Here is a 56,158-nt window from a genome sequence, read left to right as displayed (position 1 = left end):
TGGGGACATTATTTCGACGGAATCGCAAACCTAACTGTGCAACATAGATAGTACCCACGTCAGGCAAGTGTCATGGTACCAGAAAATACCAGGCAAGATCAGGCTAAGGCCGAGCAGAAGCCGGAAAAGCCAAGGCTTGTCGAGGAATATCGCGCGGTCGGCCCAGCCGCCATCAACGCAGCGCTTCAGTGCAAACCAAGAAAGAAGCAAGAGCCGAAGCGAGTGTTTGAACCCCGCGAAGAACGCTAGGCTCAACCGGCCATCGGCGCGCAGGAATGCGGTGATTAGAAGAGTTGTAGCTGCTGTGCCTTAGTAGCCGGGGCGGGCAGCTCTACCGGCTCCTGAATGTCCGGCCCTGTATTAGCCACGCTGTTGACCTTGTCGGAAACCGGGATCACCTCGAAAAAGCCGGCCTCGACCGCAGTCAAGAGGTCGGCCACATGGCGCGGCTCATAGCTGCGGCAATCGAGCCAACGCGCGAAGTCTTCCGGCCTGATCACCACGGGCATGCGGTGGTGGATGGAAGCAAGATCGCTGGATGCAGCCGTGGTCATGATCGCGCCGGTATCTATTTCGCTGCCCCCTGGCTCTATCCAGGTCTCTACCAGACCGGCAAAAGCGACGAGCCCGCCTGAGCGGGGCTGAACCCAGAAAGGTTGCGAGCGGCCGCTGCCATCACGCCTCCATTCGTAGAAGCCGGAGGCCGGAATCAGAGCCCGGCGGTGGCGCATCGCAGCGCGAAAAGCCGCCTTTTCCGCTGCCGTTTCGCTGCGCGCATTGATCAGGAGCGGCAGTTCCTTTGGCTTCTTCACCCAGGAGGGCCAAAGCCCCCATCGCACCAGAAGCGTCTCCCTATCTGGTAAGTTCGAGCCGCGCGGGCGGGAAGGCCCGGCTATCACCGTCAGGATCGGCTGGGTGGGCGCGATATTATAGCGCGGAGGAAAATCTTCCACCTCGGCAAGTCCGAGCAGCGCCTCCACCTCCCGCGGCGAATTTTTCAATGCAAAGCGCCCACACATGATCTGTTACAGGGTTCCTTCTATTAAAACCTTTCGTATCGGCATCAGGCAGAATAGATATTACGGCAACGGATACAAACCAATGGACAGAACCGAAATTCCAGCCGTTTCAGTGGTGATCATGCGCGATGGACGCTTCCTGCTCGTGCGTCGCGGGCGCGCCCCGGCGCGCGGTCTTTTCGCCTTTCCAGGCGGCCGCATTGAAAACGGCGAAACAGCGCCTGAGGCAGCACGCCGTGAGCTTCGGGAAGAAACGGGACTGCTCGTAGGAATGCTCGCGCCTCTGACAGAGATGGTTCTGGAGGGCGATGGCGGTCAGCGCTTTCGCTTGAAGGTCTTCCGCAGCGCTGACTTCGAGGGAGAGCTTCAGGTAGGTGACGATGCTGATCTTGCAGGCTGGTACACGGTCGAGGAGATGCGCGGCCTACCTGTGACCGAAAGTACGCAAGCCTTGGCAGAAACTATAGCCACGGGCCGGCAGGAACCCACTTGGCCTTGAACCCGCCTTTCTTCCCGGCAAGAGAATTGGCATGCAACGACTGATCCTGCTTTCCCTCCTTGCCTGGTTGTCATGCGGCCCTGCTGCCTCCCAGGCAATGGAGGTTCCGTATGACCGTCAATTGACGAGGCTTGCGGAGGTTCTCGGCTCCGTTCATTTCCTACGTGGGCTGTGCGGCGAAGACGGTGATTCATGGCGCAGGCAGATGGAGGCGCTGCTCGAAGCCGAGGCGCCGTCAGAGGAACGGAGAACCATGCTGGTTGGCAGTTTCAATCATGGATACCGCTCCTTTGCCGCCATCTACACGAATTGTACGGATGCGGCATTGGAGGCACTCGACCGTTACATGAAGGAAGGCGAAGAACTCGCCGGCGATATTGTTATGCGTTACGGGAACTGACGCGCGCCTTCCGATTCATTTTTCATTCACCATGCGAACGACGTTTCGCGATGCCGCCGCAATTTTCATGCTAGCTGTTGCACGGGGACAATAGGGTAGCGGCGCTCAGTTGGTGCCGGAGAACGGGTAGATTGCCATGCACATGACAGTTGCCGACATCGAAGCGATGATCGAGGAAGAGAAGCGTACGACCTGTAACGAGTGCCACAATGCTGCCTGGGCTGAAGGGCTTCTTGCGGGCATCGAGCCCGAAATCATCGCCGAAGCTGCGCTCGCCACCGCGCTCACCGAACTCTGCAAACATGGCAACGAGGAAGCGGCCATTGCCCTGTTAGATCAGATGCGAGAGCGCACGCTTGCCGGAAAATTCCTGCCCACGCGTACCCGGCATTGAGATTGCCGGTCGGTTTCGCTAGAAAAGATTTCTGGAAAGGTGGGCCTGATCTATGGGGGCTGCCTTTCAAGATATGTTGAGGCGAGTTCTCAGAACAACAAGTTCATAGTTCTCCCAATCCTGGGCGATGCTGCAGGTAGCGATGCCGATCCCCTTTCCCGTTTTCTTCCCGGCTGTCGCGGCAATGCTCATGATGCTGGGCTCTGCCATGCTCTCGAAGGCGCACGCGCTTAGTGACACCCTGCCTGAATATGTGCCTCCCGAAGAAGTGTATGAGGGAGTCGAACGGGCCCCACTCCCGAACGCGACGATTGCTTCACCTCAAGGCGGAGAGGCCCAGGGCGATGCCATGCGGCATGACCCGGATCAGGGAACGCCAGAGATACTTTACGATGTCGGCGCGCTGCCGGAACCGGTAAAGCGTATGCGCCAGCTCATCATCGAAGCGGCCCGCAGCGGCGATTTGGAACGCTTGCGCCCGCTGATTGGCAGCGGCCTCTCAGCCACCCAGCTAGCCCTGGGCGCCCTAGAAGGCGATCCCATCGACTTCCTGCGCGAAGTGTCGGGCGACGAAGACGGCCAGGAAATTCTAGCCATCCTGCTAGAGATCATGGAGGCGGGTTTCGTGCGGCTCAACCCCGGCACGGAAGAGGAACTCTATGTGTGGCCCTACTTCTTCGCCATTCCGCTTGAGGATCTGACGCCGGAGCAGCGGGTCGAACTGTTTACCATCGTGACTGCTGGTGACTATGAAGAGATGAAGAACTTCGGCGCCTATATCTTTTTCCGGTCCGGCATCACTCCCGACGGGCGCTGGGTTTATTTCGTGGCTGGCGACTGAAAGGCTGGCACATTGCCGCTGTCGCGGTCCCGCGCAAGGAAGGTTGCCGCAGACGGAGACCGAGCTTACCTAATCCATGACGCTGTTTCGATGGGTTCCGCAATGCCTTTAGTCAAACTGCCCGACCGCTCTCTCATTCTCGCCGCTGGATCTGATGCGGAAACGCTCCTGCAAAACGTCATCACCACGGATCTCTCCGCCCTTGCTCCCGATGAAGCCCGTCCTGGTGCACTGCTGACGCCACAGGGCAAGGTTCTTTTTGATTTCCTCATATCGCGCGCGGGAGACGAACGCTTTTGGCTGGAATGCCGCGCAGATGTTGCAGACGACCTTCGTAAGCGGCTCATGTTCTACCGGCTACGGTCGAAGGTCGATTTCTTGCTGGAAGAACAGTTGCATGTGGCTGTTTCCTGGGAAATTGATTCAGCGGGTTTAACGATCGATTCAAGCGTGCACGACCGGCGCTTTCCCGCCACCTTGAATGTAATGAGGCATTACCACAGCAAAGCTCAGGAAGCCGGCCAGGATGTCGACGCATGGCACCGGCTTCGGATTGCCCACGGGGTAGCCGAGAGCGGAGCGGAGTATGCGCTGGGCGACGCTTTCCCGCATGACATTCTGTTCGACCAGAATGGCGGTGTGGGACTGAAGAAGGGATGCTATGTGGGACAGGAGGTTGTCTCCCGCATGCATCACAGGGGCACCGCGCGCCGCAGGCTCGTAATCGCCAAAGGTGAAGGTACTTTGCCCGCCCCAGGAACCGAGATAACTGCGGGGGGCCGATCTATCGGCGCACTCGGCTCCGTGAGCAGCATGGATGGCCTTGCGATCGTGCGTATCGACCGTGTCGCCGAAGCCATGGAGGCCGGAATTCCGGTGATGGCTGGCGACGTCGCCCTCACTTTTCGTGTACCGGAATTTGCCTCCTTCACGCTCACCGGAAGCAGCGAAAAGTCGGAGTAATGGCAAGGCGACCGGCAGCACGGGCATGGCAGCGCATGCTTTCCGGGCGGCGGCTTGACCTTCTGGACCCCTCGCCGCTTGATGTAGAGATCAGCGACATCGCCCATGGGCTTGCGCGCGTTGCCCGTTGGAACGGACAAACCCGTGGTGACCACGCCTTCTCGGTCGCCCAGCATTCGCTTCTGGTTGAGCAGGTGTTGCGCAATCTTAATCTGAATGCCTCGCCAGACTGGCTGCTGGCCACGCTTCTTCATGATGCACCCGAATATGTGATCGGCGACATGATCTCTCCTTTCAAGGCTACGCTTGGCGACGACTACAAATTGGTAGAAAAACGGTTACAGACCGCGATCCATCTGCGTTTCGGCCTCCCTGCCGACCTTCCCGTTAGCCTTACCCGTGAGATCAAGCGTGCCGATCGCATCGTCGCCTTCTTCGAGGCAACTCAACTGGCAGGCTTCGACCGCGATGAGGCAGCACGCATTTTCGGCCATCCACGCGGCTTGTCGACCGTTAGTCTCGACCTTTCTCCGCAACCCGCTCGGGATGCGCAGGACGCCTATCTCGCACGCTTCGAAGCGCTGGAAGCCGAGCGGACTTCCGGACTGCCAGAACAGAGCGTGGCAAGCGTCTAAAGCTCCGGGCTAGAGCACGTCCGGTTTAATGTCGGACACATCCGGCTGCCTTGAAGCAATTTCGCGCATTCGGCGGGAGGGAAGAGGTCGAGGATCGGTCCGGCCGTGTCCAATTCGGGCGATAGTCCTTTCGGCTTTTGTGCGCAGCAGCGACTTGCGGCTGGCCGCGGCTTTCTCGGTAGGATTGAAACAGACCTCTAAGGCGACAGGTAAAGCCAGGAAGCGCCGCCTTGATCGCTAGTCTAGATCGCCTCGCTCATGCGCCGCCGTCCACCCGCCGTGCAACCGAGCGGATTGCGCTCCCGCCAACGCCGATCCGCCCCCTGCCGGGCCAAAGCTTCTTCGTTCCCGGCCTTCAGGCCCCGTGACCGACGATCCGCGCTCAGTGCTCTTCCTATCATCCACCTCGCCAAGGCGGACCCTGAATCACACGCGAACATCACATCAAGAATCAAGTCATGGTTACCGGGAAATGCTTTATCTTCCCTGTCGCTCCAGCCTGTCGATGAACCATTGCGTAAGCCGGATCCAGACCCGATCTTTCTCGCTCGCATCCTCGCAACCATGGTCGAGATTCGGATTGTCGTTTACCTCAATCACATGGATGCCGTCCGGTGTCTCTTTCAGATCGACGCCGTAGAGCCCGTCCCCAATGCAGCGCGCCGCCCGCACTGCCACGTCGATCACCTCCGCCGGCGTTTCCGCAAGCGTAAAGGAGCGAAAGCCTCCTTCATCCGGCTTGCCGCCTCGCTCATGATTCACAATCTGCCAGTGCTTCTTGGCCATCAGGTACTGAACTGAAAAAAGTGGCTGGCCCCCCAGCACGCCAATACGCCAGTCGAATTCGGTAGGCAGAAATTTCTGCGCAAGCAGAAGATCGGTATCTTCCAGCCATCTAGTAGCAAGTTCCTTCAGCTCGGCCATGTTGGCCGCCTTCTTCACACCGCGTGAAAAGGCGCTATCGGGAATCTTAAGCACGAGCGGAAAGCCCAATATGTCGGCCGCAGTCTTCAGATCGTTCAGGCCGGAAATCATGACTGTCGGCGGAACGGGCACTCTGTTGAACAGCATCAGTTCATTCAGGTAGACCTTGTTGGTGCAGCGGATCATCGACAACGGATCATCGATAACCGGCATGCCCTCCTGCTGTGCGCGGCGAGCGAAACGATAGGTATGGTTGGAAATGGTCGTTGTTTCGCGGATGAACAACGCATCGTAATTGGCCAGCCTGGCAAGGTCCTTCTTCGTGATCGGCTCGACCTCCACGCCCATTTTCGCGGCGATCCGCGACCAGTATTTGAGCGAGCCAACGGTTGAGGGCGGCAATTCTTCATGAGGAGATATCAGCGTGGCGAAGGTGTAGCGGGCGGGCGTCCTTGTCCTGCTATCGCGCCACTGCCGTCCGGTATAGGTGCCAAGGCTAGCTAGAAAACGCTCCTTTTCCTCCTTCCTCATCCGGTTCAGGGGCAGAAAGCCAATTTTCCGAATCCTTGCCCATTCGCCATCCGTGATCGCCACTTTCAGCGCAGGAGCCCTGAACCAGTCGAATAAAAGGCGTGCGAAACGGTCCCAGGCTTTGGTTGGTCCGATACCGAAGAAGATGTCCACGCTTTGCGGAAAACTGCCACCTAAATCCTTGCGGCAGCGGTTCAACGCCTCTTCCAGCTCTGGAAGCGCATTCTCGTAAAGCTTACGACCGGACAGGTCGATCATCGTCTCGACCGTGGGGATCACCTTGTGTCCCCGCGAGCTAGCAAGCAGCGAGGCATAGTAGCCGCGGCTTTGATAGGCATAGCTGTTGGACAGGTTGATGATCTTCGGCCTCTGTCCTCGGAAAAGCACGGGATGCGCGAGATAATCCTTGCTGGTGATGATCTTGTGCGGCGTTGCCACCTGGTCGAGATCGTTCTGCCGGCCCGTGAGAATGACCCAGCTCATGATCGAATCAAGCCCTCAGATCTTTTTCCAGACGCAGCGCTGCTGTGCCGTCCTGATAATAGCCATGCATCTTTCCTATTCGGCGGTATCCGGTGCGTTGATAAAGTTCGAGGGCGCGTTGGTTCTCTTCGCGCACTTCAAGGCGCATCAGGATGCAGCCACGCGACAGGGCCGCTCCTTCCGCGGCCGAGAGCAGCCATTTTCCAAGCCCTCGCCTCTCACGCCCTAGCATTACGGCAATCGAGTAGAGCCGAGCAACTCGGCTGCCGTCCCGGAACAAAAGAAGAGCATAGCCAGCAATCCCCCCTTCACGCTCCAATACGAGCAGCAAAGCCGTTCTGCTTTTGACATGGTGCTGGAATGACCGACGCGACAGGCGATCAGTCTCGAAAACACTGTTCTCGATAGAAAGCAGCGCTTCAATGTCGGACGCGCGAGCCGGACGAATGTCGGCATGCATGGGATGCGGATCACCTCGAACCAAGGCTGCAACTCATATCATCACTGGATCGTGCTGCCAGCCTCAAAATCGCCGCCGTGCCGGGGTCAACGCTTTATTTTCCTCTTAGGGTTAGGCAGCGTGGATCAAGACCGGTCAGCATGCCGACGGCTGCCGCCGCAGGGAAGACCGATCGGCGCAGGACGCATCGAGAACGCCGAGCGTGGGGGTATCAATGGAACTGGACACGGCTGCAATGTTTAGCGCCGCCGAAAGCATACTGGCGCAAGCAGGTGAGCTTGCCGTCACCTTTGCCTTCAATTTCGTGGGCGCGATCATCATCATCGTTGTGGGCTATACCGTCGCCGGCTTGCTGGAACGCTGGACCCGGACCGGCCTGCGCCGCTTTCCTGCCTTCGATGAAACATTGCAGCGCTTTCTTTCCAAGCTCGTGCGCTACACGATCCTCGTACTGGTCGCCGTTACTGTACTGGCGCAGTTCGGCGTGCAGACGGCGAGCATCATCGCCGCGCTCGGTGCAGCCGGCCTTGCTATTGGTCTTGCTCTGCAGGGAACCTTGCAGAATATCGCAGCCGGGATCATGCTGCTCGTGCTGAAGCCCTTCAAGGTGGGTGAATATATCGACGCGGGTGGCATAGCCGGAACGGTGGAGGAGATTGGCCTTTTCGCGACTGAACTGAAATCGGCCGATGGGGTATTCGTGTTATCTCCCAACAGCGAATTGTGGAATCGGGCCGTCACCAACTATTCGCGCAATGCCACCCGCCGCAACGATATCGCTATCCGTATTGGCTATGGTGACGATATCGATCTCGCCCAGAGTATCATGCTAAAACTTGCAATGGCGGATGAGCGGGCACTTTCCCTGCCGGCGCCGGAAACCTTTGTGTGGGAACTGAGCGAAAGTGCAATCATTGTCACCCTGCGTTATTGGACCACGACATCGGATTTTTGGCAGACGCGGTTCGATCTTACCAGGGCGGTAACACAGGCGCTGGAACAAAGCGGAATCACCATCGCTCTGCCCCAACGGGTCGTGCACTTCATCCCGGGACAAGGAGAAAACGGCGTTCCGGAACAGGCGGGCTAATTTGCGCCGGGAAGAAAAGGCAGTGGCACTGCTCTGGATCGCAGTGCCGGCCAATCTAGCTTTCAAGTCCCCGTTTCAGTGCTGCAAGAAGTCCGGAGCGCGCCTCAGGTTCCTGGATACCGCGCGGCTCGTAGACATGCCGGTTAAGGAAAAAGCCTATCAAGGCGAAGGCCTCGGAAAGAGCCACACTGTCACAGTAGGCCTCGCCATGCCCCTGCAGAAACGCCGGCAGCCGAAGCAGCTTGTCGCGCCAGGGCGCGCCCGCCTCGTATGTGACGGCGCGGCCTGTTCTGGGCGAAACATAGGCAAGGCACTCCCGGCTGCCGGTGAGCGCGCATTGTGCGATGTCCAGCCCAAAGCCTAACTCCTCCAGAAGCGCCAGTTCGAAACGGGCAAAGAGTGCTCCTGCAATTGCTGGGTCGTCCAGATGGGCCAGCACCACGCCAAGCGTTTCGTAAAGGGCCGGATAGGGATCGCGTTCCGGCAGGAGCCGTATATGGGCGCCGATCGTCTGAAGTCCGTAGACGGCGATGCTGGAACCCATCAGCCGCGCCGCCTCGAGCTTGAGCGGTTCCACCTGATAGGCGCCCAGATGCTCCTCAAGCCTTGCACGCCATAAGAGCTCGACGCGGTTTCCGGGCTGCAGCACCGGTTGCATGCGGCGCGAGCGTCCACCCCGAACAAGACCCAGATGGCGCCCATGTGCGGCCGTCATGGCCTCCAGGATGACGCCCGCTTCCCCATGCTTGCGGGTGCCGAGAATAATACCTTCGTCACGCCACTCCATGGAAGGCACTCCTTCCGGGCTTCTTCTCCATGGCGTTAGCCGGGAAACTCAAGCCCCATCTCCCGGTAGCGCTCGGGGTCGTCACTCCATTTTTCGCGCACCTTCACGAAAAGGAAAAGATGCACCTTTGCCTCAAGCATGGCCGAGAGTTCCTCGCGTGCAACCTGGCCGATAGCGCGGATGCTGGCTCCCTTGTGGCCGAGAACGATCTTCTTCTGACTGTCGCGTTCAACATAGATAACCTGCTCGATGCGCACCGAGCCGTCCTTCCTTTCTTCCCATCTTTCCGTTTCCACATGTGTGGAGTAGGGAAGTTCCTGATGCAGCCGCAAAAAGATCTTCTCTCGCGTGATCTCCGCCGCAAGCTGGCGCAGCGGCAAATCCGAAATCTGATCTTCCGGATAGTACCACGGTCCTTCCGGCAGTGCCTCTGCCAGATAGCCGAGAAGATCGCCGCAGCCATCCCCCGTCAGGGCGGAGATCATGAAGGTGCGCTCGAAGGCCACGCGCTCATTAAGCTGCGCGGCAAGCGCCAGAAGGTTCTCCCGTTTCACGCGGTCGACCTTGTTCAGTATCAGGATTTTCGGCTGGCGTATGTCGGGCAGCTTTTCCAGTATGGCTTCCGTATCCGCGCCTATGCCACGCTCAGCATCGATAAGCAAAGCGACCAGATCGGCATCCTTGGCACCACCCCAGGCTGTGGTGACCATCGCGCGGTCGAGCCGCCGGCGCGGCTTGAAGATGCCGGGCGTGTCAACAAAAACGATCTGCGTCTGGTTGTGTGTGGTGATGCCGCGAATAATGGATCGCGTCGTCTGCACCTTGTGCGTGACAATCGAAACCTTGGCTCCCACCAACTGGTTGATGAGCGTGGACTTGCCGGCGTTCGGCGCGCCGATCAGAGCCACGAAGCCGGAGCGCGTATTGGAGTATGTAGCAGTCATGAGGCTTCTTCTTGCAGCGGCTTCCAGACACCTTCGCGCACGAGAACCTCGGTAGCCGCCGCCTGTTCCGCCTCCCGCTTGGAGCGCCCTCGTCCATGTCCATCCGCAAAGCCGGCGATCCGCACTGCCACGTTGAAGATCGGGTCGTGATCCGGCCCCTCGCGACCTTCGATTACATAGCCCGGCGTCGTACCGGAAACCTGGTGCGCCCATTCCTGAAGCACTGTCTTCGGATCCCCACGGGCTGCCTTAGCCGCCTTCGCCCGCTTGGTCCAATAGGTCCGAATAAAGCGGCGGATCTCATCGAGCCCATGTTCCAGATAGATGACCGCGATCAGCGCCTCCATCACGTCAGCGCGCATGTTGACATGCTTGCGCGCCGCCTGTGAACGGACGTCGGAGCCGGTACGGATCAACGCGGAAAGCTCTAGTTCGTCAGCAATTTCCGCAAGTGTCTCGGCATTGACCAGCGCATTGAGACGGACGGAAAGCTCCCCTTCCATGGCGTCGGGAAACATTTCGTACAGCATTTCCGCCACGGCCAGACCCAGCACCCGATCACCCAGAAATTCGAGCCGCTGATAGTCGAAACCTGCATGGCCACGGGCGCTGGAATGGGTCAGCGCCCTTTCCAGAAGGGCCGCATCGTGAAAGGTAACGTCGAGCCGACCACCGGCCTCTTCGACCAATTCTTTGCCGCTTCGCCGCTTGCCAGCCATCCCTGCACCTTAGTCTACCCAGGTGAAGATGCGCGACAGCCGCACCTCGCTCGGCCATCTCCAAATCTCCAGGGGGCTGGCACCGCCGGAAATGGAGAAGAAGATGATATTCGCCCGACCGACCAGATTTTCCTCCGGCACGAAGCCCACGGAGAACCGGCTGTCGGTAGAGTTGTCGCGGTTGTCGCCCATCATGAAGTAGTGGCCTTCCGGCACTACGAATTCGCGCGTGTTGTCGCCGATGGAATTCGGCGAAAGATCCAGCGTCTCGTATGAGACGCCATTTGGAAGCGTCTCGCGATAGACATCCACCGGGCGGGGCATTTCGGTGATGTCGGGATCGTTGATCTCGCCGATCTTCTCGCGCTTTACCGCTTCTCCATTGATGAAAAGCTGGCCATCACGCATCTGGACCCGGTCGCCTGGCAGGCCGATGACGCGTTTGATGTAGTCAAGCGATGGGTCGGGAGGGAACTTGAAGACGGCAACATCTCCGCGTTCGGGCGGCGAGCCCCAGATTCGACCGGAAAAGATGGGTGGCGAAAAGGGAAGCGAATGGCGCGAATAGCCATAGGCCCATTTCGTAACGAAAAGATAGTCTCCCTCCAGAAGGGTGGGCCGCATGGAACCCGAGGGTATGGAGAAAGGCTGGAAGAGGAGCGTCCTGATCACCAGTGCCAGAAGCAGCGCCTGGACTATGACGTTGACCGTCTCGCCCAGCCCGCCCGATTTCTTACGCGATTTGTCCGCCACGCTCATGTAGTCCTCGGTTCAGCGGCAGGATTCACCCGCCCGTAATTACGGGTCCGTCTTATCGGCTCGCGTCTAACACCGCAATGCAGCCTGCAATGGCAAATCGTTGCAGGCATTCATCGACCATCATCTGGCACGGCTTCGATGATGACGAAAGCCTGGGCGAGAGGATAGTCATCGGTGATCGTCAAATGCACCAACGCCTTGTGACCGGGAGGGGTCATCGCCTGGAGCCTGGCTGCCGCACCTCCGGTCATTTCGATGGTCGGCTTGCCACCAGGCAGGTTTACAACGCCCATATCGCGCCAGAACACCCCCTGCGAAAGGCCGGTGCCAAGAGCTTTTGCGCACGCTTCCTTAGCCGCAAAACGTTTGGCATATGAGGCCGCGCGCTCCCGCCGGCGGTCCGACTTCGCACGCTCCACCGCCGTGAAGATACGGTTGACAAAGCGCTCGCCGTACCGTTCGAGCGTCTTCTCGATACGGCGAATGTCAATGAGATCACTGCCAAGTCCGATAATCATCTGTGTCAACCGCCCAAGGCATATGTCTAATCTTTCTCTGCTTGAATAGCATTACCTGCATCTCTGCCGCGATCAGGCAACAGAACGGATGACCATCGATATTCTCTTTCAAGCTCATTTGGCCATACAATTATCTTCATTCGGGTGCCAGTAGCGCCGCTCATTCCATTATCCGTTCACCCGGCGCACCTCGCTTACGCAATTCTCCTCTTTAAGCTGAGAGATCAGTCGGTTGAGGTGCTTCAGGTCCCAGACCTCCAGATCAAAGAGCATCTCGGTGAAGTCGGGAGCCGTGCGCGCCATGGACAGCGTGTGGATGTTGGCATCGTTCGTGGCGATTACCTGGGCGATGGTTGCAAGGGAGCCCGGCTCGTTGATCGCCGTCACCGAAATGCGCGCCGGAAAGCGCTCCCTCATATTCTCGTCGATGTCCCAGCGCACGTCGATCCATCGTTCCGGCTGGTCGTCGAAAGCGGTCAGCGACGGCGACTGGATGGGATAGATGGTGATGCCCGAGCCAGGTTGCAGGATGCCGACAATCCGGTCACCCGGGACCGCCCCTTCCGGCGCAAAGCGCACGGGTAGATCGCCCGCCACGCCGCGGATTGGCAAAGCGCCATGGTCAGAACCGCCCCCCTCCCTGCCCCTGCGGCTCTTGCGCGACGAGCGCCCAGGAATTTGAAACAGCATCCCGGCAGCATTGCGCAGATTGAACCAACCTTCCTCGCGCGGTTTTGGGGCCTGGGTTATGCGTTCCTCCTTGTAGTCGGGGAAAACCGCATGGACGACATCCCGGGAGGAAAGCTCCCCACGCCCCACTGCTGCCAGCACATCCTCCACATCCTTACGCGCAAGCCTGTGCAGGACAGGCTTCAGCAGATCCTTCTCGAAGGTCTTCCCCGCACGTTCGAAAGCGCGTTCCAGAATGCGTGTGCCAAGACCGGAATACTGCTTGCGGATCGCGTTCTTGGTCGCACGGCGGATGGCGGAACGTGCCTTGCCGGTTACCACCACCGACTCCCAGGCCGCCGGCGGCACCTGCGCCCGGGAGCGGATGATCTCCACCTCGTCGCCGTTTTTCAGCTCCGTCATCAGCGGCATGATACGACCGTTGACCTTTGCGCCGACACAGGTATCGCCCACATCGGTGTGGACCGCATAAGCGAAGTCGATAGGCGTCGCCCCGCGCGGCAGCGCAATCAACCGCCCCTTGGGCGTGAAGCAAAAAACCTGGTCCTGGAACAGTTCCAGCTTGGTGTTCTCCAGAAAATCCTCGGGATTGTCCCCTTCCGACAAGGCCTCGATGGTGCGGCGCAACCATGCATAGGCGTTCGTGTCCTTCGAGATCTGGTTGCCCTGACCGTTGGGCTTTGAGCCGAAATCCTTGTACAGCGAGTGCGCTGCCACGCCATACTCGGCGATGCGGTCCATCTCACGGGTGCGAATCTGCAACTCGACGCGCTGGCGCGAAGGCCCGACAATGGTTGTGTGAATCGATCGGTAGTCGTTCTGCTTGGGTGTGGAGATATAGTCCTTGAAGCGCCCGGGCACCATCGACCAGGTATTATGGATAGCGCCAAGCGCCCGGTAACAGTCCTCTACCGTATCGACGATGACGCGGAACCCGAAAATATCGGAAAGCTGCTCGAAGGAGAGAGCCTTAGCCTCCATTTTGCGGAAGACCGACCAGGGTTTCTTCTGGCGGCTCTTCACGACTGCCTCTATCTGATATTGTTCAAACAGCTTCGCAAGCTGGGTCTCAATCTCGCCAATGACGCCGCGGTTGCGCTCCATCAAGCCGGCAAGCCGTTCCGTCACTGCATGAAACGCTTCGGGATTAATATACTGGAAGGCGAGTTCCTCCAGTTCCTCGCGCATGTCCTGCATGCCCATGCGCCCGGCTAGCGGCGCATAGATTTCCATCGTCTCCTCAGCGATCCTGAGCCGCTTGTGGGGCGGGACATGATGCAGGGTACGCATGTTGTGGAGACGATCGGCAAGCTTGACGAGAAGAACGCGAACGTCCTCGGAAATGGCGAGCAGGAGCTTGCGCAGATTCTCTGCCTGCTCGGCTTTGGAGGATACAAGGTCCAGCTTCTTCAGCTTGGTAAGCCCCTCCACCAGGGCGCCAATTTCGGGTCCGAACAATTCGTCGATCTCGGCCCGAGTGGCTGAAGTATCCTCAATTGTATCGTGCAACAGCGCGGCGGCGATGGTCGCCTCATCAAGGTGCAATCCGGTAAGGATCGCCGCGACTTCTAGGGGATGGGAGAAATAGGGATCCCCCGAAGCCCGCCGCTGATGGCCATGCTTCTGCATGGCATACACATAGGCCTTGTTCAGAAGCGCTTCATTGACATTGGGCTTGTATCGCTGCACGCGTTCAACAAGCTCGTACTGTCGCATCATGGAAGGCCACCCTCCGCGACCTGCGGGCCCTGGTGCGCAGATCGGCAGCCCAAAGCATTTCGAGCCCGAAACGCCTGAGGGTGCCGGGCTCGAAACAAGATGCTTCCAGAAACCCGGTGCTGCCTAGAAGTCGTCGCTCTTCTCCGGTGGAACCAGCCCTTCGATACCAGCAAGCAGCTCTTCCTCGCTCATGCGATCGAAAGCCACCGCTTCTTCGGCTAGAGCGTCGGCGACTGGTGCATCTTCCGCCTGCGGCAGTGCCGGCAGATCCGCCTCGGGCTCATCCACCTCTACATGCTTTTGCAGAGAATGGATGAGATCCTCCTTCAGATCGCCAGGCGACAGCGTTTCGTCAGCTATTTCACGCAGCGCTACCACCGTATTCTTGTCATTGTCACGATCGACCGTGATCGGCGCCCCTTGCGAGACCTGTCGCGCCCGGTGGGCGCCCAGAAGCACCAGTTCAAACCGGTTTTCAACCTTGTCGATGCAATCCTCGACGGTTACACGGGCCATATGCTGCCCCTTTCATTTCTCTGAAGCTTGCGGGAAACCTGCTCGGTCAATAGCTTTTCCGGGGGTAAAAAACAAGAAAACAATCCGCAGCAGTCGCACGTCCCCAACCTTACGGCCATGACCGCCTTCGAGAACCTTGCTAATGGCTTATATTGATGCATTCACCAAATTAAGATTTTTCTTTTCTCCAATTTAATTCCCATTGGCACGAAAACAAGGACGCACTATGTCAACATGCACGCTGGCTACGGTCGCGGTCGCCGCTTGACACCGACCGGCTATTTCTGTGCAGTGATTGTCACGAAGGATAATTTGAACCATGTTTGACCCTCGCGAAAAGATCGCCATGTTTATCGACGGTGCGAATCTTTACGCCACGTCTCGGGCATTAGGCTTCGATATAGACTATCGCAAGCTTCTGGCGACATTTAGTAAGCAAGCCTACCTCTTGCGCGCCTATTACTATACTGCCCTGGTGGAGGATCAGGAATATTCTTCTATCAGGCCGCTCATCGACTGGTTGGATTACAACGGCTACAAGGTCGTAACGAAGCCGGCGAAGGAATTTACCGATTCCACCGGCCGGCGCAAGATCAAGGGCAACATGGATATCGAGCTGACGATCGATGCGTTGGAGCTCATCGATGTCGTTGACCACTACGTCATCTTTTCCGGAGACGGTGATTTCCGCACCCTAGTGGAGGCGTTACAGCGCAAGGGCAGGAAGGTAAGCGTCGTCTCGACCATCCAGTCGCAGCCACCCATGATTTCGGACGATCTGCGAAGGCAGGCCGACAGCTTCATCGATCTTGCCTCATTGCAGGCGGACATAGGCCGCGATCCTTCGGAACGGCCCGTGCGCCGCACAGAGCATCTCGATGAAGACGACAGTGGCGAATGAGCCTTGTCTTGCCCGGGGCACCCGAGCCGCCACGCGACTGCTCCCTTTGTCCCCGTCTTCATGAATTCATAACTGGCTGGCGTTCACGGGAGCCGGATTGGCACAATGCGCCCGTGCGCACCTTCCTGCCTGCAAAAGGGATTGACGAGGTGCGGCTGTTGATCGTGGGATTAGCGCCTGGCCTTAGAGGGGCAAACCGTACCGGCCGACCCTTTACCGGCGATTACGCTGGCACGCTGCTATACGGCACCCTGCTGCGCTTCGGCTTTGCCCGTGGCAAGTTCGAGGCGCGTCCAGATGACGGGCTTGAGCTTGTCGGAACGGCTCTTACCAATGCCGTGCGGTGCGTGCCGCCGGAGAACAAACCCATAGGCGCTGAGATCCGCACGTGCCGGGAGCGTTTTCTCCAGCCAACCCTTGCCGGATTTTCGAATCTGAGGGCCATCGTCACCCTTGGCAGGATCGCCCACGATTCCACCGTGCGCGCGCTGGGATTTCCGCTCCGGGAGGTGCCCTTCATCCATGGGGCGGCGAAGGATGCCGGAACGGTCCGCATATTCTCCAGCTATCATTGCTCGCGATATAATACGAATACGGGCGTGCTCACCCAAGAGATGTTCGTGGACGTGTTCCGGCGGGTGAAAGAGTATCTGGAATCGGAGTGATCAAAGAAGCGTACTTTACTTTAGAATCCACCACGACTTTTTGACCCGCCCTATCCCCTCTCCTTCAGAAGTCTTGCCTTCTCCCTCGCCCAATCCCGCTGCTTCATCGTTTCGCGCTTGTCGTGCATCTTCTTCCCTCGGGCAAGCGCAAGATGCAGCTTGGCCATTCCCCGCTCGTTGAAATAGAGGCGCAGCGGCACCATGGTATTGCCTTCACGCTCTACCGACTGAGCCAGTCGGGCCAGTTCTCTCCTGGAGACCAGAAGCTTGCGACGCCGGCGCGGTTCGTGGTTGAACCGGTTGCCCGCGGTATATTCGGGAATGTAAGCGTTGATTAGCCAGAGTTCTCCGTCCTCCACCGAGGCGTAGGATTCCTGGATATTTGCCTGCCCTTCGCGCAACGATTTCACCTCCGTGCCGGTGAGCACGATGCCAGCTTCGAGCGTGTCGAGTACCTCGTAGGAAAAATGCGCCTTGCGATTGTCGGCGATGGTCCGGGTATTGAGGTTCTTGTCCTTGGCCATGAGAGATATTCGGGCGCGTCAGCGCGCAATTCCGGCGCGTTCCATCGCCGCATCAATCTTGCGGGCAGTGGCCTCCTCCACCGGCACCAGCGGCAAGCGCACGACATTCTCCACCTTGCCGAGGCGGGAAAGCGCGTATTTGGTGCCACAAAGGCCCGGCTCGATGAAGAGGGCCTTGTGCAGCGGCATCAACTTGTCCTGAAGCTCAAGCGCCTTTTCCCTGTTGCCGTCGAGTGTAGCCTCCTGGAACTCTGCGCAAAGCCGCGGTGCTACATTGGCCGTGACGGAAATGCAGCCCACCCCCCCATGGGCATTGAAGCCAAGTGCTGTGGCATCCTCGCCCGAAAGCTGGATGAAATCCTTGCCGCAGGCAAGCCTCTGCTCCGTTACCCTGTCGATCTTGGTCGTGGCATCCTTAACGCCAACGATGTTCTTGAAGTCGGCGACGAGCTGCCCCATCGTCTCCGGCAGCATGTCGATCACCGAGCGCGGAGGAATGTTGTAGATGATGATCGGCAGGCTCGTGGCGCGCGCCACGGCGGCAAAATGCTCATAAAGGCCCGCCTGGTTTGGCTTGTTGTAATAGGGCGTTACGACGAGGACGCCATCCGCACCCACCTGCTCCGCGTGCTCGACAAAGCCGATTGCCTCGCGGGTCGAGTTTGATCCCGCCCCGGCAATCACCGGGACGCGCTTTTCAGCCGTCTCCACACAAAGCCGCACCACTTCCCGGTGCTCGTCATGCGACAATGTGGGCGATTCGCCCGTCGTGCCCACGGGCACGAGCCCTTTGGTGCCCTCCGCGATCTGCCACTCCACGAGCGAGCGGAAGCTCTCCCGATCCAGGCTTCCGTCCTGTCGGAAGGGTGTCACCAGCGCGGTGAGGGAACCTCTGAACATCTTTCCTTGTCTCCAAAACGTCTGGCGCTTTTAGCCGATCGCCAGCCTCAGCACCACGACTTTCAATTTGTCATATAATTCTAAAATCGTCTTAGTCTTGCCATGCTGCTGCGGCAAGGACACAGGCGCTGCCTGAGATTGGCACAAAGGGGCTCCCAAATCATGTATCGTATCGCGCCGCGCACAGCATCTGCCATTGCAGATTGCAGGAAGAAGGCTACACGAGTCCTGCCAATCGGAAAAACCGCCTTTTACATGCTTGCACTGGCATTTTGCGCGCCTTTCGCGGCGGCGGAAACATCCGGCCTGCCTGCCAAGGCGCCGCTGCCGGAACCGCGACCTTATGCACCTTTGGGCACCGCGGCCTCTGCCGTCTCCCTCCCCTTTTCCGCCGGGCTCCTGCTCAAGGAAGGGATGGCGGAGCTGAAGGAAGGGCTCGACGCACTGGCGGCCGGCGATCTTGAGCGGGCAAGGCTCGTGCGCGTCCGCATGAAGCCGGGCTCCCTCGACAGCCGCATCATGGCCAGGGCAATCGCTTTCTCCGGCGCCGGCGGAATAAGCTCCGAAGATGTCGCCGAAGCGGCAGCTGAGCTTAAAGACTGGCCGGGCATGAAGCGGCTGCGCGCCGTCACCGAGCGGGCCCTTTACCGGGAAGCTGCCACCCCTCGGGACGTGGTGGAGGCGCTGGAGAAAAGACCGCCGGTGACCTTTCATGGCACAGTGGCGCTGGGTCGCGCCTATGTAGAGCTGGGCAAGAAAGAAGAGGCGCGGGAAGTGGTCGCCGCCTTCTGGCACACCCAGAAGCTGGATGGAAGGCAGGAAAACGCCATATTGAGCGAGTTCGGCGAGCTGCTGACGCAGGCGGACCACCGCCATCGCATGGAAGCGATGCTCTATGAAGATCGCATCCGTGCCGCCGAGCGGGTCGCCTCCCTGGCTGATGCGGAAGCGCTTGCAAGGGCCTGGGCCGCCATAATCCGCAATGGCAAGGATGCGGCAAAGCTTCTCGATGAGGTGCCGTCCGCGCAGCATTCCGCAGGCTACCACTTTGCAAAGGCCCGTTATCTGCGGCGGGCTGGCCGTTACCAAGAGGCAGCCGAGGTTCTGCTTTCCGCCCCGCGCGATCCATCCGCCCAGATCGACACGGACGAATGGTGGTTTGAGCGACGCGCGCTTTCTCGCGAGTTTCTGGATCTTGGCGAGCCTGAAACCGCATATCGCATCGCCGCGGAACATTCCGGCGAAAGCGCGCTCAGCATCGCGGATGCAGAATTTCACGCCGGTTGGTACGCGCTCCGGCATCTCAACAACGCGCCGCTTGCGGCGAAGCATTTTGCGCGCATCGTCGAAGTGGCGGACGGCCCGATCTCCAGGGCCCGCGCACATTATTGGCTTGGCCGTGCAGCCGAAGCGGGCGCCGGCGGCGACGCTACAGTCCATTACGAGCGCGCGGCTGCCTTCGGCACCGTCTTCTACGGTCAGCTAGCCACTGCAAAGCTGGGGCGAAAGACGCTTGCGGTCGCCTCCCCGCTTCCTTCCGCCGAGGATCGGCGGAACTTCGCAGCCCGCTCCGCGGTGCGCGCTATCGAGCGGCTGGAGGCGGCGGGCTACCACAGTCACGCCGATAGCCTTTACCGCGACCTTGCGGGCGAACTTACCAGCGCGGGCGAGCTTGCGCTTCTCGCCACCAAGGCCGAGCAGCGCGGCGACCACACCCTTGCCCTGCGCGTAGGCAAGATCGCGGCATCCCGCGGGCTCCAGATCGGCGCGCTCGCCCATCCCATTGGCGCAATCCCCCGCACCGCGGACGTTAAGGGCGCGCACGCAGCGCTTGCCTATGCGGTGGCCCGCCAGGAAAGCGAATTCAACATCGCCGCCATATCCGGCGCCGGTGCGCGCGGGCTTCTTCAGCTTATGCCTGCCACTGCCCGCTCCGTGGCGAAAAAGGGCGGCCTGTCCTACTCTCCTTCCCGCCTCACCACGGATGCCGCCTATAACGCAACGCTCGGCGCAGCCTATCTGGCGGAGCAGCTTGAACGCTTCGACGGCTCCTATGTGCTAACCTTCATTGGCTATAATGCCGGACCGCGACGTGCGGAGGATTGGATGGGGCGCTATGGCGACCCTCGCGGGCGGACCGTTGAGGAAGTAGTGGACTGGATCGAGCGCATCCCTTTCAACGAGACACGCGCCTACGTCCAGCGGGTGATGGAAAATTACCAGGTATACAAGAGCCGCCTGACCGGCCGTTTCGATATTGTCGGCGATCTGACCCACGGGAGAGAATAGCGCCAGTTGCGCTTCTGCCAGGCAAGCGTCTTTACCGAGCACATCGCCCAACCCGCTTGCGCAATGCTACACACTGTTCCTTGGCAATGAGATTTGCATGAAAAATGGCGGGCAGTGCCCGCCATTTCGTTTCTGGGCCCGTTGCTCAAGATGTCAGTGCCGCATCACTTTACGAATCTGCGCACCGCCTCCTGAAGGCGGAAAGAGCTTCAGGCCGGATACTGCGGGCGTGCCCGCTTACATGCCTTGAAGCTGGTTGCACAGTTCCACGGTGCGTTCGCCAAAGGCACCCGGATTAGCCAGTACACTGCCGCAATCCGTGCGAATCTCTACCTGTCTGTCCGCAGGTAGCGTGGCCCATGCCGTCCTCATCTCATCAGCGCTGCGGATTTCCTGGAAGTCCTGCGTCGTAAAGAAGGGGATGAGCGTCTCGTTGTGCCGCTCGTAGAAACGCTGTTCTTCCGGTGAAGACCAGCCGTCATGACCGCTGTTAACGCCCTCAGGAGTGTCACCTATGGCGCCGGTCGTCTGTGCAAGTGCGGGGCCGGCAAGACCAAGCGTGGCCACGACCGCAAGCAATGCCTTGATATTCATCTGTCTGTCCTCTCTTGTTCTCAGGCAACAGCCCTCCAAACGTCCGGACAGACGCTCTGTTCCCGCAGAAATATTCCAGACTCTGGCAACAGGCGGGACTGCCTCCACGCAATTACGCCTTCCATAGGGCAACGGCCCGCGATCTTTCGATCGCGAGCCGTGCAATCTTCAACTCTCGAATGAGAGCGGAAAATCAGAAGTTGCGCTGGAAGCGGAGGAAGCCGCCCCAATCGTCTTCGCCGTCGGCGTCGATGTAGGCGATTTCAGGCGTGATGGTCAGGCCCGGAACCGGCTGCCACGCAACGTTCGCAACCGCTGCGAAGGTCTCGAGGTCGTCATAGCTGAGCTGAGCGTTGAAGGTCAGCGTCTCGGTCAGGCGCAGCGAACCACCGCCCCAGACGGCCCAGTCGCCGCCCCACGTGGCGTACTGGTTCGGATCGGAAGACCAGCCACCCATGACGAAGAGGCCGATATCCGGCGTCATCGCAACGTCTAGGCGTCCCTTGATGGCCCACTCTTCAAACACGGAGTCGTAGGCACCGACAACACGGACGCCGCCCCAGCCCTGCGTGAAGCCAACACCGGCGACCACATGCGGTAGGTAGCTGTCAAGACCGCCCAGATCTTCAAGCGAGACCACGGCGGTGAAGCCGTTGCCGCCGTCGAAGCGGTAGGAGATCATGTGCGTGTTGTAGGGGCCGAAGCCGACGAAATCGTCGCCGATGACCGGGCCGGCATAGCCTGTGAAGGTGGAGAACCAGGAATCGGTGTAACCGACGCGCAGACCACCCAGCTCGATATAGGCATGGTTCAGGTCCATCTGCTCGACGGTGCCGACTCCGACGCCATCGATCACGTCATCACCATCGACGTCTACGCCGAACTCGCTGGTGGTGGCCTGGAAGTTCATGGCCATGTAGGCGCGCAGCGTGCCCATCTCCGTCTCGGAGCGGGCGTCCACATTGAGCTGCGCACGGGTGCGCTGGTAGTAGGTGTCGTTCAGATCGAAGTCGCCGTCTAGAAACTCATCGACGTCGAGGACGTCCTGATGGCCGCGGAAGCCGATGCCGATGTCGTGGCGCACATAGCCGCCGACGCGCAGGCAGGTCTCGGTTCCGGGGATGTAGAAGAATCCGGCGCCATAGACGTCGCAGACGCGGACGTATTCCATGGGCTCCGGCTCGGGAATCACGATGGCATCAGCAGCTTGCGCAGCCGAAACGCCCATCGTCGCAATCGCGGAGCCAACGAGAAGGCTCTTGATGTTCATTTCTGACCTCCAGTCAACGTTTTTAAGTAGGGTCTGGGTATTTTATGCTGAAGGACAGCGTTGCCTGCCCCATCCCCGATGTCCGAAAAAGTCACACCCCCCGGGCGCTCCTTCTTCGCAGCCGACATTACTCACCGGAATGATGGGTTCAACCGCGTTTGCCCCCGCGAAAGGGCTCGCCAGGCTCTATGCTCCGGCGCTGTTGCACAAAAGCAACGTTTGCACGGGTGCCATAAATGAATTGTTAACCATCTAAGCGTGCTGACAGTATGAACTACCGGAACAGAGCCTCCTTTTCTGGTTCTCCCGACGAATCAATCATGGTTCTCGCTGTTTCTTTGCCTCCTTGATTCGCACTCGTTCAAAGTCCGATTGCCCATGCAGCGTGGCGCCCCTTACGTTTGATGATCCAATAAGACTGCCGCCGCGGCTGTGGATTTTCACAAGGCGGAAACGGCATCAGGGCTTAGGCAGCCTGTTCCTTGCACGTCAGGGACCTGCGAGAGTCGGTCGGCAGCCAGCGGATTGCGGCACATATCCATATTGCGGCACCGCAACCCAGAGCCTGAACTCGGCTCTTCAGGCCATGCGGCCAAAACGTTTCCGCTGCGAAGAACGGCATCCGCCATAAGGTCTTTATCCTTATAGGGGTCCGATGATTACCCGCAGGAGGTGCCGCCCGGGCAGAGCATTGTCGGAGAGGATGCGATTCCCTTCTCCCGAAGCCGCAGCATTTTCTCGACAATGAGCGCTTCAGCGCTTCCTCCGCCCCCTTCGGCGTGCAGCGGAAGCAAGGGATATTGATTACGGGAGGCAAGACTGCTGCCACCATCCGGCAGGAGCGGACAGGCTTCTGTGTTGCCGAGCTGCTTTCCGATTCTTCCTTCAGATGCGCAGGCGTTGTCTTGCTGCGCGGCAAGGCGGATCGACGTCGATTGAGGCGTTCGCATGAATAGCTTCGTTTCAGTCAGAAGCTAGGGGGAACAAGCTTTCCCAGATTCTTGCCATTCTGAACCACCTGTTCGCTTCTATTCCCCTTATTGCCCACCACGCGAGCCCTTTGGCAAAAGGAGGAAAATTGGAAAAACATGAAAATCGGCTTGTTTTCCAATGCCCATATGACTAGGGGTTTTCCCCGGAGAGGTGGCCGAGTGGTCGAAGGCGCTCCCCTGCTAAGGGAGTAGGGCTCAAAAGGTCCTCGTGGGTTCGAATCCCATCCTCTCCGCCACTCAACTTATTGGAATTATTCTCTGATTCGTATTCGGAAGCCGAAACGGCGCGAGACTGCGGGTTTTCGGGTCAAAGCTGTTGACTGCACTGTCTGCCCGAATCGCTGGTTTCATTCTCTCTCCGCCGACATTCTCCAAACCTCCTGACTGCGTGGATTTGGTACGGAGCCGCAAGGCGTTGTAATGGCTGAGTTATTCCTCTCGCCTGTCCGTACTTTTGCGCGTCATAAGGATGAGAGAAGGAGTCTAGGGTCGAAACTTCAGCCACCAACCGGCTACGTACATTCAGGGGAGCACGTCATCGGTATTGAAGATCGGGTCTGCGTATCGGGCGATCGCCTCTCCAGATTTAAGTCGTCACTACCGTCTAGATGTCGAAACGCCGCCTCCCATCACATCCCGATAATGGACCTCACGAACATGTCGAGCGTTCGGCCAGCGGGGCGATGAGAGATCGATGCACAACGGTGAGCCAAGTGCTGCACAATGTTGGCATCGGCATATAGTTCGGTTTCGAAGAGTTCAAGGATGCCGATCGCCCTGCCAATGTCTTTTTGATAGTGTTCGAGGTTTACCTTGCGATCCTGGAAACCGGCACCCTTGTCAGGGAAAGGGTACGACAAATTTAGCTCGAAGATCCGATCGTTTGCGCTACGCACAAGGAATGCTTGTCCATAGTGGGTATCGTTACCAAAATTCGAATCCGGATCCTTTGCCCCGAGATCGACATAGCGATACCGATACGGATCGCTCATAGGCAGGAGGAGTGTCCTCCCCTTCGGAAAATGTTCTAGCAGCATTGGCTGTATAAGCTTTCCGTGATCTACGACGCGTCCACTTTTCGCTACCCCTATAATCAAGGGGCGGATGCCAACTGACCTTTCACGTACCCCATGAAGCATCTTCATAATCGGCCTGTGCAGGCGTGCTGGTTCACCAAAGATCCCAAGAGGACCATCAATGAGGAATATCGCCCCATCCAATATGGCACGCGTGTGCTCCGAAGCGTCGAGCCTCATGATAGTATGCGCAAGTATAAGATGTTCCAGGGCATTCATTGCTCTGGTGTAGGCCTGCTGATTACTACCTTCCTCAGCAAATGCCTCTGACAGTCGCAACACGTCGGTCAAAAAAAGTGGTTTGTTCTCAGCGCGCGGTGAAGGCGCATAGCCGATATCCTCCCGGACAAGAACGTCCTCCCCAAGCAGTTCGCCCGAGATCGGACACCTCCGGTTCGATGGGATAACCACATGACGCTTTCCATCCTTGAGCTCTGTCTCTCCAGAGATTTCCAGAAGATCAACCAGGGTCTTATCGAGACCTTCTCCTAAAAGTTCAAATCTCGATGATCTAAAGGCTTCAAAAATTGATCTTCGGAAACTCTCTCTTGGCCCTTCGCCGTCCAGATGAATACCTGCTCCAGTGAGTGGCACTGAGTAAGTGTTTTTTTCCTTCTCAAGCTTAGCAATAACTATAGGGTCTGGGTCGCCGCCGGACCGTGGGTCGATCTTGTGATAGGCGGCAGTATCAATCCAGACCTGACCTATCTTGAGCAATCCCATGCGCGCGCTTGGGAAGCCATCTGATACCGACGCTTCGTAGTTCGAACCATCGGCGGCGATGATGTAGCCGCGCTGCGGACGTTCAACTTGATTGGTAACATCGAGGACTTCCGACAAAATATCTTGTTGGTAGGCTACGGGATCGACATGATGACGACACCGCCCAAAAAGCTCCTTGACCTCTACGTCCTTCATGATGTCCTCAGCACCGAGGGAGGACGCAGTCTCCTTCGCGAAAGGCATCAGCGTTGGCCCTGCACCTGAAGAGGTGTGAACCAATCATTGCCCGGTAGCTCCCTGACCCTCTGATACTCCTTCCGAACCGCCTCTGGTTCAAATTTTAATATTTGAGTCGGAGTGACAAAGTTGGCAGACAGTGTCTTAATGCGGGCAAATCCGACGTCCTGACTACGTTTCAAGCCCGCACTAAAATCGGCAAAATCGTAAAAACCAGAAAGAGCCCTAATCTCAGCGTCATTATTGAGATGAGTGACAAAGAAGTTTTCTGTATTCGCTAAAATGTTTGGATGTATCGAGCTGGGCTCCTGGGTCGCATATACAAGGGCGATACCATATTTCGCACCTTCTTTAGCGATCCGCGGCCAAATCTCGGTGAGTTCAGACTTTCTTCCGATTAGGTTATGAGCTTCCTCAACATAAATGACCACTCTCGGGGGACGTTGCCCTTTGTTAAATTGAGCGCTGCCGGCGCGCGGGGCGCGTTCACCGCCGTGGGCGACACGCTGCGTGAGCAGGGACTCGCCGCGCCGCCGGCCGGCAGCGGCACCACCTTCCTGCAGGCCAAAACCGCCAACGAGGTGCTGAAGGCGCAGGAGCGGCGCATTCGGCTCCAGAAGCTCAAGGGCGAACTCATCGACCGTGCCCGCGCCGAGACGCTGGTCTTCCGGCTGGCACGGGAGGAGCGGGACGCATGGGTCACCTGGCCCGCGCGGGTCGCAGCGCTGATGGCCGCGGAACTGGCGGGCAAACTGGGGGAGGATGTGGAAGCGGCGCAGATGCAGAAGCGACCATGTGCTTCAGTTTCATTATGCCCTCCCCCTCTTGTGCGGAACGCAGCACGCCCGCGGCAGAAGCCATCCTCCCTGGCAATGCGGTCCCTTGTCGCATGTTGTGAACCACAACGAATGCGGCGTCAATCGGCCAGCCTGAGACTTGTCAACCACGCCGTTGGTGCGCGCGACACACGCGACATGCGTCAGCAATCCGCAGGACATGCGTTCTTGGCAACCAGCCGCCCACCCCCCGCGAAGAAGCGCGCGGATGCCGTTTGCATATTCCTTATTGAATCAGTGCGTTAGCGCGGCTTCGCCGGGATTTCCTGCAACAATGAAAATTCGGTCTTGACGACTCCCATCCCCGTATCCTTAATTATGGGAACGTTTTCAGCAAACGTTCTCACTCGGCGAAGGCCAGATGCGAGGAGAGACGATGTCGGGGAACCCGGGTTTCGAACTGCAGGCGGAAGGGCTACGCAAGTCCTACGGTGCAACGGTGGCGCTGGAGCATGCGGACATCACGCTCCGTGCCGGCGAGGTCCATGCCCTGCTCGGCGAGAATGGCGCCGGCAAGTCCACTCTCGTACGGATTCTCAGTGGCGTAACGATGCCGGATGCCGGCCATATGATTCTGGCTGGTCAAACCTATTCGCCACGATCGATCATGGAAGCCCGCGAAAGCCAGGTTGCCACTGCGTTCCAGGAATTGAGCCTGGTGCCGAACCTGAGCGTCGCCGAGAACGTCCTTCTGCCTGGCCTGCACGCTTCCCGGCTCGGGTTCGTGTCCAGGTCGGCTGTACTAGCCAGGGGAAAGGAAATCCTGTCCCGTCATGGCCTCGACCGGATTGATCCTGCGGCCGAGGTCGGCACGTTGCCCTTGTCGGAACGGCAGCGCATCGAGATCGCAAGAGCATTGGAGAATGCGGGCCGCGTGCTGATTCTGGACGAGCCGACGGCGTCGCTTTCCGAGACGGACTGGCTGTTCGAGCAGATCGAGAAGGCGAGAGCCCGCGGGGTGGCCATTCTATACATCTCGCATCGCCTCGCGGAAGTGCGGCAGATCTGTACCGTCGCCACAGTGCTGCGCAATGGGCGCTCGATCGCTACGGTCAGCCTGAGCGATGCGACAAATGACGACATTTTCGAGATGATGGTCGGGCGTCGTGTCGAGGAACGCCCGACTCGCACGGCCACGATCGCTTCCGGCGAGCCTCGCCTCAGGGTCAGTGGATTGTCGGGCCATGGGCTAAAGGACATTTCGTTCGAGATCCATCCAGGGGAAGTCCTCGGCGTGGCGGCACTGGAAGCACAAGGGCAACAAGCCCTGTTTCGCACGCTTGCGGGCCTTCTGCCGGTCGTTGAAGGCAAGGTCGAGATCGATGGCACCAGGGCGACCTACAAGGGTCCACGCCAGGCAATGAGATTTGCCAGCGGAATCAGCTATCTGCCTGAAGAAAGAAAGGTCGAGGGGATCCTGCCGGGACTGACGGCGGCCACCAATATCGTGCTGCCCTTCCTGCCAAGGATCGCGCGGATGGCCCTGCTCGGGGGCAGGAACGAGAAGGCTGCGGCGCATGAGCCCGCGGACAATGTCGAGATGGACCGGCGCTATCTTGCCTTCAACATCGAGAACCTGTCCGGGGGGAACCAGCAGAAAGCGCTTATGGGCCGAACGCTGGCAACGGGGGCGCGTACCCTGCTGCTCTTCGATCCCACGCGTGGCGTGGATGTCGGGACCAAGCAGTCGATCTATGCCGCGATTCGCCGATTTGCCGATTCCGGCGGATCTGTCCTGTTCTTCTCCTCCGAACTTCCGGAAATCGTCCAGCTGAGTGACCGCTGCCTGGTTCTGTATGGCGGCCGGATCTTCCGGACCTTTTCCCGCGATGAGATCAACGAGCAGCAATTGGTGGCCGCGATGATCGGCCATGCCGGAGTTGAGGCCGCATGAGCGAGGTCCATTCATGAGCTTGTCGACCAGCAGCGTACTGCCGAGACATTCCACGCCGATGGCAAACGCCTTCAAGCGCTTCGTGCAGGGCGGCAGCCTGATCCTCGTTACATATCTGGCGCTCTATGCCGTCTACGGGGTCCTTGAGCCGCGCGCGCTCCAGCCCTATGCGATTGCGGCCCTGATGAACAATACTGCGCCGCTCGCGCTGGCCGCTGCCGGCCTGACGCTCGTGGTGATCAATCGCGGTTTCGATCTCTCGCTCGCGGGCGTGATCTCGATCTGCAATGTGGTTCTGGCCACAATGCCCATGGACGGGCCCGGCGGGGCGCTGCTTTCGGTGCTGCTCTGCATCCTGATCGGCGGGTTCATCGGTGCCGTGAACGGGGTGCTGGTCGGGTGGTTCGGACTGCAGTCCATCGCGGCCACCCTCGCGACCATGATCATCTGTCAGGGCATCGCGCTCGTCATTCTCGATGCGCCCGGCGGCTATGTAGCCGAATGGATTGTCTATGAGTTGACGGACAGGCTCTGGGGGATCATCCCTGTCTCCGGCCTCGTCGTAGCTGCAGTCGTCTGCCTGTGGCTCATTGTCCGGCGGACGCGGTTCGGCATCTCCCTCTACGCAATCGGCGCGGATGAGCAGGCAGCGGCATTGTCGGGCGTGAATGTCATTCGCGTTCGTTTCGGGGCCTATCTGCTTGCCGGAGCCCTGTACGGGCTGGCGGGCTTCATGCTCAGCGCCCAGACAGCGACCGGAAATCCCACCTCAGGGGCGCCATTGCTGCTGCTTTCCTTCGCCGCCGTGGCCCTCGGAGGCACATCACTGGCCGGCGGAAGCGGAGGGCTCTTTGCAACCGTGATTGGCGCAGCCACCCTGACGCTGCTCCAGAAGGTCCTCTTTTCGGCGGGCGTCTCCTCTTTCTACACGGGCATGTTCCAGGGAATCGTCCTGATCCTGGCCGTGGTGTTCAGCGTGACCATGTCCCGCATCGGAGCCAGGCAATGACGACGGCAAGCGAGCATCAGATGGAACAAGCGTTTAACCAGACAGGCGACCATCGCAGATCCGAGCGGATCAGCCGCGAGACGATCAGCGCGATCGCGGTGGCAATTCTCTGCGTGGCAATGCTTCTCGGCGCGCGTTTCATCAGCCCTTCCCTCGGCTCGTGGTCTCAGGTGGAGACGGTGCTGGTGCTCGGCTCCTTCCTGATCGTGCTCTCCTTCGGACAGGGCCTCGTCATTCTGACGGGCGGGCTCGACCTGTCTTTGCCTGCCGTGATCACGCTTGGGGGAATCCTGGCGACGAACTGGGTCGGGGCGACCGATCCGGGCGCATGGTATCTGCTTGGCGCGGTGCTGCTGGTCTGCGCAGGCGTGGGGCTGGTTTCGGCAATCGGGATCGTCTGGCTCCACATACCCCCCTTCATCATGACATTGGCGATGTCGATCATCGTGTCATCGGCACTTCTGGGATATACGCGGGGAACGCCGCGCGGCGCCGCGCCCGATCTTGCGCTGGCGCTGATGAAGAGCAAGGTCCTCGGCATGCCGATGCCGATCCTCTTCGTCATCGGCTTTGTCATCCTCGGTGCATTGTTCCAGAGCCGGTCCGTCCCGGGCCGCTATCTCTATGCGATCGGCACCAACATCCATGCGGCCCGCATCGCCGGCGTCCCGGTATTGCTCGTGCAGGCCATGCCCTATGTCATCAGCGCGGTGTGCGCCGGGCTCGTCGGGATCATGCTTGTCGGCTATTCGAATGGCGCAACCCTGCGGATGGGTGACGATTATCTGCTGCCTTCCATCGCGGCAGTCGTGATCGGCGGTTCTTCCATTCTCGGTGGGCGCGGCAATTTTCTCGGCACGGTTGGCGGCGCGCTCCTGCTGACGACGCTCGGCACGATCATCACCGCGATCGGCCTTCAGATCGGCTGGCGCACGATTATCGAAGGCGCAGTCGTGCTCATCGCCCTGCTGTTGCTGCGCGAAGAGCTCTTCCAGAAACTCGGTCAGTACTGGCGTTCCAGCCAGCCTGCCAGTGAAAGTGGTTCCATCACAAGGAGGAAAGGAACATGACGTTCGGAAAGTTCAAATGGGCGGCCCTTGCCGCGCTGATGAGCGCGACGGCGCTCCAGTCGATCGGAGGCGCCGCAGCGCAGGATCAGGAGAAGTTCAAGATCTATCTGAGCCTCAGCTATTCCGGCAATGCCTGGCAATCCGAGGCTGCCAATATCGTCAAGGCGCTCGCCGCCACGCCACCCTACAATGAAACCGTCGAGCTGATCGAAGTCATATCCGGCACCGATCCCCAGGCACAGATTTCCGCCTATGAAAGCATGATCGATGCCGGTGCAGACGGGATTGTCAGCTTCCCGATCTCTTCCACCGCCCTGAACCGCACGATCAAGCGCGGTTGCGATGAAGGCGTGCTGTTCTTCATGTATGACGCGACCGTCACGGAGAGCTGCGCCTATAATGTGAGCTATCTGACCGCCGGATTCGGGGAAAACACGGCTCAGGCGCTGGTAAATGAGCTCGGCGGCAAGGGCAAGATCTTCCTGTCGCGTGGCGTGCCCGGTAACTCCGTCGACAAGCGGCACACGGACGGGGCCATGCATATCTTCAACCAGTATCCGGGGATCGAAATCGTCGCCGAATACTATTCCTATTGGGATGACCGCACGACCCAGCAGGAAACGGCCAAGGCCCTGGCCGCGCACCCCGATGTCGATGGCATCTGGGCTCAGGCCGGCGAGTATGGCGCAATCCAGGCCATGCTGGATGCCGGGGATCGGCTCGTACCGATGACCGGCGAGAATTCCGCAGGTTTCCGGCTTGCGCTGGCTGATCCGGAAATGCAGGCAAAAGGGCTTCGCGGTGTGTCCGCCGGATCGCCTCCCGCCCAGGCCGGCTACGCATTCAAGTTGATGATGGAAATCCTGACGGGCCAGCGTGAGCTGGAGCCGATGAACATCGAATATCCCCTGCCCTGGGTTCCTGCCGATCAGGTGAAGATCTGCGAGGGGGATGTTTACGAGGATGGCTGCAACGTCTTTCCTGCGGATCGCGTTCCCAGCTCCTTCGTCAGCGAGGTGCTCAATCCGGAACTCCTGCCGGAGGTCAATATCGAGTCCGCCCTGAATGGCACGCCGGTCGAAGGCGCAACCATCCAGCCCCTGCCGGCGGAAGTCGTCGAGGCAGCAAATGAGCCGGGCATCAATTGCAGCCGCTGCGAAGCGCCGGAGGATCTGTACAAGCTGACCAAGGTGCAACCCACCGTCCAGCCCTAGTCCGGGCCGGGCCCGGTCGCCCGGCAGGATCTCCCTGCCGGGCATATCCATAAAGGGAGCGAATTCGGACGGTTTGTAGCGTCCGGGTTCGGACGAAAAGAGTGGAAAGAGGACGCAGCGTGCGCCAGAGAAAGAAACCGGAAATCCGACGTGTGACAGTGAAGGATCTCGCGAAAGATCTCGGAATGTCAGTCTCGACGATTTCGCGCGCCTTCTATCCCGATGCAGTCATTGCCGAGCCTACGCGAAGAATTGTCCTGAAAAGAGCGGCGGAACTCGGCTACCGTCCCAATCCGTTTGCCCAGAGCCTCATCACCAAGCGCACACAGATCGTCGGGGTCGTCGTGTCGGATCTGACCAACCCGTTCTATCCGGAAGTCATGACCGAACTTGTGGCCCGGCTGCAGGCGGTCGGCATGAATGTCATGCTCGCGGTGGCCAATGAGCCCGAAAAGACCGATGAGGCCGTCGAACTGCTCCTGTCCTATCAGCCGGACCTGCTGGTCGTGCTTGCGGTTCCCCTTTCCTCCCATGCAAGGGACAAATGCGAACAGGGCGGCGCACCCTGCATCTTCTTCAACCGGCTGTCTGCGGATGGCCTCGGTTTCGGCATTACCTGCGACAATATCATAGGCGGGCGCCAGGCAGCGGACTTCCTGATCGATACAGGTCACCGCCACCTGCTCTACGTATCGGCCTTTCCCGACGCTTCCACCAATGCGGAGCGCCTGTCCGGTTTCTGCAAGCGGGCGCAGGAACGGGGCCTCGCCCGGCCGATCATCCTCGATGCAGGCTTCTTCACCTATGAGGCCGGCTATGATGCGGGGCTGAAGATGGCCGGGCTGAACCAGACCGTGGATGGCGTGTTCTGCGCCAACGATATCGTCGCAATCGGCTTCATCGAAGGGATCCAGGAGGGGCTTGGCCTGCGTGTACCCGAAGATCTTTCGGTAGTCGGCTTCGATGACATCACGATGGCCGGCTGGCCTTCGCACAAGCTGACAACCATTCCCCAGCCCCTCGGAGAGATGATGGACGCCACCGTCTCCCTCGCCCTTGAACTGGCGCAGGATCCAAGCCTGGCAACGCGCACGAGACGCTTTGCGCCACTTCCCCTGATCGAGCGCGGCACGACGCGGTCGCGCAGCTACGCAACTGGCGGGGCGACGTAATCCCATGGCCGACGACCTTTTCATGCGACTGACCACCGTGCATCGCCCGGATTGCGCGCTGTTCACGGAGGGTCCGTTGCCGCAGCCCGTGCCGGATCCTGACCGGCTTGCGGAAACGCTGGGTACCGACGAGGCAGCTGCCTATGCGGCGCAATGCCACCCGATATTTGAAGACCTTCGGCGGATTGTCGGCCAGCTTGCCGGCCTGATGATCCTTGGCCAGCTGACGGAAAAATCGGAAGTCGTGGACCTTGATGAGCTCGATCTCTGCCGTCAACGGTGGGAAGCCTGCGCCGAACGCCTTCATCGGCTTGCCGCGCCCGGGGCGCTTGCCGCCCATCTGGAACAGTTGATGGCTTCGCATTCCGCATGTGGAAGGGCGCTTGGAGCCTTTTCGCGCCTGCCGGCGCTCGGTCAGGGTGAAACCGTTTTCGACGAGATTTCCAGGCAGATCCAGCGGGCTTACGCTCATTTGCGGGCGGCAACATCGCAGAAGGCCGGTCTCGAAATGGTTGACCTTACACATGCCTGCTGCTCCTGCGGCAGATAATCACGCAACATACCTGGAAGATCTGCATTGAAAGGGAGAATCTAATGGCTGATTACTCGATTTGGGTCTGTGAGTACTCCTATGTCTCCAAGTATCACAAGAGTGGCGTACTATACGGAGCACATAATCAAGGATACCTCAAGCTGCCCTACTGTTATGTGGTCATCAAAGGCAAAAACCATGTCGCAATGGTAGATGTCGGCTATAATGACAAGGAGTATGGCAAGACACTTGGAGATCGCTTTGGAGTAGAAAACTGGCGAAATCCCAAGACGGTCCTGGCAGAAGTCGGCGTCACACCTGAAGAGGTCGACACGGTATTCATCACGCATGCCCATTTCGACCATTTTGGCAATGTGGAAGACTTTCCCAATGCCAGATTTTACATTCAGGAGCGGGAAATTGCCAAATGGGTATGGGCGATGTCGCTGCCCGACCGGATGCGCTGGATGATGGTAGCTGTCGATCCGGGCGATATCGTTCGCGGCGCGGGCCTGGCGCGTGAGCGTAGGCTTACCACGGTGAACGGTTCCGTTTCGGATGTGCTGCCGGGCATCGATCTGCATCTGGCCGAGGACAGTCATACGTTCGGCTCGATGTGGGTCACGGTGCGCAATGATGGACGGGACCAATCGGAGGATGTCTGGGTCCTGGCCGGCGATCTCATCTATGTGTTCGAGAACCTGCGCGGGCCCGGCGATGCGGTGGACGCGGGCGAGATCTACACGCCGGTCGGCCTTGCCGTCGGAAGCCAGACCAATCTGGTTCTCGCCACGGAAGAGATGATGAAGCAGGTCGGTCACGACTCGAACCGGATCATCCCGATTCATGAGGAGCGGCTCCGTGACGCCTTCCCTTCCCGGATCAGCAAGGAAGGTCTGCGCATTACCGAGATCTGCCTCGCCGACGGCGAAAGTTCGAAGGTCGCTTGAGGATGGGAGACTCTCCTGTCGTTGCCATTGTCGGAGCCGGCCTGGTCGGCTCCGGCTGGGCGCTGGTGTTCGCCCGCGCTGGCTGTGAAGTGCGCGTATACGATCCGGATGAGCCTACGCGAAGCCGGCTTCCTGCATGGATCGAAGCCAGTGCAGCCGACCTGGAATCGAACGGATTGATTGCCAGCGCTGCCGAAGTGATCGGTCGCGTCCGGCTTTGCGAGAGCCTTCCCGAGGCATTGGACGGTGCAACCTATGTGCAGGAATCCGTCTTCGAGACCGTCGAGTCGAAAACTGCGGCGTGCCTTGCCATCGACAAGGCCATGTCGCCGCAGACCATCGTCGGCTCGTCCTCCTCGGGGATTCCGGCTTCGCAGTTCACCGGGAACTGCAGGCACCGGCAGAATTTCCTGATCGCCCATCCCGTCAATCCGCCGCATCTGGTTCCCGTGGTCGAACTCGTACCTGCGCCCTGGACGGATCCGTCCGCACTGGAGCAGGTGCGTGAATTGATGAATCGGGTCGGACAGGTGCCGGTTCATGTCAGGCGCGAGATTGACGGCTTTGTTCTCAACCGGCTGCAGGGCGCGCTGCTGAATGAGGCCTGGGCGCTGTATGAGGAAGGCTATGCGAGCCTTGCCGATATTGACGCGACGATTTCCCATGGTCTTGGCCTGCGATGGTCCTTCATGGGTCCTTTCGAGACCATCGACCTGAACGCGCCGGGAGGCATTGCCGATTACGCGGCGAGGCTGGCGCCGCTGTATTACCGGATGGCAACGCAGCGGGTACCGCGCAAATGGCCACAGGAAACCATAGAGCAGGCGCAGGCGGAAAGACGGGAAGTGCTGGCAGAGGAGGATCTGGCGGAACGTCGCCTTTGGCGTGATTCCGTCCTGTCCAGGCTTGCGGCTTTCAAGAAGACGAACGGGCTCGGTCCTTGACCGGGGAGGAGAGACCCCAGTTCAAGCAGACGATGAAAGGAAATGCCATGTCGATCACCTATCTCAAGCGAGGCAAGTCAGAAACCGAGCGCCAAACCGATGATGCCCAGATCCGCAAGACCGTGGAGGTGACACTTGCCGACATCGAGGCCAGGGGTGACGCAGCCGTCCGCGAACTCTCGCAACGCTTTGACAATTATGCCCCACCTTCCTTCCGCTTGTCGGGCAGCGAGATCGAGGCAATCACGTCCAGGGTCACCGAACGAGAGATGGCCGACATCCGGTTTGCGCATGACCAGGTGCGGAATTTCGCACAGCTCCAGAAGGACTCGATGAAGGACATCGAGGTCGAGACCTTGCCCGGCGTCATTCTCGGACACAGGAACATCCCGGTGCAGTCGGTAGGTTGCTACGTGCCCGGCGGCAAGTTTCCGATGGTCGCATCCGCGCACATGTCCGTCGTCACCGCCTCGGTCGCCGGCGTGCCACGCATTCTCGCCGCCACCCCACCCTTCAAGGGAGAGCCCAATCCCGGGGTCATTGCGGCCATGCATATGGGCGGCGCTCACGAGATCTATGTGCTGGGCGGCATTCAGGCAGTGGGCGCCATGGCGCTCGGCACGGAAACCATTCGGCCCGTCGACATGCTCATCGGACCCGGAAATGCCTTCGTTGCCGAGGCGAAGCGCCAGCTTTACGGTCGGGTGGGGATCGACCTTTTTGCCGGGCCGACCGAGACCATGGTGATCGCCGATGAAACGGCGGCCGACGGCGAAATGTGCGCCACGGACCTGTTGGGTCAGGCCGAGCACGGCTACAATTCCCCTGCCGTACTCGTGACCAACTCAAGAAAGCTTGCGGAAGACACCCTTGCAGAAATCGATCGCCTGCTGAAGATCCTGCCGACTGCGGATACTGCAAGTGTCAGCTGGAGAGACTATGGCGAGGTCATCCTGTGCGATACGTATGAAGAAATGCTGGATGTGGCCAATGACATTGCCTCCGAGCATGTGCAGGTCATGACGGATCGCGATGATTGGTTTCTGGAGCATATGCACTCTTACGGGGCGCTGTTTCTTGGGCCGCGTACAAATGTTGCGTATGGCGACAAGGTCATCGGCACCAATCACACGCTGCCTACGAGGAAGGCCGGCCGCTATACCGGCGGTCTGTGGGTTGGAAAATTCCTGAAGACCCATAGCTATCAGAAGATCCTCACGGATGAAGCATCTGCCAGGATCGGCGAAATCGGCTCGCGACTTTGCATGCTCGAGGGCTTCGTGGCCCATGCCGAGCAATGCAATCTGCGGGTGCGGCGCTATGGCGGCATCGATGTGCCGTTTGGCGAAGGAGCGCCGTATCGCGAAGACGAGCAATGACAGAGCGGCGTTTCCGCCTCGACGGGCGCAGGGCGCTCATCACCGGCGCGGGCCGTGGCCTGGGACTGGCCATGGCGGAAGCTCTTGCCGAGGCGGGTGCGGCAGTCACGCTGTGCGCCCGCACGGCAAGCGAGATCGAGGCGGCAGCTGAACGTCTGCAGGGCCAGGGCTATCTTGCCGAGGCCCTGCATGCAGACGTGACCGACCCGCAGGCGCTCGCCGGACGATTGGCGGAACGGCCTGCCTTCGACATTCTCGTCAACAATGCAGGAACCAATCGCCCAAAGCCGCTGTCGGAAGTAACCGAGGAAGACTACGATGCGGTTCTCGGCGTCAATTTGCGGGCTGCGATCTTCACTTCCAAGATCGTCAGTGACCGGATGATCGCAGACGGCATACGCGGCTCGATCATCAATATTTCTTCCCAGATGGGCCATGTCGGCGCGGCCAACCGCACCCTCTATTGCGCCTCCAAATGGGGACTTGAAGGTTTCACGAAAGCGCTGGCGGTCGAACTGGCGCCCTACGGCATTCGGGCAAACACGATCAGTCCGACCTTCATCGATACGCCGATGACGAAGCCGTTCTTCAAGGACCAGGAATTTCTTGCCGAGGTCCTGGGCAAGATTCCCCTCGGCCGCCTGGGGAAGGCCGAGGATATTGCGGGTGCTGCGTTATTCCTGGCATCGGACGCTTCCAGCCTGATGACAGGAAGTTCCCTTGTCATTGACGGGGGGTGGACCGCTCAGTAGCGCCGGCAACAGCTGGGTCTGCGTGACCCTGGGCTTGCCCGGTCATCGCCCCGGAGGGTTCCGGATATGGGGAAACGCAGTCTTGAACGGATTATCCCTTGTCGCTGACGACCTGACCGGTGCCCTCGACGCGGCTGCCCGGTTCACGGGAGCATGTGGGCCGATCACCGTCCACCTTGATCCTGCTGCAGCGCGACATTCCTCCGGCAATCGGGCCTGCGTGGTCCCGACCAGAGACGCATCCCCGGACGAGGCCCTCGCCATGACCCGGGCATCCCTGGCAGTCTGGGAAGGCGCTTCGACGGCCTTCAAGAAGATCGACAGCCTTCTGCGCGGCCATTGGGCCGCCGAGATTGGCCTGATCGTCCAGAGCGGGCAGTTCGATGTGGTGATCCTTGCTCCGGCCTTCCCCTCGCTGGGGCGGCTGGTACAGGGCGGAAGGGTGCAGGTGGCAACAGCAGACGGGCTGTCAACAATGCTGGATGTCGACATGGCAGCGGCCCTTCGCCAATGCGGGGTTGCGGCCGAGCTTGTGCCGGAACCACATCGGCTTCAGGCCGGCAGGGCACCCGTTCTCATCGCCGATGCAACCGATGATGATGCCATGAGGGCGCTGGTCGAGGCCGGAAGGCAAGTTGGAGGACGTACGCTTTGGTGCGGTTCTGCCGGGCTTGCCGGGGCGCTCGCCGGCCTCCCCCCGAGACGGCCGCCACGCCTTCGCTCGCCGCTGGTAGCGCTGGTCGGCTCCAACCATCCTGTCATGCAGTCTCAGCTGCATGTCCTGAAGGCGCAAGGCCGCATGGCGGAGATCGGCACGACTGCCGACCCATTGGCGGACGCCGAGGCGATCAACGGGCGAGTACGTATGGGGGACGACGTATTGACGGTGTTCGAGCCACCTGCCGGATTCCATGGAAGTCTGGCGGCAGAGTGGATTGATTCAGCAATCAGGAAACTGGTCCCTGCCCTGCAGCCACCCGCCTCTTGCTTTGTATCGGGCGGAGATACGCTCCTGACGACTGTGCTGAGCGTGAAGGCCAGCAGCCTGAGTGTCGTTGGCGAGGCCATGCCGGGCATTCCCGTCTCGATCATCAACGGTGGCACCTTTGATGGCACGCCGGTGATCTCGAAATCCGGCGCATTTGGCGAGCCCGATACGCTTGTTCAACTATTTGACAATCTGGTAACGTAGTATCTTGCCCGCTGAAATGTATTCTTTTCTGAATTTTTGCTGAAATTTGATCTCGTTTACTGCACTTTGCAAAATAAAGATGATCGATCATGAATGGGGATGCGAATGAACGGTAAGCGTATCGCGATAACCATGGGCGACCCGGCGGGCATAGGTCCGGAAATCATCATGCGTGCAATCCATCACCTCAATCCCCGTATTGCGGCAGGCGATCTCAAACTCGTGGTCATCGGTTCCCATGAGGCGCACCGGAGCGCTGCCGACCTGCTGGACCTTGTGGACCATGCCAAGCTCATAAGCCCGGATTTGCCCGTCGCGCAGTGGCCCGACATTGCCTTTCTCCAGGCAGGCGTCGCGACAGAGCCGATCCGGTTCGGACAGGTGTCTGCGCAGGCCGGCAATTTTGCTTTCCAGGCAATCCGGATGGCAGTTGAGCTTGCGCTCTCGGGAGATGTCGCGGCCATCTGCACCGGGCCCCTCAACAAGGAGGCGCTCAATCTCGCCGGCCACGCATTTGCCGGCCATACCGAGATCCTGGCGCATCTGACCCGAGCAAGTGACTCGGTCATGATGCTTGCGCACGGCAACATGCGCGTGAGCCATGTGACAACCCATGTCGCACTCGCCGACGTGCCTTCCCGCATGACCACGGAACGCATCCGGCGGGTCGTCGATCTTACGGAGAAAGCCTTGCGAAAGCTGGGCATCGCGAGACCACGTATCGCGATTGCCGCGCTGAACCCGCATGCCGGCGAAGGCGGTCTCTTCGGCAGGGAGGACATCGAGGTCACAGAGCCACTTGTTGCAGCGCTGCGCAAGGAAGGCCGCGACATCGACGGACCTGTGCCGGGTGACACCGTGTTTGTGAAGCTTCGCGCCGGCCAATATGACGCGGTCGTGGCGCAGTATCACGACCAGGGTCACACTCCGATCAAGTTGCTGGGTTTTTCGGTCGATCCGGAAACCGGGAGATGGGAAGCCCTGTCAGGCGTCAATATAACACTTGGACTTCCAGTGATCCGGACTTCGGTCGACCACGGCACCGCATTCGACATTGCGGGCAAGGGCCTTGCCAAGGAAACCAGCCTGGTCGAGGCCATTGAATATGCGCTGCAAATGGCAGATGCGGGTGCGGGTCAAGGGTGACCTCGATAGCTATCTCGCTGCGGTAAGCCTCAGGCGCAGATCCTGCCCCGTCACCTTGCGGCTCAGGCTTGCGATTTCCTTCTCGACCCGCAGCGCACCTTCCTGCATTGCCTCCCCGGCTTGCGTGAGCAGATAGCCGCTCGGCAACCGTTCAAACAGACGAACCCCGAGCTGCGTCTCAAACGCCCCGATCCGGCGAAATACGGTCGAGTGATTTACCCCGAGCCTTCTTGCAGCACCAGATAGCGACCCGGTCTTCGCGACTGCCAGGAAGTAACGCAAATCATCCCAATCTTGTGCCTTTTCATCCATGCAAGACGTCTTTGATGTTTTTGCCAATCAAAATGCAGTCTCGCACAGGCCATATCTGAAAGCGAGTGTGGGCATCACCGCCCGGCCCAGGTTGAAGGAGAAAGCCATGTCTCAAGCGATCAAGACCGTCCTGCGTAGCGATGAACTTTCCTGCCCGTCCTGCGTGCCGAAGATCGAGAAGGCGCTAAATGCCTTGCCCGGCGTCGAGAAGGCAGTCGTGCGGTTCAACACCGGCAGGATCGAGGTCGAGCACGATCCCGGTCAGACGAGCATCGAGGCGCTGGTCGCGGCGGTCAGGTGCACCGGCTACGAGGCCAGACCATCGGCCTTCTGACCGAGCCACGCACCGGCCGCGTCGAGAAAGGGCGCGGCCGGTTCGCCTTGCGGATGCTGAAAAAGGAGAGCGAGATGAGCGATGTCACCATGAAGATCAGAAGCGCCTTCGCGCACCCGGCGCGCCGGCGGTTCTGGCTGACTGTGGGCAGTGGCGGGCTGATCGCCATCGGCCTTCTGGCACGCTATGGCTTTGGCATGATCGAGCTGTGGTCGGCCCTGATGGTCGCCGCCGCCTTGCTGGCTGGCTCCGACATCGCGGTGCGCGCCTGGCGGGCCTTGCGCGTCAGGCATCTCAGCATCGAGCTTCTGGTCACCATCGCCGCTGTCGGGGCACTGGCGATCGGTGAGGTCTGGGAATCGGCCGCCGTCACCTTCCTCTTCATGCTCGGCGCATGGCTCGAAGTGCGGACCATGGGCCAGACCCGCGGCGCCTTGAAGGAACTTCTGGACGCTGCACCGATGCCCCCGCACGCCGATGCGGGGGTGATTCCCGCCAGTCGACCGACACCGGGGCGGGAGCGCACTGATGCTGACATCCCGTCCAGGCCGCGGGTTCCGCGTTCCGCGATCATGCGTCAGCCATCATGGGTTCCGAGCCGGTGGTGCAGCCGCGCATCATGGGTCCGGAAATGCTCGGTAAACCAGCGGTCGAGCTTGTCCGACAGGCGCTGCGAGGCAGTTGCGGGATCGGCCGCGTAGTCCTCCATGATGTCGCGGATTTCCTCCAGCAATGCCTCATGTGCCTCCTTGTGCTGGGCAAGGTGATCGTAGCGATGCTCGCGCATGAATTTCTCTTCCAGCACGAAATGCGCCGAGATGGCGCGAAAGATCTCGCCCAGAAACCCCGTCACGTCCACCTGCCCCGTATCGGCAGTCAGCTTCTCATGGACCTCGTTGATCAGATCGATCATTTCGCGATGCTCATGGTCGACCGCGTCAATGCCGACGCTGTAATGTTCCTTCCATTCGATCAGGGCCATGGGATTGCTCCTTTGCTTCACGGAATGCCCTTGCGCGCGACTTGCGCCTGTCAATAAATGACGAAACCGCCGGCGGCAGGCCGGAAATCGATGACGCGGTGATCCGCCGGATCCATCCGGATCGTCTGCCGTGTCTGCCAGCCAGGCTCGTCTCCCGGACGGTCGCGCAGGCGCACTGCAATTTCATGCGCACCGGCTGCGAGCACGAAGCGCTGGTGCACCCGCGAGGGTCCGCTGCGGCCGATGCCGGACGGGGGAACGTCGCGTTCGAATAGCCGCACTCCGTCGATCTCCAGCTCGACATGGATCGGCGGCCTTTCGCGCGGGTAGATCTCCTTCCGGCGCATGTTCGGCGGCAAGGCTGCCAGCTCCTCCTCCGTTGCCGGGCGGCAGGCCGCGCCACGGTCGGCGCCATGATGGAAGGACAGCGTGAGCACGCCGGTCCCTTCCGGCAGGCTACGATGGGCCGGCCAGTTCGACAGCGAGGCGGCGCCGGCAACGATCAGCAGCAGGACGGCGAAGCGCGCGACCATCATGAGAGCGGCAATCATGGCCGGGCCTCCGTCGGCGCCGCATCTGCTTGCGACGGTTCCCGCGCAGCCGGCGCGCATCTGCTTGCGACGGTTCCCGCGCAGCCGGCGCGTCCGTCGCCAGTTCCGCCAGCCGGGCGCCGAACGCCGCCTTTTCGTCTCGATAGCGATGCGTCTCGAATGGCGAGGTCCAGCAGGTCGCCAGCCTTTCCCGCGGCACGCGCTTGCGCAGATAGGGATCGCGTTCACCGGCAAAGCGCTGCGACGTCCACGTCCGCGTGACCATAATGGGCGGTGATCGCGCCGATAAGCGTGCCGCCACCCGATGCCTCATACAACAGAAGGTCCAGGCCCGTCTGCAGCTTCCACATGGTCGAATCATAATTGGTCGAGGTCGTGCTCAGCTCGGGCTCAACATGCGTCTGAATGCCCTCGATTCGCGCCCAGATGCCGCGCTCATCGAAAACGATAGCTCGATCGCCATCGACCTGGTATGCAGCCGATACGTCCGTTACGGGGCATTCGAGGTCGACCGCCGGGTTCTTGCAGAGCATAGTTTTTGAAATTTTCGGCAGATCCTTCCAATACCGGTTTCCAACCCTCTGCTGCATGGTGGGAAGGCGGCCGAGGTCGAGGAGAACCTGCGGGTATGCCTCGTAAATGGTGGTGGCGGGCTGGAAAATGGAGCGCAGGTACCAATTGCCGTCCGCGCTATCGCCGCCTAGGCCATTGTGCTGGAGCGTGTAAGCATAGGCGCCCGCCAGAATGGCCTGATCGCCTCCTGATGTCATGAAATCGCCGTTGAGGATGAACGCGTTCGCCGCAGACGCGCCGTCGGACTTGTCGAGAACCTCGACGATCTCGATACCATTTCCAGTTGTGGGAGCGCCTGCCCCGCCGACATTCGTGACGGTGACCAACGTCGGGCCTCCGTCTCCGAGTTCGGTGCTGTCCACGACCAGAACGTCGGCATAGGAATTGGTCTGTCCTCCTGGCGCGATGCCGTCATTCAGCACCGCGTTCACCAGCAATTCGCCGCCGTTGGAGATGAATACGCCGTTGCCGGCGACGATGCCGCCCTGGTTGTCGACGCCGCCACCACCGGTGATGAGCAGCAAGTTGCCTACGGAAGGACCGCGAAGGTCGATGGTGCCAGCATTGCTGAAAGTCTTGAGATTGACGAAATGGCCCTGCGACCTTCCGTCGTCCAGATTGTAGAAACCCGCCTCGAGCGGTCTGCTGTCGATGCCGGTGGCAGGAGTGTAGATTCTTGCAACATCGATTGTCCCGGCGCCTGCTACCGGATCGAAGCGCACGGTGGCGCCGGCCAGGTTGTCGAAGCTCGCGCCGGGCAACCCGCCGAAATCCGACATGCTGACGGCCTTGGTATCGCGCAGCCCGTCTCCGTCGGTATCGGCGAAATTGCGGACGTCGAATACGCCTCCTGCTTCATTCGTGAATTGCGGCGGAGCATTCAGAAACATGACATAGCCGGTAAGGGTGCCGCCATTCCCCACGATGATCGATCCGCCGGGGTTCTGTCCGTTTCGCGCATAAATGGCGACGTCGGAGAGCGCTCCGACCGTGCTGCCGGAATCGACTAGAACGGATTGAAGCGTGGGCAGATCCGAGGTGAGCCGAATACCGGAAGCTGTGGCAGCGCCATATCCGCCCATGACACTACCGGATGTCTGCACATAGGAATTCCCTCCACCGTCCTGGGCGAGGGAATCCAGATAAATGCCGTTTGCAGATGATCGCGAAGCGGAAAGTTCGCCGTCATACAGAGCGACGAGGTCGTTCAATACAGTTCCCGGCGGGACTGTGTGCCCGGTATCGTAAACCCGTCCGCCAGAACGGACCTGGATGCCGCTCGACCCAAAGCCGGTCGTCACAATTCGGGTTCCGTTGAGTTCGACGACCGCTGGCAAGCCGGCGAAACCGGCGTTCAGACGCTCAGCGAGGACGCCCGGTGAATTAGGTCCCGTGGTGGTGACACCGCCAAATCCAGCTTCTGCGACAACGCGCGAACCGCCCCTGGAGGAATACAGGCCGTAGCTGTCGTCACCTGCCGTGGTGACCGTCCCTCCCTGAAGGATGATTTCGCCGCCGAAGGCCGCATAGGCGCCAATGCCTCGGCTGGCGCCGTCCGTAACAACCGTGGCCGAACTCACAATCCTGGCGTTGTGCAGGGTGCCGGATACCGAGCCAAGAGCATAGAGCCCGATTCCGGAAACGGGCGAATGCATGGTAACTGTCGAATCAGCATCAAGATCGATGGTGGACGGACCGAAAGCGGAAGCGGACTCTGAGATCGCGAAGGCGCCGTAAGCCTGGCGAGACGGATCATCAGCTTGCCCGTTGACGGTGATGTCCACGTTCTCGACGTTCACCGTACCGTAACTCGCCACGATACCATGGTTCCAGCCTCCGGTCATAACCACGCTGCCATTGGTCACGGTGACCTCGCCGTCATTGACGGCACGAAGACCCGTTCCGTTATCGCCCCGAGTGCTGGTTATGCCTTGAAGGCTGATATCGATGTTGGTCGCCGTGAGCGTGCTGCCCGTGCCCTCTGCTGCAAGGCCGCGCGGACCGGGACCAAGGAATCCGGGATTACTGATTTGCACGCCGTCGAGCGCAATATGAGAATTGGCTTGGGCGCGCGCGGCATAACGCTGCTGCATGGAGAGATCGACGATGGTAGAGATATCCCCATCGTCGACAATCGTGCCGCCATTTCGGGCAAGAAGGCCGCTGAAGTTCGGGTAGCTGCCTGCTACCGGCAGGTTGATCGTAATGCCATTGGCGTCGATCACCTGGGCAAGGGCGCCGTGAGAAAGGATACAGCCCATCCCGCCTGCCAGGACCGTGCTGATCATGAGCCGTTTCGTCACTGACACAGAGTACGTTGGACGCAATGCAGAGTCCTCCGCCTTCGGATCACTCCTATAAAAAAGATAAGTTCGAATTCCATCAAGTACAAATGTGTTCGGTGAAACGCCGTGTTGAGCTCCCGACTCAGGCGGCCTCGCGCGGGAGCTGGTACTGTTCCGGGTGCCTGGCCGTGTCCCGCATATGCCGGAATCAGGGGCATGGCTGCCAACCCGACAGCAGTTTCCGTTACGTGGGTGAGGCCGGATGTACTGCATGTCTTACGCCTGCGAACAGGACGAAAATGACTGGCAAATGGAGAAGGTTAGACGGCAGTCCCGTTCCCTCCGCCACTATCCGATTGCAAACTCCCAACCGCCCGATTTGAGTGCCGAAATTCCTTTTGATTTCAAAGGGGGTTAGCGGTTTCGACCGAACCTCTGAGACTGCCTCAAACCCGATTTTCAGTCTCTGAATGGCTTTCGTCTCAAACCATGCGAACCTCGGCCGATTTGGTTCGGTCTAAAAATTCATTATGGATTCAATGTGTTGTGGATTTCGTACCACGCAAAAGTTGTAACGGGTTCTGCCACCAGTCAGCCTGAACAGAGACACCCGAGATGGGCGTTTCCGGGCGGAAGATAACGCAGTGCAACGAGCCTGTCGCATCGATAGAACAAAACGGGGTGGATTGCGGACTGGCAGGTTTCGGGCGGCGGAGCAGTTGATCGTACGCAAGATCTGCCTTCAAATCTATTGTTCTGCGCTTCCACCCTCATCGTCTCGTCTATCCGGATCTTCCGGCACCTAGAATGCAGCGCGATACATTCGTGTGTAGTGCGTCACCATTATAGGTAGCTTGGACGCAAGACTTGTTTCCGGTCCGAATTATCGCCACTATCCGAATATCCGGAATTCGGTGGGGGAGCGGATGCCGATACCTTCATTCACTATCGATGGGGTATTGCCGCCCTATGTAGGTTCCAATGGGCCAGGTGGCGCACTGGAGGACCTCAGCCCATACGAAGTTTCAGCGATCGAGGTCGTCACCACGCTCGGAACCACACAGAATCGACAAGATATTCTGCGACGATGGTTAGACCATCGGGCCCAGTTGCACGCCGCTGGCATTGTCCAGGGTTTTCAATGGCTTGACGGTAGCTTTCTGGAGAAAAAGGAGCCGAATGACTTGGACACGGTGTCCTTCATCTATCGCCCTGCCCATGCTATACAGATGGCGGACTGGCAAGCCTTCATCACCGGGAATCTTCCGCTGTTCGATCGAGGTCAGGTGAAGCAGAATTTTCGGCTGGATGCACTATTTGTTGACCTGCATGGCCACCCCGAGACCATTGTCGAAATGGCCCGGTACTACATGGGGCTGTTCTCTCATCGAAGAGGCGACGACCTGTGGAAGGGCATGTTAAAGGTTCGGTTGGAGAATGCTGCAGATGACGCGGATGCACTCGCGATCCTGGGGCCCGCCCCGGCTGTAGGAGGAGCTGTCGCACCATGAGCGCGGTCAGAAAGCTTGAACGAGATTACTTCAAGGCGGATCGAGCAGCCGTCGTGGGCTTGCTCGATCGTATCACTGAGGCGGATGTGCTCACGCGCCTTGGTCTCGAATCAAGGCTCGCAGAGCTGGACATGCAAATAGCCGCGCAAGGTCTGGAGCCCGAGACAACGCACGCGTCCGCGGCGCTGTTTTTCGGCGGTCGGCCAGTTGTCGGGTCGCAGGGCGTTGAGGCGGAGTTTGGAACGGGGGCGGTGGCCACCTTCCAAGACTTGGTCTCCAAGGTCCTGGCGAAGAACACCTCCGGGTTGGGGGTAAAGGGACCGGTTGCGAACAAGTCCGCCGCCACAATGCATATCACCAACATTGTGCGGGGCTCGTTCGGCTTCCTCTTGGAGGAGGTCCGGGATCAGGCACAGTTGGTGGACACCAATCTCAAGCAGGCGGTCGAGGAAGCTTCCGAACTGCTCGATATCTTCGGTGAGGCGGATGAAGAGCGTTTCCAAGCCACTGTAGTTGAAGTGGACCAGCGCATTCTAGCGGCTGCGCGGGACTTCTTCGAACTTATGCGTCAGCACGGGGCGACACTCCGCATGGTCGCTGGAGAGTGCGAATTCCAGTTTGGCGCAGAAGCTGTCGCGCGCGGTGTCGAGCGAGCGAGTGAGACCTCGATAGAGGAGGACGAGAAAACGCTAGAAGGTCAACTGGCTGGTGTTCTTCCAAGCGCGCATCAGTTCGAGTTTCGTGTTGTTGGCGGCGAGACGCTTAAAGGTAAAGTCGACCCCGCATGGGAAGCGGCCGACCTCGAAAAATGGAACCGAGAACTCGTAGGGATCGACGCGACTATGAACGCCGCCGTGAAGCGTGTGCTCCGCCATGGCCAGATTGCGCGCGAGAACTATGTTTTGAAGAGTATAGCTCCAAAGGGCGTTATCGCTAACTGATCTTGCGAGCGCACATAGCGCAGAGTTTCTGTGAGTCGCTGAATGACGGCTTTTGAGAATCGCGGGGATGTAATCGAACGACTGCAATGGGATCGGAAGCTGCCTCACGGCGCAGAAGCTTATGGCAACCCGGACACTGTCTCCATATGCTCTGCCCATGGCTCGTCTATTTATTGAGCAACAAGGCCGGTGGAATGCCTCAGATGATCCCTACTGGAAGGGGCAGCGTCGCCCCTCCCACCGGTGCGTTTCAGGATCTTCCGGACACTGCGCCGCGTGGCTCCGCCATCAGACCGCGAATCAGAGCGTAACAGCCGAGCAGGAGGACAATTGCGAAAGGCAGGCCGGTTGATACTGAAGCTGCCTGCAACGCTGCAAGGCCACCACCCAGCAGCAGTGCAATCGCAACCAGGCCCTCGAAGACAGCCCAGAAGATCCGCTGCGCCACCGGTGCGTCGACTTTTCCACCTGCGGTGATCGTGTCAATCACCAGCGAGCCGGAGTCGGACGAGGTGCAGAAAAATACCACCACCAGAATGATGCCGACGAAGGAAGTGATCGCCGTCAGCGGCAGATGCGACAGCATGGCGAAGAGCTTGAGCTCGAGCGCCGAGTCGGTGATGTCGGTGAAGCCCTCGCCGATCAGGCTGATAGCGGTGCCTCCGAAGCTCGTCATCCATACCACCGATACGAGTGACGGGATGAGCAAGACGGCAATCATAAACTCGCGCACGGTCCGGCCGCGGCTGACCCGGGCAATGAACATGCCGACGAACGGCGACCATGATATCCACCAGGCCCAGTAGAATGCAGTCCAGCCCTGTCGAAAATTGTCATCCTCTCGCCCGAAGGGGTTCGCAAGCGCCGGGAGATGTTCGACATAGGCGCCAAGGTTCAGGAAGAAGGCCTTGATGATCGTCAGCGTCGGGCCGGTGAGGATCACAAACAGCAACAGCAGTGCGGCAAGCACCATGTTGATCTCCGACAACCGTCGTACGCCAGCGTCCAGTCCCGCAATGACCGAAAGCGTGGCGATTGCGGTGATGCCGATGATCAGCAGGACCCTCGACGTGTCGGTATCCGGCATGCCGAACAAGAAATTCAGTCCCGCGTTCGCCTGCTGCGCGCCCAGCCCGAGCGACGTGGCCAGTCCGAATAGGGTCGCGAAAACCGCGAGGATGTCGATGACGTGCCCCGGCCATCCCCAGACGCGCTCGCCGAAAACGGGGTAGAAGATCGACCTCATCGTTAGCGGGAGACCCTTGTTGTAGGCGAAGAGCGCCAGGCCCAGCGCAACGACGCCGTAGATCGCCCAGGGGTGAAGCCCCCAGTGGAAGATCGTTGCCGCCATGGCGAGGCGCCGCGCTGCCTCGCTATCGCCTGCCGCACCGCCAAGTGGCGCCCAGTCCGTGCGGGCGCCGCCTTCAACAACAACCCCACCGAAGGCGGCGTCATAGTGGCCAATTGGCTCGGCCACTCCGTAGAACATGAGGCCGATGCCCATGCCGGCAGCGAAAAGCATTGAAAACCATGCGGCGTAGCTGAAGTCCGGGGTCGCCTCCCGTCCGCCGATCCGGATCGAGCCCCATGGAAGGACGATAACAGCCAGGCACACCAGAACGAAGATGTTGCCAGCAATCAAAAAGAACCAGTCGAGATTGGCGGTCAACCAGTCGCGGAGTCCCGTGAAGAAGGCGTCCGCCTCGTTCTGCAACGCAAGCGTGAGAATGACGAAGGCGACAATTACCAGCCCGGAGATTGCGAAGACCGGGTTGTGAACGTCGAAGGAAAGCGCCCCCATCCTTCTTTGGACATTATCTTGACCAACCTCATAGTCCGTCTCGATGATATCCGTAGGTCCCTCGGGATCAGGAATCCCGGTCGACTGAGTCTCGGTCATAAGCTTCCTCCGAAAGCGTTAAATCCGGCCGCGGCCGTTCGCTTACTTTCCTCCTCGCGTATTGCGAATCATTAATCATATACTAAAACATGCTGCCTAGCCTGAAGTCATGGCTCGGAATGAATGCGAAAACTGCAATTCGAGCTCTCGTAATGCGTCAGCTATCTTTGCTGACCACGAACGCTCTTAGAATATCAGGAGTGAGCCCCGCTTCACGGTGCGGGATCCAATGCTGTATCAAACACCGTCTCCATCTGCTCTGTCCACGGCCGCTCGGCGACCGCCATCAGATCGTTGAGCGATAACGCCGGTGGAATGCGGTGGATGAGCAGCTTCTCGAGCACGCCCGGCGCGAGATAGGCCAGCCTTACCATTCGGCTGACGTAACGATCGGAGAGGTTTTCGGCGTTGGCAATATCGGTAACGGTTGAGGCCTCGCCGCGCTCCAGCCTGCGCCGCCAGTTCCAAGCGCGAGCGATGGCGCGCAGCACATGCGCGTCCTGCATCCGAGCCTCGGCGGGCGTGTACTCTGCTGGCGGCAGGATCTTCGGACGACCGTTCTTCTTGCGAATGGTGAGCGTGATGACCACGCGGATGGTGTTTTCGGTCATGCTGCGTCCTTTTCCACCTGCGGCGCCAGCATCAGTCTGGCTAGCGATTTGATACCGTCATGACGCAGGTCGATGGCAAGGCCGGTAGCGCTGACGGTGACACGCGCCACCAGAAGCTGGACGATGCGCGCCTGTTCGGCCGGAAACAGCGAGGCCCAGAGTGTGTCGAAATCGCCAAGCGTGGCGATCATGCGACGGATTTCGCCGACGACCGCATCCTCGACCATGGCAGCAGGAAGCCGCTGCGGTCCTTCCATATTGGTGGGGCGGTTTCGGATCAGATCCATCGAGGTGTAGTAACGATAGAGCTTGCTGCCCTTCTTCGTCGCGGTCGGCGTCATGGCCGCGCCGGTGTCAGTAAAGATCCGCCCCTTCAGCATCGCGGGTGTCTGGTTTCTCGACGTGGCGGCGCGTACTCGAGGGCTACGCGCGACCGCACCCGCCAGCTCGCCGTCGAATATCGCCGGCTCGACGACCTGGTGCCCTATGCGCGCAACGCCCGCACGCACTCGGAAGCGCAGGTCGCCGAGATTGCCGGGTCGATCCGCGAGTTCGGCTTCACCAACCCGGTGCTGATTGCCGAGGATGGCACCTTGATCGCCGGGCATGGCCGCGTGCTTGCCGCGCGCAAGCTCGGCATGGATACGGTGCCGGCCATCGTGCTGTCGGGCTTGTCGGAAACCCAGCGCCGTGCGCTGGTAATCAGCGACAACCGCATCGCCATGAATGCCGGATGGGACGAGGATCTGTTGGCGCTTGAGCTTTCTGACCTGCAGGAGGCAGGCTTTGATCTCGGCCTGACCGGCTTTGATGACGACGAATTGCAGGACCTGCTCTACGGCAGCAGCATTGAACAGGACGGCCTGACCGAGGATGACGCCATTCCGGAAGTGCCGGCCACGCCTGTCACAAGGCGCGGTGATCTCTGGTTGCTCGGGGACCATCGTCTTCTCTGTGGCGACAGCACGGATCCAGCGGACGTCACCCGCCTGATGAACGGCGAACGCGCAGCCCTGTTTGCGACCGACCCGCCCTATCTCGTCGATTATGACGGCACCAACCATCCGACCAAGAAGAACGCTTCAAGGCGGGCCAAGAAGATCGCCAACAAGGACTGGTCGGAAGACTATATCGAACAGCCGCACTGGGATGATTCCAGGCAGGGGCCCGAGTTTTATGAAGCCTTCTGCCGGGTGGCGATCGACCATGCCATTGCCGAGAACGTCGCATGGTATTGCTGGCATGCGTCGCGCCGCCAGCTCATGCTGGAAAATGTCTGGGACAAGTTTGACGTTCTGCATCACCAGCAGATCATCTGGGCCAAATCCCGCCCGGTGCTGACACGCTCGGTAATGCTGTGGGCGCATGAGCCGTGCATGTTTGGCTGGGTGCGCGGCAAGAAGCCTCGCATCAACCGCGAGGGGTTTGAGAGCTGGCCGACGACAGTGTGGAATATTCCGTCCTCGGAGATCGAGACCCGCGAGCATCCGACCTCGAAGCCAGTCCGCGTGTTCACGCTGCCGATGCAGTTGCACACCCGTCCGGGCGATATCTGTTACGAGCCATTCTCCGGCTCGGGTTCGCAGCTGATTGCCGGCGAGAAGACCGGGCGCAAAGTCTACGGGCTGGAGCTGTCGGAAGCCTTCTGCGACGTCGTCGTGAAGCGCTGGCAGGAATATACCGGCAAGCAGGCGACGCTCGAAGACGATGGCCGCAGCTTTGACGCGGTCGCGGCCGAAAGGGTGCCGAAACAGGTCGACGCGGCATGAAGCAGTCACGCACCATGTCGCTGGTGGAGTCGCTTACCAATGTCGCTGTCGGATACGGCATTGCGGTCATCACCCAGATCGTAGTGTTTCCGCTGTTCGGACTGGCGACGACGCTGACTGAGAACATGGCGATGGGCGCCATCTTCACCGTCGTGTCGATCGCGCGGTATTTCACATTGCGGCGGCTGTTCGAAGCGTTACGCCTTCGCGGAGAAGGCTCTGGATGAACATAGGAGTTTTGACATGGCTGCCGGCCGCAAACCGCTGCCAACGCATTTGAAGCTGGTGAAGGGCACCGCCCGACCGCACCGCATGAACAAGGCCGAGCCAAGGCCGGTGGTGGCAGTGCCAGAACCACCGGACCATCTCGATGAGGAAGCGCAGGCGAAGTTTACCGAGATGGCCGAGCTGCTCGCCCGCCATGGCGTCATGACTGAGCTCGATACTGGCGCGCTCGCTCGCTACGTCGTCATCTGGCGGCGCTGGATCGAGGCGGAACAGGAAGTCAAACGCCGAGGCCACGTGGTGAAGACCTCGAACGACAACATCATCCAGAATCCGTTCCTGGCGGTGGCCAACAAGTGTCTGGCGCAGATGCACCAGATCGAGAGCGAGTTTGGCCTGACGTCCTCGAGCCGCTCGCGCATCCGCATGGCAGAGCCTGCGGAAACCACCGATCCCTTCGAGGATTTTTTGACCCGTGGCAGAAAAGCGTAAGCTAGGAGCACCGCGCGGCAGGAAGAATCCCGCTTGCCCGGTCACGGCTTACGCCCGCACGGTGGTCAGCGGCAGGATCATTGCTGGCCGGCTGGTGCGCCTTGCCTGCAAACGGCATCTGGCGGACCTCAAGAACGGCAAGAAGCGTGGTCTTATCTGGGATGCTGGCGCCGCACTTCATGCGATCGACTTCTTTGGCCATCTGCGCCATTCGACCGGCGAATGGGCCGGTGAACCGTTCGTGCTGCAACCCTGGCAACAGTTCGTTGTCGGCTCGCTCTATGGCTGGAAGCGCAAGGACGGTCTGCGCCGGTTTCGCACCGCCTATGTCGAAGTGGCAAGGAAGAACGGCAAGTCGGTCCTGCTTGCGGGAACGGCGCTTTATGCCCTGATCGCCGATGGTGAACCGGGCGCGCATGTCTATTCAGCGGCGACAACGCGTGATCAGGCCCGGATCGTCTTTGGCGAGGCCGAGCGCATGGTGGCGGCAAGGAGCGCCCTGCAGGCAAGGATCACGCGAACCGTGAACAATCTGGCGGTCCTGCCGACCTCGTCCTGGTTCCGGCCATTGTCGGCCGATGCCACCAAGATGGATGGATTGAACATTCACTTTGCCGCGGTTGATGAAGTGCACGAACATCCCGGCCCCGAGATCATCCAGAAGCTGAACACGGCAACCGGTGCAAGGCGCCAGCCACTGATCTTCGAGATCACCACCGCCGGCTATGATCGCCATTCGGTCTGCCGCCAGCATCACGAGTTCTCGGTCAAGGCACTCGAAGGCACATTGCCAGCGGAGTCGTCCGACAGCTGGTTTGCCTATATCGCGACGATCGACGAGGGCGACGACTGGACCGATCCGAAAGTTTGGATCAAGGCCAATCCGAGCCTCGGCGTCACCGTCAAGGTCGAGGATCTGAAGCGCCAGATTGATGAGGCGAAGGAAATGCCGGCGCAGCAGAACGCCATCCGGCGTTTGCGCCTGAACGAATGGACCGAGCAGGTCACGCGCTGGCTCGACATGTCGGTGTGGGAGGAAGGCGGCCTGCCCGCTTCCACGGACTGGCGCATCGTCAAGCACGAGCTGGAGGAGTTGGAGCAAAAACTTCTCGGACGCGAGTGCTATGGCGGGCTCGACCTTGCCCGCGTCAACGACCTGTCCGCCTTCGTGCTGGTGTTTCCGCCAACGCTTGACGACGAGCTCGGGGCGCTCGCCGACAAGTGGATCGTCATCTGCCGCTTCTTCATTCCCGAGGACGACATTCTGCGCCGGGTGCGCCGCGACCGTGTGCCTTACGATGTCTGGCGCGACTAGGGCTTCCTGACCGCTACCCCCGGCAACGCCACGGACTTTGCCTTCATCGAGGCCGAGATTCTGGATCTCGCCTCCCGTTATGACCTGCATGAGCTTTCTTATGACCGCACCTTTGCCGGCGAAATCGTCCAGCATCTGCAGGATGAAGGCCTGAACCTCGTCCAGTTCGGCCAGGGGTTCTTGAGCATGGGTGCGCCCACGGCAGAACTCGAGCGTCTCGCAGTGTCACGCGCGCTCTGGCATGGCGGTCATCCGGTGCTGCGCTGGAATGCTTCGAACGTTGCCGTACGCCATGATCCGGCCGGCAACATCAAGCCGGACAAGGAACGCTCGAAGGAGCGCATCGACGGCATTGTTGCGATCTGCAACGCGCTCGGGCGCGCGCTGGTGCGTGACGTCAATGCCGGCCGCTCGGTCTACGAGAATCGCGGCATCCTTATGCTTTAGCGGCGGCTGCCTGGAAGAAGAGAACCGATGGCATTCTGGTCAAACTGGTCCGGTGGTAGAAAACCGCCGACTGCAGCGCCGCGCGCCTCATTGCAGGGCGCGGGCGGCGGCCTCGTCGGGCGACAACACGGCGATACCGAACGGCAGGAAATGTTTCGTGTTGCGGGTGACGATGGTGAGTTCATGCGCCGCGGCGATACCGGCGATCACAGCATCGGCCACGCCGGGGTCGTGACCGGCCGCAAGCGCCTTTGCTTCCAGCCGCCCGCCGATTGCGGCAGCCTCAGCGTCGAAACCGATGATCTTGTCATCATATGTGGAGACGAGACCGCTGAGCCATGCTTTCAAGCCAGCGGCTTTGGACGTTGCTTCCTTGTGATCGAGAAGCGCACTCCCCTTCTCGATTTCGTGGACGGAGACGACCGACAGGGATAACCGGCGTGACGGTCAGCATGCCGCTCTCCGAACATAGTCATATTTACATATTCTCCATTGGGCGCGGATTTCAACACTGGCTTCGATGGCAGTGGCATAAGCCGCCGGGTTCCAAAGAGCTCATCGAACAAGTCGCCGAACCATTGCTCGAACACCTCGATCTCGGCTTCCGTAACCGGGACGGGATCGGGCGAATCGTCGGTGACTGTCCAGGTGGAGAGGTCGTGCTTGGGCGGTCAGCCGGGGGACGGCCACGGATAGCCCAGAAGTTGCTCAGCTGTTCCGAAGCGCGGGCGGTCGCTTGGAGCGTTGGGGGCGGGATGAGCCGTCCGGGCTGTCATCATCGGCGCGGTCTCGCGCCGGTCGGCAGGCACATCTCCCTTAGCGAGCTTCATCGGATTCGCCTTCCGGCCGCCATTTAGCGGGATTGGCAACCCAGCGGTCGATGTCGGATTCCCGCCACCAGGCGCCGCTGGTGCTGATCTTGATCTGGGCCGGGAACGTACCCTCGGCGATCTTACGGTAGATGGTGGAGCGGGATAGGCCCGTGCGGGCGAGCACGGTCTTGAGGCGGACGATACGGTCTGGATTGGGCATGGCTGCGCCGCCTCCTTCTGGGTGTTTCTGACGACTGCAGAGACCAGTGAGGGCAACGAATTATCGTTGTGCAATAGATATTTATATGTTGTAGTAGCGTAGAGACGGCGGCAAATAGGATGGTTCTACGCGCCACAAATGCGGGGTTCTGCCGCATCCCGGTTTCCGGTTGCATGGCGTGCCTTGCGGACAAGGCGCGCTCTCAATCACCAGAAGCCACATCAGCCGCAAAGCCGGGGTTCCGCTTGTAAGCCGCCTCGGCGTCGTGGGAACCGTGGGGCCGGAGATCGTTGACGGCCGAGGTGCTGGATTACCGGGAATGCTCACCCGCCGCGGCGGGCGGTTGTGGTGCTGAATGTGTGCGCTCTGATATTGCGGATTCTAGGGGCTCATGAAACCGTCAATATATCTGGCGACGGTCAATGATATTGGAGGATCCGATGGACGGTGCCGGCGGAGAAGCGGAATTGCGCGAACTGTTGCAACGCGCGACGACGGCGACGGTGGCCTCGCTGTTGTTCGTGCGCGGGCTGCGAGGCCAAGCGGTGCGCGGGGTTCAGCGGCTGACGCAAACGAGGCGCATACTGGCGGGCCCAGCCTTCACCCTGCGCAGCATCCCGGCGCGTGAGGACCTCGATGTGCCGTCTGTGTTCCACGATCCCGCCCACCCGCAGCGTCGCGCGATCGAGGAGGCGCCGGCGGGCAGCGTGCTGGTGCTCGACAGCCGGGGAGACCTTGGCTCGGCCGCCGCGGGTGGGGTGCTCTTGAAACGGCTGGAGGTACGCGGCTGCGCCGGCCTTGTCACGGATGGCACGCTGCGGGACGCCGATCCTATCGCCGATATGGATATGCCGGTCTACTGTGCCGGCCGAAACCCGTTGACCAACCTGACACGGCACCATGCCGTTGATCTGCAGGTACCGATAAGCTGCGGCGAGGCGCCGGTCTATCCCGGGGACTGGATTTTGGGCGATGGCGACGGTGTCCTGGTGATCCCCGCGGCAATAGCGCGCGAAATCGCCGAGGAGGCGGTCGAGAAGGAGCAGCTGGACGCCTTCCTCATGGCTGAAATCGCCGGCGGCGCCCCGGTCCCGGGCACCTATCCGCCCTGTGAGGCTGTGTTGGCGCGCTATCGTGCCTGGCGCGCGCGGCAGGACTGACCGCGAGCATGCCTGAGCGGCATGCTGCTAGCGGAAGGTGGTATTTGAGCGACATGCTCGCGCCCGTCAAACTGCGCCAGAGAGGGAGCTGCGAGGAGCAACATGACGGAATTGTCCGAGCAAATCACCATTGCCGCCTCAGGCGATGCCGTCTGGGCTGTGGTGTCGGACCCGCTGGCCGTCGCCGCGTGCATTCCTGGCGCAACGCTGACGGCGGCGGACGCACCTGGCACCTATGCCGGAGCGATCAAGGTCAAGTTCGGGCCGACCGCGGTGACCTTTACTGGCCTCGTCTCGCTGGCCTATGACGACGCCGCACGCCGCTGCACGATCGAGGGGCGCGGGCGCGACGGCCGGGGTGCGTCGAATGCGCTGGCCACCGGCACAGTCACGGTGATGGGCAGCGGCCCGGCGACGCTGACTGTGCAGGGCGGTTTCCAGGTGTCGGGCCCTCTGGAGGGATTTGCCCGGACCGGCGGCGTGCATCTGGCCCGGGCGTTGCTGGCCGACTTTGCCCGCAACCTCGAGGCGCGGATAGCACCGGCCGAGGCAGCCCCGGCGCCCCC

Annotated in this window: 55 protein-coding genes, 1 tRNA gene and 2 pseudogenes; 33 read left to right on the top strand and 25 right to left on the bottom strand. The window is 60.0% G+C overall.

The window, feature by feature from the left end; all coding sequences use genetic code 11:
• Nucleotides 1-284 precede the first annotated feature (284 nt).
• Entirely contained in the window at nt 285-1,019 is a 735-nt protein-coding gene (locus tag HUS57_RS01980; protein WP_173931274.1) for an SOS response-associated peptidase, read from the bottom strand.
• Between the two features lie 82 nt (nt 1,020-1,101).
• On the opposite strand from HUS57_RS01980, the gene HUS57_RS01975 reads away from it, so the two are divergent.
• From HUS57_RS01975 to HUS57_RS01950, 6 genes are all read left to right on the top strand, one after another.
• The gene (locus tag HUS57_RS01975) at nt 1,102-1,518 is read left to right on the top strand and encodes an NUDIX domain-containing protein (RefSeq protein WP_173931273.1); all 417 of its coding nucleotides are present in this window, start codon (nt 1,102-1,104) and stop codon (nt 1,516-1,518) included.
• A 31-nt stretch (nt 1,519-1,549) separates the two neighbouring features.
• Entirely contained in the window at nt 1,550-1,918 is a 369-nt protein-coding gene (locus tag HUS57_RS01970) for a TIGR02301 family protein (RefSeq protein ID WP_173931272.1), read from the top strand.
• Between the two features lie 136 nt (nt 1,919-2,054).
• Complete coding sequence (locus tag HUS57_RS01965) at nt 2,055-2,312, top strand: hypothetical protein (RefSeq protein WP_173931271.1); 258 nt, start codon at nt 2,055-2,057, stop codon at nt 2,310-2,312.
• A 142-nt stretch (nt 2,313-2,454) separates the two neighbouring features.
• On the top strand, nt 2,455-3,153 hold the full coding sequence (locus HUS57_RS01960) for a cytoplasmic protein (protein ID WP_173931270.1): 699 nt from the start codon (nt 2,455-2,457) through the stop codon (nt 3,151-3,153).
• Between the two features lie 102 nt (nt 3,154-3,255).
• On the top strand, nt 3,256-4,116 hold the full coding sequence (locus tag HUS57_RS01955; RefSeq protein WP_173931269.1) for a folate-binding protein YgfZ: 861 nt from the start codon (nt 3,256-3,258) through the stop codon (nt 4,114-4,116).
• On the top strand, nt 4,116-4,751 hold the full coding sequence (locus HUS57_RS01950; RefSeq protein ID WP_173931268.1) for an HD family hydrolase: 636 nt from the start codon (nt 4,116-4,118) through the stop codon (nt 4,749-4,751). The genes HUS57_RS01955 and HUS57_RS01950 overlap by 1 nt, the downstream gene beginning before the upstream one ends.
• A gap of 477 nt (nt 4,752-5,228) precedes the next feature.
• Here the strand turns inward: HUS57_RS01950 and HUS57_RS01945 are convergent, their stop codons facing one another.
• Nucleotides 5,229-6,689 carry a RimK family protein gene (locus tag HUS57_RS01945; RefSeq protein ID WP_173931267.1) on the bottom strand — a complete coding sequence of 487 codons (1,461 nt, stop codon included), beginning with the start codon at nt 6,687-6,689 and terminating at the stop codon, nt 5,229-5,231.
• Between the two features lie 7 nt (nt 6,690-6,696).
• Entirely contained in the window at nt 6,697-7,149 is a 453-nt protein-coding gene (locus HUS57_RS01940; RefSeq protein WP_173931266.1) for an N-acetyltransferase, read from the bottom strand.
• A 214-nt stretch (nt 7,150-7,363) separates the two neighbouring features.
• Here HUS57_RS01940 and HUS57_RS01935 point away from each other — a divergent pair, with 214 nt between their 5' ends.
• Nucleotides 7,364-8,239, top strand: coding sequence for a mechanosensitive ion channel domain-containing protein (locus HUS57_RS01935; protein WP_173931265.1), 876 nt, complete (start codon nt 7,364-7,366; stop codon nt 8,237-8,239).
• A gap of 55 nt (nt 8,240-8,294) precedes the next feature.
• Here HUS57_RS01935 and recO read toward each other — a convergent pair whose 3' ends face one another.
• The 7 genes from recO to rpoZ all read right to left on the bottom strand — a co-directional run bounded on the left by recO (nt 8,295) and on the right by rpoZ (nt 14,891).
• A complete protein-coding gene (recO, locus tag HUS57_RS01930) occupies nt 8,295-9,026 on the bottom strand; it encodes a DNA repair protein RecO (RefSeq protein ID WP_173931264.1) in 732 nt (243 codons plus the stop codon).
• A gap of 35 nt (nt 9,027-9,061) precedes the next feature.
• Nucleotides 9,062-9,970, bottom strand: coding sequence for a GTPase Era (gene era / locus HUS57_RS01925; protein ID WP_173931263.1), 909 nt, complete (start codon nt 9,968-9,970; stop codon nt 9,062-9,064).
• Nucleotides 9,967-10,689, bottom strand: a complete 723-nt coding sequence (rnc, locus tag HUS57_RS01920; RefSeq protein ID WP_173931262.1) for a ribonuclease III — start codon at nt 10,687-10,689, stop codon at nt 9,967-9,969. The genes era and rnc overlap by 4 nt, the downstream gene beginning before the upstream one ends.
• 9 nt (nt 10,690-10,698) lie before the next feature.
• Nucleotides 10,699-11,448: a signal peptidase I gene (gene lepB, locus HUS57_RS01915; RefSeq protein ID WP_173931261.1), complete on the bottom strand. Its 750-nt coding sequence runs from the start codon at nt 11,446-11,448 to the stop codon at nt 10,699-10,701.
• A 110-nt stretch (nt 11,449-11,558) separates the two neighbouring features.
• Complete coding sequence (gene acpS, locus HUS57_RS01910; RefSeq protein WP_173931260.1) at nt 11,559-11,966, bottom strand: holo-ACP synthase; 408 nt, start codon at nt 11,964-11,966, stop codon at nt 11,559-11,561.
• Between the two features lie 168 nt (nt 11,967-12,134).
• Entirely contained in the window at nt 12,135-14,375 is a 2,241-nt protein-coding gene (locus HUS57_RS01905; protein ID WP_173931259.1) for a bifunctional (p)ppGpp synthetase/guanosine-3',5'-bis(diphosphate) 3'-pyrophosphohydrolase, read from the bottom strand.
• Nucleotides 14,376-14,498: 123 nt separating this feature from the next.
• Nucleotides 14,499-14,891 carry a DNA-directed RNA polymerase subunit omega gene (gene rpoZ / locus HUS57_RS01900; protein ID WP_173931258.1) on the bottom strand — a complete coding sequence of 131 codons (393 nt, stop codon included), beginning with the start codon at nt 14,889-14,891 and terminating at the stop codon, nt 14,499-14,501.
• A 319-nt stretch (nt 14,892-15,210) separates the two neighbouring features.
• On the opposite strand from rpoZ, the gene HUS57_RS01895 reads away from it, so the two are divergent.
• Entirely contained in the window at nt 15,211-15,792 is a 582-nt protein-coding gene (locus tag HUS57_RS01895) for an NYN domain-containing protein (protein ID WP_173931257.1), read from the top strand.
• Nucleotides 15,789-16,457 carry a uracil-DNA glycosylase gene (locus HUS57_RS01890; RefSeq protein WP_173931256.1) on the top strand — a complete coding sequence of 223 codons (669 nt, stop codon included), beginning with the start codon at nt 15,789-15,791 and terminating at the stop codon, nt 16,455-16,457. Before HUS57_RS01895 ends, HUS57_RS01890 begins: the two co-directional genes overlap by 4 nt.
• Before the next feature lie 50 nt (nt 16,458-16,507).
• Here HUS57_RS01890 and smpB read toward each other — a convergent pair whose 3' ends face one another.
• Nucleotides 16,508-16,981 (bottom strand): SsrA-binding protein SmpB, encoded by a 474-nt coding sequence (gene smpB, locus HUS57_RS01885; protein WP_173931255.1) that lies wholly within the window; start codon nt 16,979-16,981, stop codon nt 16,508-16,510.
• An 18-nt stretch (nt 16,982-16,999) separates the two neighbouring features.
• Nucleotides 17,000-17,881, bottom strand: a complete 882-nt coding sequence (gene dapA / locus HUS57_RS01880; protein WP_173931254.1) for a 4-hydroxy-tetrahydrodipicolinate synthase — start codon at nt 17,879-17,881, stop codon at nt 17,000-17,002.
• 162 nt (nt 17,882-18,043) lie between these two features.
• Here dapA and HUS57_RS01875 point away from each other — a divergent pair, with 162 nt between their 5' ends.
• Nucleotides 18,044-20,170 carry a lytic transglycosylase domain-containing protein gene (locus HUS57_RS01875; RefSeq protein ID WP_246727703.1) on the top strand — a complete coding sequence of 709 codons (2,127 nt, stop codon included), beginning with the start codon at nt 18,044-18,046 and terminating at the stop codon, nt 20,168-20,170.
• Between the two features lie 237 nt (nt 20,171-20,407).
• Here the strand turns inward: HUS57_RS01875 and HUS57_RS01870 are convergent, their stop codons facing one another.
• Together HUS57_RS01870 and HUS57_RS01865 are read right to left on the bottom strand one after the other, a co-directional pair.
• Nucleotides 20,408-20,764, bottom strand: coding sequence for a hypothetical protein (locus HUS57_RS01870; protein WP_173931253.1), 357 nt, complete (start codon nt 20,762-20,764; stop codon nt 20,408-20,410).
• A 193-nt stretch (nt 20,765-20,957) separates the two neighbouring features.
• Entirely contained in the window at nt 20,958-22,034 is a 1,077-nt protein-coding gene (locus tag HUS57_RS01865) for a porin (RefSeq protein ID WP_173931252.1), read from the bottom strand.
• A 1,137-nt stretch (nt 22,035-23,171) separates the two neighbouring features.
• On the opposite strand from HUS57_RS01865, the gene HUS57_RS01860 reads away from it, so the two are divergent.
• A tRNA-Ser gene (locus HUS57_RS01860) sits at nt 23,172-23,262 on the top strand.
• A gap of 393 nt (nt 23,263-23,655) precedes the next feature.
• On the opposite strand, the gene HUS57_RS01855 is transcribed toward HUS57_RS01860, so the two are convergent.
• Nucleotides 23,656-25,020 (bottom strand): hypothetical protein, encoded by a 1,365-nt coding sequence (locus HUS57_RS01855; protein WP_173931251.1) that lies wholly within the window; start codon nt 25,018-25,020, stop codon nt 23,656-23,658.
• A 47-nt stretch (nt 25,021-25,067) separates the two neighbouring features.
• Nucleotides 25,068-25,493, bottom strand: a complete 426-nt coding sequence (locus tag HUS57_RS01850) for an ATP-binding protein (protein ID WP_210256045.1) — start codon at nt 25,491-25,493, stop codon at nt 25,068-25,070.
• Nucleotides 25,494-25,505: 12 nt separating this feature from the next.
• Between HUS57_RS01850 and HUS57_RS17885 the strand changes: the two genes are divergently transcribed.
• The 13 genes from HUS57_RS17885 (at nt 25,506) to pdxA (ending at nt 39,152) form a co-directional block, all read left to right on the top strand.
• Complete coding sequence (locus HUS57_RS17885) at nt 25,506-26,144, top strand: hypothetical protein (RefSeq protein ID WP_246727702.1); 639 nt, start codon at nt 25,506-25,508, stop codon at nt 26,142-26,144.
• Between the two features lie 130 nt (nt 26,145-26,274).
• Complete coding sequence (locus HUS57_RS01840; RefSeq protein WP_246727701.1) at nt 26,275-27,792, top strand: sugar ABC transporter ATP-binding protein; 1,518 nt, start codon at nt 26,275-26,277, stop codon at nt 27,790-27,792.
• A 13-nt stretch (nt 27,793-27,805) separates the two neighbouring features.
• On the top strand, nt 27,806-28,801 hold the full coding sequence (locus HUS57_RS01835) for an ABC transporter permease (RefSeq protein ID WP_173931249.1): 996 nt from the start codon (nt 27,806-27,808) through the stop codon (nt 28,799-28,801).
• Entirely contained in the window at nt 28,798-29,871 is a 1,074-nt protein-coding gene (locus HUS57_RS01830; RefSeq protein ID WP_173931248.1) for an ABC transporter permease, read from the top strand. The genes HUS57_RS01835 and HUS57_RS01830 overlap by 4 nt, the downstream gene beginning before the upstream one ends.
• Nucleotides 29,868-31,085 carry a sugar ABC transporter substrate-binding protein gene (locus HUS57_RS01825; protein WP_173931247.1) on the top strand — a complete coding sequence of 406 codons (1,218 nt, stop codon included), beginning with the start codon at nt 29,868-29,870 and terminating at the stop codon, nt 31,083-31,085. The genes HUS57_RS01830 and HUS57_RS01825 overlap by 4 nt, the downstream gene beginning before the upstream one ends.
• A gap of 152 nt (nt 31,086-31,237) precedes the next feature.
• The gene (locus HUS57_RS01820; protein ID WP_173931246.1) at nt 31,238-32,257 is read left to right on the top strand and encodes a LacI family DNA-binding transcriptional regulator; all 1,020 of its coding nucleotides are present in this window, start codon (nt 31,238-31,240) and stop codon (nt 32,255-32,257) included.
• Nucleotides 32,258-32,261: 4 nt separating this feature from the next.
• Nucleotides 32,262-32,807, top strand: coding sequence for a hypothetical protein (locus HUS57_RS01815; RefSeq protein WP_173931245.1), 546 nt, complete (start codon nt 32,262-32,264; stop codon nt 32,805-32,807).
• Nucleotides 32,808-32,851: 44 nt separating this feature from the next.
• Complete coding sequence (locus tag HUS57_RS01810) at nt 32,852-33,739, top strand: N-acyl homoserine lactonase family protein (protein WP_173931244.1); 888 nt, start codon at nt 32,852-32,854, stop codon at nt 33,737-33,739.
• Nucleotides 33,740-33,741: 2 nt separating this feature from the next.
• A complete protein-coding gene (locus HUS57_RS01805) occupies nt 33,742-34,683 on the top strand; it encodes a 3-hydroxyacyl-CoA dehydrogenase (protein ID WP_173931243.1) in 942 nt (313 codons plus the stop codon).
• Between the two features lie 47 nt (nt 34,684-34,730).
• A complete protein-coding gene (gene hisD, locus HUS57_RS01800) occupies nt 34,731-36,062 on the top strand; it encodes a histidinol dehydrogenase (protein ID WP_173931242.1) in 1,332 nt (443 codons plus the stop codon).
• Nucleotides 36,059-36,814 carry an SDR family NAD(P)-dependent oxidoreductase gene (locus HUS57_RS01795; protein WP_173931241.1) on the top strand — a complete coding sequence of 252 codons (756 nt, stop codon included), beginning with the start codon at nt 36,059-36,061 and terminating at the stop codon, nt 36,812-36,814. Before hisD ends, HUS57_RS01795 begins: the two co-directional genes overlap by 4 nt.
• An 82-nt stretch (nt 36,815-36,896) precedes the next feature.
• The gene (locus HUS57_RS01790; RefSeq protein ID WP_173931240.1) at nt 36,897-38,006 is read left to right on the top strand and encodes a four-carbon acid sugar kinase family protein; all 1,110 of its coding nucleotides are present in this window, start codon (nt 36,897-36,899) and stop codon (nt 38,004-38,006) included.
• A 105-nt stretch (nt 38,007-38,111) separates the two neighbouring features.
• Entirely contained in the window at nt 38,112-39,152 is a 1,041-nt protein-coding gene (gene pdxA, locus HUS57_RS01785; protein ID WP_173931239.1) for a 4-hydroxythreonine-4-phosphate dehydrogenase PdxA, read from the top strand.
• Between the two features lie 81 nt (nt 39,153-39,233).
• Here the strand turns inward: pdxA and HUS57_RS01780 are convergent.
• Nucleotides 39,234-39,464, bottom strand: a pseudogene (locus HUS57_RS01780) (LysR family transcriptional regulator); the annotation flags it as partial.
• Between the two features lie 106 nt (nt 39,465-39,570).
• On the opposite strand from HUS57_RS01780, the gene HUS57_RS01775 reads away from it, so the two are divergent.
• Nucleotides 39,571-39,798: a heavy-metal-associated domain-containing protein gene (locus HUS57_RS01775; RefSeq protein WP_173931238.1), complete on the top strand. Its 228-nt coding sequence runs from the start codon at nt 39,571-39,573 to the stop codon at nt 39,796-39,798.
• A gap of 577 nt (nt 39,799-40,375) precedes the next feature.
• Here the strand turns inward: HUS57_RS01775 and HUS57_RS01765 are convergent.
• From HUS57_RS01765 to HUS57_RS01755, 3 genes are all read right to left on the bottom strand, one after another.
• A complete protein-coding gene (locus tag HUS57_RS01765; protein ID WP_173931237.1) occupies nt 40,376-40,780 on the bottom strand; it encodes a bacteriohemerythrin in 405 nt (134 codons plus the stop codon).
• A 50-nt stretch (nt 40,781-40,830) separates the two neighbouring features.
• Nucleotides 40,831-41,331 (bottom strand): hypothetical protein, encoded by a 501-nt coding sequence (locus HUS57_RS01760; protein ID WP_173931236.1) that lies wholly within the window; start codon nt 41,329-41,331, stop codon nt 40,831-40,833.
• A gap of 224 nt (nt 41,332-41,555) precedes the next feature.
• Nucleotides 41,556-44,192 carry a hypothetical protein gene (locus HUS57_RS01755; RefSeq protein ID WP_173931235.1) on the bottom strand — a complete coding sequence of 879 codons (2,637 nt, stop codon included), beginning with the start codon at nt 44,190-44,192 and terminating at the stop codon, nt 41,556-41,558.
• Nucleotides 44,193-45,043: 851 nt separating this feature from the next.
• Between HUS57_RS01755 and HUS57_RS01750 the strand changes: the two genes are divergently transcribed.
• Complete coding sequence (locus HUS57_RS01750; RefSeq protein WP_173931234.1) at nt 45,044-45,700, top strand: hypothetical protein; 657 nt, start codon at nt 45,044-45,046, stop codon at nt 45,698-45,700.
• Complete coding sequence (locus tag HUS57_RS01745; RefSeq protein WP_173931233.1) at nt 45,697-46,641, top strand: hypothetical protein; 945 nt, start codon at nt 45,697-45,699, stop codon at nt 46,639-46,641. The genes HUS57_RS01750 and HUS57_RS01745 overlap by 4 nt, the downstream gene beginning before the upstream one ends.
• Before the next feature lie 250 nt (nt 46,642-46,891).
• Here HUS57_RS01745 and HUS57_RS01740 read toward each other — a convergent pair whose 3' ends face one another.
• Nucleotides 46,892-48,541 (bottom strand): BCCT family transporter, encoded by a 1,650-nt coding sequence (locus HUS57_RS01740; protein ID WP_173931232.1) that lies wholly within the window; start codon nt 48,539-48,541, stop codon nt 46,892-46,894.
• A 212-nt stretch (nt 48,542-48,753) separates the two neighbouring features.
• Nucleotides 48,754-49,152 (bottom strand): hypothetical protein, encoded by a 399-nt coding sequence (locus HUS57_RS01735; protein WP_173931231.1) that lies wholly within the window; start codon nt 49,150-49,152, stop codon nt 48,754-48,756.
• A gap of 59 nt (nt 49,153-49,211) precedes the next feature.
• Between HUS57_RS01735 and HUS57_RS01730 the strand changes: the two genes are divergently transcribed.
• The 4 genes and pseudogenes from HUS57_RS01730 (at nt 49,212) to HUS57_RS18070 (ending at nt 53,400) form a co-directional block, all read left to right on the top strand.
• The gene (locus tag HUS57_RS01730) at nt 49,212-50,921 is read left to right on the top strand and encodes a site-specific DNA-methyltransferase (protein ID WP_173931230.1); all 1,710 of its coding nucleotides are present in this window, start codon (nt 49,212-49,214) and stop codon (nt 50,919-50,921) included.
• Nucleotides 50,918-51,148 carry a hypothetical protein gene (locus HUS57_RS01725; protein WP_173931229.1) on the top strand — a complete coding sequence of 77 codons (231 nt, stop codon included), beginning with the start codon at nt 50,918-50,920 and terminating at the stop codon, nt 51,146-51,148. Before HUS57_RS01730 ends, HUS57_RS01725 begins: the two co-directional genes overlap by 4 nt.
• A 16-nt stretch (nt 51,149-51,164) precedes the next feature.
• Nucleotides 51,165-51,638 (top strand): phage terminase small subunit P27 family, encoded by a 474-nt coding sequence (locus HUS57_RS01720; RefSeq protein ID WP_173931228.1) that lies wholly within the window; start codon nt 51,165-51,167, stop codon nt 51,636-51,638.
• Nucleotides 51,622-53,400, top strand: a pseudogene (locus HUS57_RS18070) (terminase TerL endonuclease subunit). Before HUS57_RS01720 ends, HUS57_RS18070 begins: the two are co-directional and overlap by 17 nt.
• Before the next feature lie 87 nt (nt 53,401-53,487).
• Here HUS57_RS18070 and HUS57_RS01705 read toward each other — a convergent pair.
• From HUS57_RS01705 to HUS57_RS01695, 3 genes are all read right to left on the bottom strand, one after another.
• Entirely contained in the window at nt 53,488-53,748 is a 261-nt protein-coding gene (locus HUS57_RS01705; protein WP_246727700.1) for a hypothetical protein, read from the bottom strand.
• 323 nt (nt 53,749-54,071) lie between these two features.
• On the bottom strand, nt 54,072-54,230 hold the full coding sequence (locus HUS57_RS01700; protein WP_173931222.1) for a hypothetical protein: 159 nt from the start codon (nt 54,228-54,230) through the stop codon (nt 54,072-54,074).
• Nucleotides 54,217-54,432 carry an AlpA family phage regulatory protein gene (locus HUS57_RS01695; RefSeq protein ID WP_173931226.1) on the bottom strand — a complete coding sequence of 72 codons (216 nt, stop codon included), beginning with the start codon at nt 54,430-54,432 and terminating at the stop codon, nt 54,217-54,219. The genes HUS57_RS01700 and HUS57_RS01695 overlap by 14 nt, the downstream gene beginning before the upstream one ends.
• A 422-nt stretch (nt 54,433-54,854) precedes the next feature.
• Between HUS57_RS01695 and HUS57_RS01690 the strand changes: the two genes are divergently transcribed.
• Nucleotides 54,855-55,592 (top strand): ribonuclease activity regulator RraA, encoded by a 738-nt coding sequence (locus HUS57_RS01690; protein WP_246727699.1) that lies wholly within the window; start codon nt 54,855-54,857, stop codon nt 55,590-55,592.
• 102 nt (nt 55,593-55,694) lie between these two features.
• Nucleotides 55,695-56,158: SRPBCC family protein (locus HUS57_RS01685; protein ID WP_173931225.1), on the top strand; the 464-nt coding region annotated here is incomplete at its 3' end.

The sequence above is a fragment of the Chelativorans sp. Marseille-P2723 genome, from assembly GCF_902809845.1.
GTDB lineage: Bacteria > Pseudomonadota > Alphaproteobacteria > Rhizobiales > Rhizobiaceae > Chelativorans.
The sequence above is the reverse complement of the archived record's forward strand: the minus strand, read 5'-3'. Positions and strand labels throughout refer to the sequence as shown.

Bases quoted from the DNA above. Each gene is read 5' to 3' on its own strand.
- HUS57_RS01980 (WP_173931274.1), bottom strand. From the start codon at position 1,019: ATGTGTGGGCGCTTTGCATTGAAAAATTCGCCGCGGGAGGTGGAGGCG.
- HUS57_RS01945 (WP_173931267.1), bottom strand. From the start codon at position 6,689: ATGAGCTGGGTCATTCTCACGGGCCGGCAGAACGATCTCGACCAGGTG.
- HUS57_RS01970 (WP_173931272.1), top strand. From the start codon at position 1,550: ATGCAACGACTGATCCTGCTTTCCCTCCTTGCCTGGTTGTCATGCGGC.
- smpB (WP_173931255.1), bottom strand. From the start codon at position 16,981: ATGGCCAAGGACAAGAACCTCAATACCCGGACCATCGCCGACAATCGC.
- HUS57_RS01875 (WP_246727703.1), top strand. From the start codon at position 18,044: ATGTATCGTATCGCGCCGCGCACAGCATCTGCCATTGCAGATTGCAGG.
- HUS57_RS01835 (WP_173931249.1), top strand. From the start codon at position 27,806: ATGAGCTTGTCGACCAGCAGCGTACTGCCGAGACATTCCACGCCGATG.
- HUS57_RS01720 (WP_173931228.1), top strand. From the start codon at position 51,165: ATGGCTGCCGGCCGCAAACCGCTGCCAACGCATTTGAAGCTGGTGAAG.
- HUS57_RS01825 (WP_173931247.1), top strand. From the start codon at position 29,868: ATGACGTTCGGAAAGTTCAAATGGGCGGCCCTTGCCGCGCTGATGAGC.
- pdxA (WP_173931239.1), top strand. From the start codon at position 38,112: ATGAACGGTAAGCGTATCGCGATAACCATGGGCGACCCGGCGGGCATA.
- HUS57_RS01830 (WP_173931248.1), top strand. From the start codon at position 28,798: ATGACGACGGCAAGCGAGCATCAGATGGAACAAGCGTTTAACCAGACA.
- HUS57_RS01765 (WP_173931237.1), bottom strand. From the start codon at position 40,780: ATGGCCCTGATCGAATGGAAGGAACATTACAGCGTCGGCATTGACGCG.
- HUS57_RS01795 (WP_173931241.1), top strand. From the start codon at position 36,059: ATGACAGAGCGGCGTTTCCGCCTCGACGGGCGCAGGGCGCTCATCACC.
- HUS57_RS01740 (WP_173931232.1), bottom strand. From the start codon at position 48,541: ATGACCGAGACTCAGTCGACCGGGATTCCTGATCCCGAGGGACCTACG.
- HUS57_RS01725 (WP_173931229.1), top strand. From the start codon at position 50,918: ATGAAGCAGTCACGCACCATGTCGCTGGTGGAGTCGCTTACCAATGTC.
- HUS57_RS01940 (WP_173931266.1), bottom strand. From the start codon at position 7,149: ATGCATGCCGACATTCGTCCGGCTCGCGCGTCCGACATTGAAGCGCTG.
- HUS57_RS01810 (WP_173931244.1), top strand. From the start codon at position 32,852: ATGGCTGATTACTCGATTTGGGTCTGTGAGTACTCCTATGTCTCCAAG.
- HUS57_RS01955 (WP_173931269.1), top strand. From the start codon at position 3,256: ATGCCTTTAGTCAAACTGCCCGACCGCTCTCTCATTCTCGCCGCTGGA.
- HUS57_RS01935 (WP_173931265.1), top strand. From the start codon at position 7,364: ATGGAACTGGACACGGCTGCAATGTTTAGCGCCGCCGAAAGCATACTG.
- acpS (WP_173931260.1), bottom strand. From the start codon at position 11,966: ATGATTATCGGACTTGGCAGTGATCTCATTGACATTCGCCGTATCGAG.
- HUS57_RS01890 (WP_173931256.1), top strand. From the start codon at position 15,789: ATGAGCCTTGTCTTGCCCGGGGCACCCGAGCCGCCACGCGACTGCTCC.
- HUS57_RS01950 (WP_173931268.1), top strand. From the start codon at position 4,116: ATGGCAAGGCGACCGGCAGCACGGGCATGGCAGCGCATGCTTTCCGGG.
- HUS57_RS01870 (WP_173931253.1), bottom strand. From the start codon at position 20,764: ATGAATATCAAGGCATTGCTTGCGGTCGTGGCCACGCTTGGTCTTGCC.
- lepB (WP_173931261.1), bottom strand. From the start codon at position 11,448: ATGAGCGTGGCGGACAAATCGCGTAAGAAATCGGGCGGGCTGGGCGAG.
- era (WP_173931263.1), bottom strand. From the start codon at position 9,970: ATGACTGCTACATACTCCAATACGCGCTCCGGCTTCGTGGCTCTGATC.
- HUS57_RS01755 (WP_173931235.1), bottom strand. From the start codon at position 44,192: ATGATCAGCACGGTCCTGGCAGGCGGGATGGGCTGTATCCTTTCTCAC.
- HUS57_RS01840 (WP_246727701.1), top strand. From the start codon at position 26,275: ATGTCGGGGAACCCGGGTTTCGAACTGCAGGCGGAAGGGCTACGCAAG.
- HUS57_RS01855 (WP_173931251.1), bottom strand. From the start codon at position 25,020: ATGAAGGACGTAGAGGTCAAGGAGCTTTTTGGGCGGTGTCGTCATCAT.
- HUS57_RS01895 (WP_173931257.1), top strand. From the start codon at position 15,211: ATGTTTGACCCTCGCGAAAAGATCGCCATGTTTATCGACGGTGCGAAT.
- rnc (WP_173931262.1), bottom strand. From the start codon at position 10,689: ATGGCTGGCAAGCGGCGAAGCGGCAAAGAATTGGTCGAAGAGGCCGGT.
- rpoZ (WP_173931258.1), bottom strand. From the start codon at position 14,891: ATGGCCCGTGTAACCGTCGAGGATTGCATCGACAAGGTTGAAAACCGG.
- hisD (WP_173931242.1), top strand. From the start codon at position 34,731: ATGTCGATCACCTATCTCAAGCGAGGCAAGTCAGAAACCGAGCGCCAA.
- HUS57_RS01905 (WP_173931259.1), bottom strand. From the start codon at position 14,375: ATGATGCGACAGTACGAGCTTGTTGAACGCGTGCAGCGATACAAGCCC.
- recO (WP_173931264.1), bottom strand. From the start codon at position 9,026: ATGGAGTGGCGTGACGAAGGTATTATTCTCGGCACCCGCAAGCATGGG.
- HUS57_RS01815 (WP_173931245.1), top strand. From the start codon at position 32,262: ATGGCCGACGACCTTTTCATGCGACTGACCACCGTGCATCGCCCGGAT.
- HUS57_RS01700 (WP_173931222.1), bottom strand. From the start codon at position 54,230: ATGAAGCTCGCTAAGGGAGATGTGCCTGCCGACCGGCGCGAGACCGCG.
- HUS57_RS01805 (WP_173931243.1), top strand. From the start codon at position 33,742: ATGGGAGACTCTCCTGTCGTTGCCATTGTCGGAGCCGGCCTGGTCGGC.
- HUS57_RS01690 (WP_246727699.1), top strand. From the start codon at position 54,855: ATGATATTGGAGGATCCGATGGACGGTGCCGGCGGAGAAGCGGAATTG.
- HUS57_RS01865 (WP_173931252.1), bottom strand. From the start codon at position 22,034: ATGAACATCAAGAGCCTTCTCGTTGGCTCCGCGATTGCGACGATGGGC.
- HUS57_RS01730 (WP_173931230.1), top strand. From the start codon at position 49,212: ATGACGCAGGTCGATGGCAAGGCCGGTAGCGCTGACGGTGACACGCGC.
- HUS57_RS01735 (WP_173931231.1), bottom strand. From the start codon at position 49,152: ATGACCGAAAACACCATCCGCGTGGTCATCACGCTCACCATTCGCAAG.
- HUS57_RS01975 (WP_173931273.1), top strand. From the start codon at position 1,102: ATGGACAGAACCGAAATTCCAGCCGTTTCAGTGGTGATCATGCGCGAT.
- HUS57_RS01965 (WP_173931271.1), top strand. From the start codon at position 2,055: ATGCACATGACAGTTGCCGACATCGAAGCGATGATCGAGGAAGAGAAG.
- HUS57_RS01745 (WP_173931233.1), top strand. From the start codon at position 45,697: ATGAGCGCGGTCAGAAAGCTTGAACGAGATTACTTCAAGGCGGATCGA.
- HUS57_RS01695 (WP_173931226.1), bottom strand. From the start codon at position 54,432: ATGCCCAATCCAGACCGTATCGTCCGCCTCAAGACCGTGCTCGCCCGC.
- HUS57_RS01960 (WP_173931270.1), top strand. From the start codon at position 2,455: ATGCCGATCCCCTTTCCCGTTTTCTTCCCGGCTGTCGCGGCAATGCTC.
- HUS57_RS01775 (WP_173931238.1), top strand. From the start codon at position 39,571: ATGTCTCAAGCGATCAAGACCGTCCTGCGTAGCGATGAACTTTCCTGC.
- HUS57_RS01760 (WP_173931236.1), bottom strand. From the start codon at position 41,331: ATGATTGCCGCTCTCATGATGGTCGCGCGCTTCGCCGTCCTGCTGCTG.
- dapA (WP_173931254.1), bottom strand. From the start codon at position 17,881: ATGTTCAGAGGTTCCCTCACCGCGCTGGTGACACCCTTCCGACAGGAC.